Annotated in this window: 50 protein-coding genes (1 of these 50 running past the window's edge); 26 read left to right on the forward strand and 24 right to left on the reverse strand. The window is 68.6% G+C overall.

Annotated elements, in window-relative coordinates:
• The coding region (locus tag VIF40_RS08685; RefSeq protein ID WP_331937125.1) for a peptidoglycan-binding protein at nucleotides 1–1,221 on the reverse strand (1,221 nt) is incomplete at its 3' end.
• A gap of 231 nt (nucleotides 1,222–1,452) precedes the next feature.
• Here VIF40_RS08685 and VIF40_RS08690 point away from each other — a divergent pair.
• From VIF40_RS08690 to VIF40_RS08700, 3 genes are read left to right on the forward strand one after another with little or no spacing between them, the layout of a single operon-like run.
• Nucleotides 1,453–2,172 (forward strand): VOC family protein, encoded by a 720-nt coding sequence (locus VIF40_RS08690; RefSeq protein WP_331937126.1) that lies wholly within the window; start codon nucleotides 1,453–1,455, stop codon nucleotides 2,170–2,172.
• Nucleotides 2,165–3,739: a lipopolysaccharide biosynthesis protein gene (locus VIF40_RS08695; RefSeq protein WP_331937127.1), complete on the forward strand. Its 1,575-nt coding sequence runs from the start codon at nucleotides 2,165–2,167 to the stop codon at nucleotides 3,737–3,739. The genes VIF40_RS08690 and VIF40_RS08695 overlap by 8 nt, the downstream gene beginning before the upstream one ends.
• Entirely contained in the window at nucleotides 3,736–4,653 is a 918-nt protein-coding gene (locus tag VIF40_RS08700) for a glycosyltransferase family 2 protein (RefSeq protein ID WP_331937128.1), read from the forward strand. The genes VIF40_RS08695 and VIF40_RS08700 overlap by 4 nt, the downstream gene beginning before the upstream one ends.
• Here the strand turns inward: VIF40_RS08700 and VIF40_RS08705 are convergent.
• Genes VIF40_RS08705 through VIF40_RS08720 form a run of 4 tightly spaced genes read right to left on the reverse strand, consistent with a single transcriptional unit; the run spans nucleotide 4,604 to nucleotide 11,621 of the window.
• Nucleotides 4,604–6,016 carry an APC family permease gene (locus VIF40_RS08705; RefSeq protein WP_331937129.1) on the reverse strand — a complete coding sequence of 471 codons (1,413 nt, stop codon included), beginning with the start codon at nucleotides 6,014–6,016 and terminating at the stop codon, nucleotides 4,604–4,606. The genes VIF40_RS08700 and VIF40_RS08705 overlap by 50 nt on opposite strands.
• On the reverse strand, nucleotides 6,013–7,110 hold the full coding sequence (locus VIF40_RS08710) for a beta-N-acetylglucosaminidase domain-containing protein (RefSeq protein WP_331937130.1): 1,098 nt from the start codon (nucleotides 7,108–7,110) through the stop codon (nucleotides 6,013–6,015). The genes VIF40_RS08705 and VIF40_RS08710 overlap by 4 nt, the downstream gene beginning before the upstream one ends.
• Nucleotides 7,110–9,110, reverse strand: a complete 2,001-nt coding sequence (locus VIF40_RS08715) for a sulfotransferase (RefSeq protein WP_331937131.1) — start codon at nucleotides 9,108–9,110, stop codon at nucleotides 7,110–7,112. The genes VIF40_RS08710 and VIF40_RS08715 overlap by 1 nt, the downstream gene beginning before the upstream one ends.
• Before the next feature lie 39 nt (nucleotides 9,111–9,149).
• Entirely contained in the window at nucleotides 9,150–11,621 is a 2,472-nt protein-coding gene (locus tag VIF40_RS08720) for a TonB-dependent receptor (RefSeq protein ID WP_331937132.1), read from the reverse strand.
• A gap of 154 nt (nucleotides 11,622–11,775) precedes the next feature.
• Here VIF40_RS08720 and VIF40_RS08725 point away from each other — a divergent pair, with 154 nt between their 5' ends.
• The 6 genes from VIF40_RS08725 to VIF40_RS08750 all read left to right on the forward strand — a co-directional run bounded on the left by VIF40_RS08725 (nucleotide 11,776) and on the right by VIF40_RS08750 (nucleotide 20,756).
• Entirely contained in the window at nucleotides 11,776–12,747 is a 972-nt protein-coding gene (locus VIF40_RS08725; protein ID WP_331937133.1) for an SDR family NAD(P)-dependent oxidoreductase, read from the forward strand.
• A complete protein-coding gene (locus VIF40_RS08730; protein ID WP_331937134.1) occupies nucleotides 12,744–14,384 on the forward strand; it encodes a glycerol-3-phosphate dehydrogenase/oxidase in 1,641 nt (546 codons plus the stop codon). Before VIF40_RS08725 ends, VIF40_RS08730 begins: the two co-directional genes overlap by 4 nt.
• 84 nt (nucleotides 14,385–14,468) lie before the next feature.
• On the forward strand, nucleotides 14,469–16,949 hold the full coding sequence (locus VIF40_RS08735) for a TonB-dependent receptor (RefSeq protein ID WP_331937135.1): 2,481 nt from the start codon (nucleotides 14,469–14,471) through the stop codon (nucleotides 16,947–16,949).
• A gap of 42 nt (nucleotides 16,950–16,991) precedes the next feature.
• Nucleotides 16,992–18,389 carry an FAD-binding oxidoreductase gene (locus tag VIF40_RS08740; protein WP_331937136.1) on the forward strand — a complete coding sequence of 466 codons (1,398 nt, stop codon included), beginning with the start codon at nucleotides 16,992–16,994 and terminating at the stop codon, nucleotides 18,387–18,389.
• On the forward strand, nucleotides 18,382–19,782 hold the full coding sequence (locus VIF40_RS08745; RefSeq protein ID WP_331937137.1) for an FGGY family carbohydrate kinase: 1,401 nt from the start codon (nucleotides 18,382–18,384) through the stop codon (nucleotides 19,780–19,782). Before VIF40_RS08740 ends, VIF40_RS08745 begins: the two co-directional genes overlap by 8 nt.
• The gene (locus VIF40_RS08750) at nucleotides 19,782–20,756 is read left to right on the forward strand and encodes an aldo/keto reductase (RefSeq protein WP_331937138.1); all 975 of its coding nucleotides are present in this window, start codon (nucleotides 19,782–19,784) and stop codon (nucleotides 20,754–20,756) included. Before VIF40_RS08745 ends, VIF40_RS08750 begins: the two co-directional genes overlap by 1 nt.
• Here the strand turns inward: VIF40_RS08750 and VIF40_RS08755 are convergent.
• Genes VIF40_RS08755 through kynB form a run of 3 tightly spaced genes read right to left on the reverse strand, consistent with a single transcriptional unit; the run spans nucleotide 20,753 to nucleotide 23,516 of the window.
• Complete coding sequence (locus VIF40_RS08755) at nucleotides 20,753–21,637, reverse strand: SMP-30/gluconolactonase/LRE family protein (RefSeq protein ID WP_331937139.1); 885 nt, start codon at nucleotides 21,635–21,637, stop codon at nucleotides 20,753–20,755. The two genes, VIF40_RS08750 and VIF40_RS08755, sit on opposite strands and share 4 nt — an antisense overlap.
• Complete coding sequence (gene kynU, locus VIF40_RS08760) at nucleotides 21,634–22,860, reverse strand: kynureninase (protein WP_331937140.1); 1,227 nt, start codon at nucleotides 22,858–22,860, stop codon at nucleotides 21,634–21,636. The genes VIF40_RS08755 and kynU overlap by 4 nt, the downstream gene beginning before the upstream one ends.
• Nucleotides 22,857–23,516, reverse strand: a complete 660-nt coding sequence (kynB, locus tag VIF40_RS08765) for an arylformamidase (RefSeq protein WP_331937141.1) — start codon at nucleotides 23,514–23,516, stop codon at nucleotides 22,857–22,859. Before kynB ends, kynU begins: the two co-directional genes overlap by 4 nt.
• Nucleotides 23,517–23,550: 34 nt before the next feature.
• On the opposite strand from kynB, the gene VIF40_RS08770 reads away from it, so the two are divergent.
• Genes VIF40_RS08770 through VIF40_RS08780 form a run of 3 tightly spaced genes read left to right on the forward strand, consistent with a single transcriptional unit; the run spans nucleotide 23,551 to nucleotide 26,067 of the window.
• On the forward strand, nucleotides 23,551–24,549 hold the full coding sequence (locus VIF40_RS08770; protein ID WP_331937288.1) for an LLM class flavin-dependent oxidoreductase: 999 nt from the start codon (nucleotides 23,551–23,553) through the stop codon (nucleotides 24,547–24,549).
• A gap of 60 nt (nucleotides 24,550–24,609) precedes the next feature.
• On the forward strand, nucleotides 24,610–25,080 hold the full coding sequence (locus VIF40_RS08775; protein WP_331937142.1) for a DUF2141 domain-containing protein: 471 nt from the start codon (nucleotides 24,610–24,612) through the stop codon (nucleotides 25,078–25,080).
• A gap of 33 nt (nucleotides 25,081–25,113) precedes the next feature.
• Nucleotides 25,114–26,067, forward strand: coding sequence for a radical SAM protein (locus tag VIF40_RS08780; protein WP_331937143.1), 954 nt, complete (start codon nucleotides 25,114–25,116; stop codon nucleotides 26,065–26,067).
• Here VIF40_RS08780 and VIF40_RS08785 read toward each other — a convergent pair.
• Nucleotides 26,064–27,155, reverse strand: coding sequence for a phosphatidylserine/phosphatidylglycerophosphate/cardiolipin synthase family protein (locus tag VIF40_RS08785; RefSeq protein ID WP_331937144.1), 1,092 nt, complete (start codon nucleotides 27,153–27,155; stop codon nucleotides 26,064–26,066). The genes VIF40_RS08780 and VIF40_RS08785 overlap by 4 nt on opposite strands.
• A 97-nt stretch (nucleotides 27,156–27,252) precedes the next feature.
• On the opposite strand from VIF40_RS08785, the gene VIF40_RS08790 reads away from it, so the two are divergent.
• The gene (locus tag VIF40_RS08790; protein WP_331937145.1) at nucleotides 27,253–28,494 is read left to right on the forward strand and encodes a glycosyltransferase; all 1,242 of its coding nucleotides are present in this window, start codon (nucleotides 27,253–27,255) and stop codon (nucleotides 28,492–28,494) included.
• A 25-nt stretch (nucleotides 28,495–28,519) separates the two neighbouring features.
• On the opposite strand, the gene VIF40_RS08795 is transcribed toward VIF40_RS08790, so the two are convergent.
• Complete coding sequence (locus tag VIF40_RS08795; protein WP_331937146.1) at nucleotides 28,520–30,391, reverse strand: NTP transferase domain-containing protein; 1,872 nt, start codon at nucleotides 30,389–30,391, stop codon at nucleotides 28,520–28,522.
• A gap of 109 nt (nucleotides 30,392–30,500) precedes the next feature.
• On the opposite strand from VIF40_RS08795, the gene VIF40_RS08800 reads away from it, so the two are divergent.
• The gene (locus VIF40_RS08800) at nucleotides 30,501–31,355 is read left to right on the forward strand and encodes a CDP-alcohol phosphatidyltransferase family protein (protein WP_331937147.1); all 855 of its coding nucleotides are present in this window, start codon (nucleotides 30,501–30,503) and stop codon (nucleotides 31,353–31,355) included.
• Here the strand turns inward: VIF40_RS08800 and VIF40_RS08805 are convergent.
• Nucleotides 31,352–33,196 carry an ABC transporter transmembrane domain-containing protein gene (locus tag VIF40_RS08805; protein ID WP_331937148.1) on the reverse strand — a complete coding sequence of 615 codons (1,845 nt, stop codon included), beginning with the start codon at nucleotides 33,194–33,196 and terminating at the stop codon, nucleotides 31,352–31,354. The two genes, VIF40_RS08800 and VIF40_RS08805, sit on opposite strands and share 4 nt — an antisense overlap.
• Nucleotides 33,197–33,338: 142 nt before the next feature.
• Here VIF40_RS08805 and VIF40_RS08810 point away from each other — a divergent pair, with 142 nt between their 5' ends.
• The 6 genes from VIF40_RS08810 (at nucleotide 33,339) to VIF40_RS08835 (ending at nucleotide 41,092) form a co-directional block, all read left to right on the forward strand.
• Entirely contained in the window at nucleotides 33,339–35,063 is a 1,725-nt protein-coding gene (locus VIF40_RS08810; RefSeq protein ID WP_331937149.1) for a fatty acyl-AMP ligase, read from the forward strand.
• Nucleotides 35,060–35,986 carry an NAD-dependent epimerase/dehydratase family protein gene (locus tag VIF40_RS08815; protein WP_331937150.1) on the forward strand — a complete coding sequence of 309 codons (927 nt, stop codon included), beginning with the start codon at nucleotides 35,060–35,062 and terminating at the stop codon, nucleotides 35,984–35,986. The genes VIF40_RS08810 and VIF40_RS08815 overlap by 4 nt, the downstream gene beginning before the upstream one ends.
• Nucleotides 35,987–36,131: 145 nt before the next feature.
• Entirely contained in the window at nucleotides 36,132–36,401 is a 270-nt protein-coding gene (locus VIF40_RS08820) for an acyl carrier protein (RefSeq protein ID WP_331937289.1), read from the forward strand.
• Nucleotides 36,398–37,612 carry a serine palmitoyltransferase gene (gene spt / locus VIF40_RS08825; RefSeq protein ID WP_331937151.1) on the forward strand — a complete coding sequence of 405 codons (1,215 nt, stop codon included), beginning with the start codon at nucleotides 36,398–36,400 and terminating at the stop codon, nucleotides 37,610–37,612. Before VIF40_RS08820 ends, spt begins: the two co-directional genes overlap by 4 nt.
• A gap of 4 nt (nucleotides 37,613–37,616) precedes the next feature.
• Nucleotides 37,617–39,908: an LptF/LptG family permease gene (locus VIF40_RS08830; protein WP_331937152.1), complete on the forward strand. Its 2,292-nt coding sequence runs from the start codon at nucleotides 37,617–37,619 to the stop codon at nucleotides 39,906–39,908.
• A 5-nt stretch (nucleotides 39,909–39,913) separates the two neighbouring features.
• A complete protein-coding gene (locus tag VIF40_RS08835) occupies nucleotides 39,914–41,092 on the forward strand; it encodes a dATP pyrophosphohydrolase (protein WP_331937153.1) in 1,179 nt (392 codons plus the stop codon).
• 42 nt (nucleotides 41,093–41,134) lie between these two features.
• On the opposite strand, the gene VIF40_RS08840 is transcribed toward VIF40_RS08835, so the two are convergent.
• The 4 genes from VIF40_RS08840 to VIF40_RS08855 form a co-directional block, all read right to left on the reverse strand.
• Nucleotides 41,135–42,301, reverse strand: a complete 1,167-nt coding sequence (locus VIF40_RS08840) for an outer membrane beta-barrel protein (protein WP_331937154.1) — start codon at nucleotides 42,299–42,301, stop codon at nucleotides 41,135–41,137.
• Nucleotides 42,302–42,381: 80 nt separating this feature from the next.
• A complete protein-coding gene (glnA, locus tag VIF40_RS08845) occupies nucleotides 42,382–43,791 on the reverse strand; it encodes a type I glutamate--ammonia ligase (protein WP_331937155.1) in 1,410 nt (469 codons plus the stop codon).
• An 80-nt stretch (nucleotides 43,792–43,871) separates the two neighbouring features.
• A complete protein-coding gene (locus tag VIF40_RS08850; protein ID WP_331937156.1) occupies nucleotides 43,872–45,329 on the reverse strand; it encodes an ammonium transporter in 1,458 nt (485 codons plus the stop codon).
• A 31-nt stretch (nucleotides 45,330–45,360) separates the two neighbouring features.
• A complete protein-coding gene (locus tag VIF40_RS08855) occupies nucleotides 45,361–45,699 on the reverse strand; it encodes a P-II family nitrogen regulator (protein WP_003610684.1) in 339 nt (112 codons plus the stop codon).
• A gap of 77 nt (nucleotides 45,700–45,776) precedes the next feature.
• On the opposite strand from VIF40_RS08855, the gene VIF40_RS08860 reads away from it, so the two are divergent.
• On the forward strand, nucleotides 45,777–45,995 hold the full coding sequence (locus tag VIF40_RS08860) for a hypothetical protein (RefSeq protein WP_331937157.1): 219 nt from the start codon (nucleotides 45,777–45,779) through the stop codon (nucleotides 45,993–45,995).
• Between the two features lie 44 nt (nucleotides 45,996–46,039).
• On the opposite strand, the gene VIF40_RS08865 is transcribed toward VIF40_RS08860, so the two are convergent.
• The 8 genes from VIF40_RS08865 to lnt form a co-directional block, all read right to left on the reverse strand.
• The gene (locus VIF40_RS08865) at nucleotides 46,040–46,927 is read right to left on the reverse strand and encodes an acyl-CoA thioesterase II (protein ID WP_331937158.1); all 888 of its coding nucleotides are present in this window, start codon (nucleotides 46,925–46,927) and stop codon (nucleotides 46,040–46,042) included.
• Nucleotides 46,928–46,932: 5 nt separating this feature from the next.
• A complete protein-coding gene (locus VIF40_RS08870; protein WP_331937159.1) occupies nucleotides 46,933–47,163 on the reverse strand; it encodes a Trm112 family protein in 231 nt (76 codons plus the stop codon).
• Between the two features lie 56 nt (nucleotides 47,164–47,219).
• A complete protein-coding gene (locus VIF40_RS08875; protein WP_331937160.1) occupies nucleotides 47,220–47,888 on the reverse strand; it encodes an LON peptidase substrate-binding domain-containing protein in 669 nt (222 codons plus the stop codon).
• A 46-nt stretch (nucleotides 47,889–47,934) separates the two neighbouring features.
• The gene (locus VIF40_RS08880) at nucleotides 47,935–48,828 is read right to left on the reverse strand and encodes a co-chaperone YbbN (RefSeq protein ID WP_331937161.1); all 894 of its coding nucleotides are present in this window, start codon (nucleotides 48,826–48,828) and stop codon (nucleotides 47,935–47,937) included.
• A gap of 89 nt (nucleotides 48,829–48,917) precedes the next feature.
• Nucleotides 48,918–49,652 (reverse strand): tRNA (guanosine(46)-N7)-methyltransferase TrmB, encoded by a 735-nt coding sequence (trmB, locus tag VIF40_RS08885; RefSeq protein WP_331937162.1) that lies wholly within the window; start codon nucleotides 49,650–49,652, stop codon nucleotides 48,918–48,920.
• Nucleotides 49,653–49,678: 26 nt separating this feature from the next.
• The gene (gene metK / locus VIF40_RS08890) at nucleotides 49,679–50,869 is read right to left on the reverse strand and encodes a methionine adenosyltransferase (protein WP_331937163.1); all 1,191 of its coding nucleotides are present in this window, start codon (nucleotides 50,867–50,869) and stop codon (nucleotides 49,679–49,681) included.
• A gap of 138 nt (nucleotides 50,870–51,007) precedes the next feature.
• Nucleotides 51,008–51,448, reverse strand: coding sequence for a helix-turn-helix transcriptional regulator (locus tag VIF40_RS08895; RefSeq protein ID WP_331937164.1), 441 nt, complete (start codon nucleotides 51,446–51,448; stop codon nucleotides 51,008–51,010).
• 132 nt (nucleotides 51,449–51,580) lie between these two features.
• Nucleotides 51,581–53,266 carry an apolipoprotein N-acyltransferase gene (gene lnt, locus VIF40_RS08900; RefSeq protein WP_331937165.1) on the reverse strand — a complete coding sequence of 562 codons (1,686 nt, stop codon included), beginning with the start codon at nucleotides 53,264–53,266 and terminating at the stop codon, nucleotides 51,581–51,583.
• A gap of 160 nt (nucleotides 53,267–53,426) precedes the next feature.
• Between lnt and VIF40_RS08905 the strand changes: the two genes are divergently transcribed.
• From VIF40_RS08905 to VIF40_RS08925, 5 genes are all read left to right on the forward strand, one after another.
• Nucleotides 53,427–53,888 carry a flavodoxin family protein gene (locus VIF40_RS08905; RefSeq protein WP_331937166.1) on the forward strand — a complete coding sequence of 154 codons (462 nt, stop codon included), beginning with the start codon at nucleotides 53,427–53,429 and terminating at the stop codon, nucleotides 53,886–53,888.
• A gap of 71 nt (nucleotides 53,889–53,959) precedes the next feature.
• Complete coding sequence (locus VIF40_RS08910) at nucleotides 53,960–54,367, forward strand: DUF350 domain-containing protein (protein WP_331937167.1); 408 nt, start codon at nucleotides 53,960–53,962, stop codon at nucleotides 54,365–54,367.
• A gap of 4 nt (nucleotides 54,368–54,371) precedes the next feature.
• Nucleotides 54,372–54,794, forward strand: a complete 423-nt coding sequence (locus VIF40_RS08915; protein WP_331937168.1) for a hypothetical protein — start codon at nucleotides 54,372–54,374, stop codon at nucleotides 54,792–54,794.
• On the forward strand, nucleotides 54,791–55,945 hold the full coding sequence (locus VIF40_RS08920) for a glutathionylspermidine synthase family protein (RefSeq protein ID WP_331937169.1): 1,155 nt from the start codon (nucleotides 54,791–54,793) through the stop codon (nucleotides 55,943–55,945). The genes VIF40_RS08915 and VIF40_RS08920 overlap by 4 nt, the downstream gene beginning before the upstream one ends.
• Nucleotides 55,946–56,005: 60 nt before the next feature.
• Nucleotides 56,006–56,371: a 2Fe-2S iron-sulfur cluster-binding protein gene (locus tag VIF40_RS08925; protein ID WP_331937170.1), complete on the forward strand. Its 366-nt coding sequence runs from the start codon at nucleotides 56,006–56,008 to the stop codon at nucleotides 56,369–56,371.
• 77 nt (nucleotides 56,372–56,448) lie between these two features.
• Here VIF40_RS08925 and VIF40_RS08930 read toward each other — a convergent pair whose 3' ends face one another.
• Nucleotides 56,449–56,693: the end of a HupE/UreJ family protein gene (locus VIF40_RS08930; RefSeq protein WP_331937171.1), read on the reverse strand. The gene runs 901 nt beyond the window's last position; only the last 245 of its 1,146 coding nucleotides appear in the window; the start codon falls outside the window, past its right edge; it ends in the stop codon at nucleotides 56,449–56,451.

The raw sequence follows: 56,693 nt of genomic DNA on the forward strand, positions 1-56,693 counted from the left end.
CCGCGTCGCGGCGCTGAGCCTGGCCAGCATCTGCGGCGAGAGATAGCCGTCGGCCGGCAGGCCCTGCTGCTTCTGCCAGGCGCGCAGCGCCTGGCGGGTGCCGGCGCCGATCATGCCATCGGGCGGACCGGGATCGTATCCCAGGCGGATGAGCGCGCTCTGCGCGGCCATGCGCTGGTCGAGCGAGAGCGGCGTCTCCACCGGCCAGGCGGCGCGCAGGCCGGCGCCGCCGGCGAAGCGGTCGGCCAGCAGCCCGACCGCCAGGGCGTAGGCGATGGAGTTGTTGTAGCCGCGGATGGCGAAGTGGTTGGGCAGCGCCAGGATGGCCGGTCCGGCGGCCCCTGCCGGCAGCAGCATGACCGCCGGCGCGTCGGCATCGGCGCTCGTCCAGGCGGAACCCGGGGCCAGTCGAACCCCCTTGGCCGACCACCAGGAGAAGGGCTCGCGCGGCCCTTCGCTGAGACCATAATCGAACCTTGGCGGCAGGATCGCCTCCACCGCCCAGCCCTCGCCGCGCCGCCAGCCGATCTTGGCCAGCAGATGGGCGGCGGTGGCCAGGGCGTCGGGGGCCGATCCCCAGATATCCGGCTGTGAGCCGCCGCCGGCGGTAACCCCGTCGGTCAGATAGACGCTGGGCAGGATCTGAGTCTGGCCCATGGCGCCGGCCCACGAGCCGGTAAGGCGCGGTCGGCTCACCGCCCCCCCGGCGATCATGCGCAGGGCGGCGATCAGCTGGTCTTCGGCCCAGGCGCGGCGGCGCCCTTGCGCCAGGGTGGCCAGGGAGCGGACGACGTCCATGTCCCCCTGATGGGTCCCGAAGTTCGACTCCATCGCCCACAGGGCGATCAGCACATCGCGCGGCGTGCCCCAGGCGCGCTCGATCTCCGGGAAGGCGGCGATCTCGGTCCGCTTGGCGCGCCCGGTGGCCACCCGCTGGGGACTGATGCAGCCGCTGACATAGGCGCTGACCGGGCGGGCGAACTCCGGCTGACGGGCGTCGAGCACGCTGACCCGCGGATCGGGCGACAGCCCGGAGAGCTCCCTGGCCAGCAAGGGGTGCGGCAGGCCCGCCGCCAGGGCCTTGGCGAAGAAGCCGTTCAGCCAGTCGACGAAATAGCCTTCGCTGGCCGACAACGGGTTCGGCGCCAGATACGTCTGGCCCTTGGCGGCGCCGGCCAGCGCACTGCCGGCGAGGGCGACGAACACGCGGCGATTCACCATCACCCGCCGAGCCTAGCCCTCGGCCATGGCCACGCTCAATCACAACCGCGCGAGAACCACCGCTTTGTCCGCCGCCCGGCGCGGCCTAAGCTCGCTTAGAGCCCGATGCGATCAGCGAACCGCCCGATCGTTGAATCGTGCTCGTGACTCGAGAGTTGAGCGCGTTCTTATCGAAACACCAGCGCCCACTTTTCGGACCGCGCTCTGGGCCCCATCAGCGGAAGGACCGGCATGCGCCTGAGGCAGATCGCGCTCGCGGTGAGCGACTTGGAATCGACCGCGAAGGCGTTGAACACCGCCTTCGGCCTTGGCATCGCCTATCGCGATCCGGCGATTATCCATTATGGCCTCGCCAATGCGCTGCTGCCGGTAGGCGGGGAATTCATCGAGGTCCTGACCCCGGTGCGCGACGATGTCACCGCCGCCCGCTTCCTGGCTCGCCATGGCGATGCCGGCTACATGCTGATCTTCCAGGTGGGCGACGCCGAGCGGGAGCGCGCGCGGATCGCGGCCATGGGCGTGCGGGTGGTCGACGACCTAGACCGGCCAAGCTATCGGGCCGCTCACTTCCACCCCAAGGACTTCGGCGGCATCCTGTGCTCGGTCGACCAGCAGCGCACGGTGCGCGACCACCTCGACCCCTATGGCGATTGGCAGCCGGCCGGGCGGAGCTGGCGCGACACCGGCTCCGGAGAGGTCACCGGCCTGAAGGCGGCGGTTCTCGCTTCGCCCGATCCGGCCGCCCTCGCCAGCCGCTTCTCGGCGTTGCTGGATCGGCCGCTCGACGCGAGCGATGCCTTGCGCCTGCCGCTGGACCGCGGCGAGCTGCGCTTCGTTGCTGGGGATGAGCCGCGCACCTCGCTCAGCGCCATCGAGCTGACGCTCGCCGACGCCAGCCTCGGCGGTCGCGAGGCGCGCATAGGCGGCGTGCGTTTCAAAGCCGTTGGCTGAACTGCTGGAGTTCGACTTGGCCCTGGACGGGGGGCGGGCGCCAAATGACCACCGGCGGGGCATCGGCGGCACCCTCGGCGTCGGCTTCAGCGTCCACTTCCTGATTGCCCTGATCAACCTCCTCGCCGTCCCGCTGTTCCTCAAGCTGCTGGGCGCGCAGGGCTATGGGCTGGTGACCTTCTCCCTCGTGTTGCAGGCGTGGATGGCGCTGATGGATCTGGGCGTCTCGCCGACCCTGGCCCGCCAGCTCTCCCGCTACCGGGCCGGAGCGGTGGCCGCCGAGGAAGCCGCCAGCCTGATGCGCGCCGCCGAGAGCCTGTTCGTCACCGCCGGGCTGATCGCCGGCCTGGTGTTCGTCTTCGGCGCGCCGTGGATCGGCTCGCGCTGGCTGGGCGGATCGAGCCTGGCCCCCGAGGTTCTCGATCGCTCCCTGCGCCTGATGGGCGCGCTTTTGGTGCTGCGCTGGCTGACGACGCTCTATCAATCGGCTCTGGTGGGCCTGGAACGGCAGAACCGGACCAATATCGTCGCCCTGATCGGGGCCATCGGCCGCTATGGCGGGGGACTGGTCGTCCTGGTCACGGTATCGGCCTCGCCGGTGGCGTTCTTCGTTGTCCAGGTGGTGTTCACCCTGGCCGAGGCGCTCGCCTGCCGGGTGATGCTGAGCGCGGTGCTGCCCAGGCACGCCGGGGCCAGGGCGTGGCCGAACGGCTGGCGCCTGCTGCGCCGCGAGTTCCGTTTCGCCCTTGGCCTCACCGTGGCCGCGGCGGCGGGCGTGCTCATCAATCAGGCCGACAAGCTGACCCTTTCGCACACCCTGGCCCTCGAACAGTTCGGCGTCTTCGGGCTGATCGTCTCCATCGTCGGCGGCATCGCCATGATCGTGCCGCCGTTCGTCCAGGTCTTCCAGCCCCGGCTCACCACCCTGCTCGCCCAGGGCCACGGCGAGGCGTTCGTCCACGTCTACCGCCTGGCGGCGGCGATCATCGTGGCGCTGGCGGCGGGTCTGGCCGGGGTCATCGCCGCCCGGCCGGAGTGGGTGATCTGGGCCTGGACCGGGCGCGCCGATCTGGCCGCTGAGCTCGCCCCGGCGCTGTGCCTCTACGCCGCCGGCTCGGCCATCGCCTCCTACCTGTTCGTGCCCTACCTGTTGCAGTACGCCCAAGGGCGCGTGCGCCTGCACGTGATCGGGACCAGCGTCTGGGCGGCGATCGGCATTCCCTTGGCGGTGTGGGCGGCGTTCGCCTGGGGCGCGGTCGGGACCGGGGCGGTCTGGCTGGCCGGCAACCTCGCCTATCTGATCCTCTGGGTGCCGGTGATCCATGATCGGCGGCTGAGCCGCCCCGAGCGCGCCGGCCTCGACGCCGCGCTGTGGATCCGCGGCGGCTTCGTCGCCGCCCTGCTGGCCGCCAGCCGGCTCATTCCCCTACCGCCCCTGGCCAGGCCGGCGGCGTTCGTGGCCCTGGCGCTGACCAGCCTGGCGACCATGGTCCTCACCGCCGCCCTCTCGCCCGAGCTGAGGGCGTGGGCCGCCCACGGCCTGGCCAACCTTCGGGCGCGCCGTTGAGCCCCAGGATCGCGGTTCTGATCTCGACCTTCAACGGCGAGGCGTGGCTGGCGGCCCAACTCGACAGTCTTCTCGCCCAGCGTGGGGTGAGCCTGGAGGTGTTCGCCAGAGACGATGGCTCCAGTGACGGCACCCTCGCCATCCTGGCCGGCTACGCCCGCCACTGGCCGGCCCTGGCCGCGCCGCTCACCGGCGACAATCTCGGCCCGGCCGCCAGCTTTCTGACCCTCCTGGCCGCCGTTCCGGGTGATTTCGACGCCTACGCCTTTTGCGACCAGGACGATGTCTGGCTGCCGGACAAGCTGGCCAGGGCCGCCCAGCATTTGGCCGAAATCCCGGGTGCGGCCCTCTATTGCTCGCGGGTGATGTGCGTCGACACCGCCCTGCGAGCGATTGGCCCGGCGCCGATAAAGAACGACACCCGCTTCGAGGCCTTGCTGTTCGAGAACATCGCCTTCGGCGTCACCGTGGTGATGAACCCGGCCGCGGCCGGCCTGGTCCGCGAGCGGCTTCCCGCCCGCGGCGCGATCATCATGCACGACTGGTGGTGCGCCCTGGTCATTTCCGCTCTCGGTCGGGTGACCTACGACCCCGAGCCCGGCGTCCTCTACCGCCAGCACGGCGGCAACCAGATCGGCCAGACGATTGGCAAGGCGGGAGAGATCGTCCGCCTCACCCGCATGTTCCTGCGCGCCCCCAAACGCTTCTGGCCGGTGCGCGCCCAGGCGGCCGAGCTGCTGCGACTGCGGGGCGAGGCGCTGAAGCCCGCCGACCGGGCCCTGGCCGAAACCTTCGTCGCCTCGCGGCGCTCGCTGCGCAGCCGGCTCGCCTACGCCCTGACCGGCAAGGTTACGCGCACCGATCTCATGTGGGTCCTGGCGGCGCGTACGCTGATCGCCCTTGGGCTTTATTGACCGCGCGCGCGTAGATCAGGGCCCCGATCGCGATCAGAACCACCGAGGCGATCACCAGCTTGGCCACCGCCCAGGCCTTGTCGGTGGCGTCCGGACTGGGGACCAGGGTGCAGGCGATGGCGCTCGCGGTTACCGCTAGGCCGACGAGGGCCAGTATCCTGCGTCCGCGATCCCCGCCCGGCGCGGTCCACACCCCGGCTTCGGCCGCGCCGCGCACTCTGAAATAGCTCAGGAACAGGAACACGAACGGCAGGGTGTAGGAGATCACGCTCATCGACACCAGGAAGTCGTAGGCGGCCTTGACGCTGGTCCCCGCCTGGCCAAGCACCACCAGGGCCACCACCGCCGCCGCCTGGACCACGATGGCGATGGTCGGCGCTCCGGTGCGGGGATTGCGGCGGGCGAACCCGGGCGGAAAGTAGCGATCGACGCCGATGGCGAACGGCAGGCGGGCGGCGACCCCGAACCAGGCGCTGTAGCTGCCCAGCATCGCGACGCCGAGCAGCAGCGAGGGCAGGAACGCCAGACCCGGTTGGCCGAGGCGCGCGAAGCCGGCCGCGAACGCCTCGGGCAGGCCGGCCAGGCGCGAGGCCTCCACTGGCCGAACGATGGCCATCATCGCCAGCGAGGCGGCGGTGTAGGCGATGAACACCGCCGCCCCGACCACGGCCAGCACACGCAGGATCTGGCGCACGCCGCCGTCGACGTCGCCGCGCAGGAACGCCAGGGCTTCGGGGCCGCCATAGGCGAACACCATGATCGCCCACAGCGCCGCGCCGTTGGCGTCCAACGGGGGCGCGTAGCTGACGTGGGTGAAATCGCTCGCCGGTCCGGATCGCAGCGCCAAGATCAGGCCGAGGGCGAGGAGGGTCACGGTCAGCAGGCCGACAGCGATCGAACCGAAGCTGGTCAACCACTTGCCGGTCCCCAGACCGGCGAGGTGCAACAGGCCCACCAGCACCGCCATGCCGCTGGCCAGCGCCGCCAGCACCCACGGATCGGCGATAGCGCGCGTCGCCGCCGGCCCGAAAGCCGCCGCCAGCGAGGTCAGAATGAAATACAGCAGGCCGGAAAAGAACGGCAGATTGCACGTCCAGTAGAGCCAGCCGGCGATGAAACCGGCGAACGGTCCCAGCATTTCGCGCGCCCAGCCGTAGAGGCCGCCCTCGCCCGGAAACCGGCCGACCAACTCGGCGGTGGCCGCCGCCAAGGGAACCAGAAAGCCGATCAGGGCCAGCAGCCACAGCGGGAGCGAGGCCGGACCCGCCGCGGCGGCATAGGGTATCCAGCGGATGCTGAAACCGAGCGCCACCGCATAAAGGCTCAGATGCCAGAAGCCCAGCGGACGGCGCCGCTGGCTCACGACGCCTCGATCTCGGCCCGGCTGATCTGCCAGGCGCCGTCCAGCCAGGCGACCACTTCCCTGGCCCCCGGGTGATCGAACGCCGCATAGCGCTCGCGCAGCTTGGCTTTGGTTTCCGCCCCGAGGCGGTCGAGGCCGGTGTCCTGGAACTGGGAAAGGTTGGCGCGCAACTGCGCGGCCAGGTCCGCGCCCAACACCTCGAGCGCGGCGGAATCGAAGGCGGCGCCGTAGTCGTAGGCCTCGCCGAGGCGATAGCTCCTCGCCAGGCTGAGCGCGGGAATGCGCGACAGCACCGTCTGCGAGGCCGGGTTGACCGCGTGCGCCCGGGTGACGCTGGCCATCGCCGCTGGCCGGCCGGTGACCGCGCGCAGGTGCAGCGACTGGCCCATCACCGGCCCGTCGTTGACCGGATAGTTGTCCCAGATCACCGGCGGGCGACGCAGGGCCTCGGCCACCCGCGCCAGGGAGGCGCGGCCGTAGGCCCGCGAGCACACCTCCTCGCCGGTCCAGAACACCTCGATCGCCGGATCCAGACCCACCCCCAGCGCCTCCAGGTATCCTTCTGGCCGATTGCCGAACGCCCGGTCGAGCACCGGATCGTCGCTGTAGTAGGTCGGGCAGAAGAGGATCCGCCGCGCATGCGAATGTTCGGCCGCCCAGTGCACGATCTCGATCTGCGAGGCGGCGAGGTCCGGAAGGTCCCCGCGCATGTCGTCGAACAGGATGGCGAGGTCCCAGACGCCGACCGCGTCCAATTCGGCCAGCTTGCTGGCGAGGTCGGCCTTGGCGGCATCGTCGAAGGCGCGGTAGATTTCGAACGGGCTCAGGCCAACGCCGAAACGCACGCCGTTGGCGGCGCAACGAGCGGCCAGACCCTTGACGGCGGCGGCGGTCTCGGCCGGCCACGGCTCGCGCCATCGGCGGCGAAGGAAGGCGTCGGCCTTGGGCGCATACCAGTAGAAGCCGTAGCCGTGGCGGGCCAGGAAACCGATGGTCTCGGCCCGCTCTTCCCACGTCCATGGCCGGCCATAGAACCCTTCGATCAGGCCGAGATCGACCGGCGCGCCTTCGGGCGTTTTCAGGGGCGAGACCATCAGTCGCGCCAGGTCTGAAGCGCCGGGCCGAGCGCCTCGGCCAGCGGAAACAGCCATGGCTCGAAGTTGCGCCAGTGCTCCAGGCCTTCGCGGAAGATCGGCCGGCGCACCTGCTCGGAGCTGGCGGTGCGCACCGCCCGCTCGGTGCGGTGAAATTCGAGGCAGCCCGGCTCGAACGGCAGGCGGAGATAGGCCAGGAGCCGGCGCGCCTCGCCTTCGAGATCGTCGACAAGCGCCTCGTGAATCACCCGGTGGACGCGTCCGGGCAGCACAGCGTCGAAATGGGCCATCAGCTCGACATAGCCCCGGTAATATCGTCCGATATCGGACAAATCGTACGAGAAGTTATGCCCCTGGGCGAAGTGCTGCTTGAAGGCCGAGAATCCGGCGGCCATCGGGTGACGCCGCGCGTCGATCACCCTGGCCTTCGGCAGGATCAGCGCGATAAGGCCCAGGTGGTGGAAATTATTCGGCATCTTGTCGATGAAGAACGCCGCGCCCAGCTTCCGCTGGACCTTCGTCCGTTCCAGGAATTCATCGCCGAGTGCTGAGACCGATCCTGGGTCCAGGCTGGAGATCACCTCCGGATAGGGATCGCCGCGTCCGCGCATGGCGTCGCGGACGAAGCGCCGTGCGATGGCGCCGATCTCCGGCAGCTCCATGGTTCCCTCGATTTGAGAATGGCTGGCGAGGATCTGTTCGATCAACGTAGAGCCGGACCTTGGCAGGCCGACGATGAAGATCGGCGCGTCGGAGGCCGAGCCCCAGTCTCGGCGCGCCATAAAGAATTGGTCGGTGAACATCGCCTTCGAGCGGGCCACGAGCGCTTCGAATTCGTCCCCGTCATAAGGTGTCAAATCGCGCCGCAACCGCGCGCCTTGCTCATAGTTCTCGAACGATCGGGCGAAGTCCCGCCGGTCCTCCAGCGCCTTGCCCAGCGCGAAATTGAGGTGGAGTCGATCTTCGCCGACCACCCTGTCGAGGGCCAGCTGGGTTTCGATCGCAGTCACCTCTTCATCAGTGAACGGCTCGGTCTTCAGGTTGGCCAGGCTCCAGTAGGCATCGCCGAGACTGGGTTCGTAGGCGAGGGCTTGCTTGTAGGCCGCGACGGCCTGCGCCCGGCGGCCCTCAGTGCGCAGAGCATGGCCGAGGCTGAGCCAGACGCGCGGCTGGCGCGGCGCCTTGGCCAGCGCCTCCTCGAAGATGGCCACGGCCCCAGCGTAGTCGCCCACCAGACTGAGACAGCTGGCATGCAGCAGGCGCCAATTGGGTTCGGCCGGGTCCAGCGCGCGCAGCGCCTCGACGTGCGGCAGGGCGTCCATCGCCTTCTGCTGGCGGAACAGGACGAGGGCCAGGTTGTGCCGCGCCGGCTGGAAGCTGGGGGCCAGCTCCAGGCACATCTCCAGCAGGCCCTGGGCGTCGGCGTAGCGTCCGAGCCGGGTGCCGATCTCGGCCAGCATCCGCATCGCGGCGACGTCCGAGGGGTGGGTCCTGAGCCGCTCGCGCAGCAGGCGTTCGGCCGTCGGAAGCGCATCATCCACCATCGCCTCGGCGGCGGCGCGCAGGGCCGGATCCTCGATCCCGGCCTGGATGTACCGGGCATAGGCGGCGTCGGCGCCGGCCGCGTCGCCGCGCAGATGCAGATGCTCGGCGATCAGCCGCCAGGCCTCCGGCATGGCGGGCTTCAGCCGCACCGCTTCACGCAGGCTCGCAAACGACGCTTCGTCCTCGCCGAGGGCGGCCAGGGCCATGGCCAGCTCCAGCCGCGTCTCAGCCGATCGAGGCTGCTCGCGGGCGAGACTTGAGAGCGTGTCGCGCGCTGCGTCGGGTCGGCCCTGCCGGCGAAGGGCGGCCCCCAGGATCAGGCGTGTGCGCGGCTCGGCTGGAGCCTGGCCCAGGATGGCGCGCGCCTGTTGTTCGGCCAGGTCCGGCCGCCGGTCCAGCATCTTGCGGGCGTGCGCCACCGCCTCGTCGAAGGACGCCGTCCTGGCTTCGCTCATGCCGCGGCTATAGCACGCCGGGCGGTGGCGCGGTCGGGATCAGAACTTCTGGCCGAGCCGGATGCCGATGGTCAGCGGTTGAATGGGCACCACATAGACCGCCGGCGGGGTCGCCGGGTAAGGCGTTCCGTCGGAGCCCACGCCGGCCGGATAGCCGGGCGCGCAGATCGAGGTCGTGCACGGCGTATAGCGGTTGATCTGGCCGCGCTCGTCGAAGGCGTTCTTCACGAACAGCTCGACCGAGCTCTTGTCGTGTTCGGCGCCGATCGAGAAGTCGACGGTCGCATAGCCGGGCATCTTGCCGAGGTTGGCGACATCGCTGGCGAAGGCGTCCGACGCCACCGAAAACACCGCCGGAAGCCGTGACGACTGATAGGCCACCGCCACCTGGGCGTGGGCGTTCCAACCCATGAACGGGAAAGTGTAGCGGGCGGTGAAATTGCCGTTGAATTTCGGCGTGTAGGGCAGTTGCTGACCCTTCGGCGCCCTAAGGAAATTGCCCTCGCAGGCCGCCACCGTGCCGTGGGCGTCGGTGCAGAAGTCCTGGGCCAGCACGGCGTCGTTGTAGGCCATGGCGGCCGCCAGGGTCAGGTGCTCGGTCGCGCGCCATTCGACGTTGGACTCGACGCCGAGAATCCGGGCCGACGGCGCATTGACCACGACGGTAAGGCTGTTGGTGCCTAGATAGGCGAACTGGAAGTTGCTCCAGTCCTCGTAATAGGCGGCGCCGTTCCAGACCAGGGAGCGGTCGAACCAGCTCGTTTTCCAGCCGATCTCGTAGTTGGACAGGTTGTCGGTATTGTAGGCGCCGAACTGGGAGTTGCGGTTGAATCCGCCCGGCCGGTAGCCGGTCGAATAGGTGAAATAGACCAGCTTGGTGTCGTCGAGGTGGTAGGTGGCGTTGACCTTGTGCGTCTCGCCGGTCCCTTTCAGGACGCCGTTCAAGTCGACGCACGGCGCATCGCGAAACTGCAGGCCGGCGATGCAGTGGGAGGTGCCGGTCGAGCTGAAGGCCGGATCGTTGAATCCGAAGAAGCCATAGAGCGAATTGGTAAAGCCATAATAGCGGGCGCCGGCGGTGATGGTCAGCCTGGGCGTGACGTCAAACGACACTTCGCCGAACACCGCCCTGTCGCTGTCGACCCGGTCCTGGTCGGTCAGCCACCAGGTGTGGGGCCAGCCCGGGACGGAGATTTGCGGGCCGAGGCCCTGGATCAGATAGTCCTGGATGATCCAGTGGGTCTGGCGTTCCTGGAACAGGCCGACAAGAAAGCGGAACCGGTCAGTAGCAGGCGAAGCAAGCCGCAGTTCGTTACTGCCCTTTTCGAACCGGTCCCGGCCGACGATGAACTGCGCCGGGTTCGACAGCGGAACGCCGTTGGCGTCCGTCCAGTAGGATCCGTAGCCGGAGGCCTGATCATAGGCGACCGAGTAGTCGGTGTAGTCCGAATTGGAATTGATCCAGCGCTTGAAGTAGCCGCCGGCGTAGGTCAGGTCGTACTTGCCGATCTTGCCGTTTATGGTCAGGCCCGCCTGCACCCAGCGGTCGTGGTCGCTGTCGGGCTGGAAGCGATTGACCTTCAGATCGCCGATCGCCGGGTTGAAGCCGAAAATGCCGTCGGCCCGCATATCCTGGGCGATGACCTGTGGGGTGATCGTCCAGTTGTCGCCGAGGTCGAATTTGACCGCGAGCCGACCGCCGTAGGTCTCGACCGGATTGAAGTTGCTCTTCACCCGACCGGCGTTGTTGATGATGCCGTCCACCGGTCCGGGCACTCCGTGCGATACTTCGACGAACGCCCGCTCGCCCAGCACGTTATCGATGAAGCCGGCATCGCGCTCGTCGAACGCCACCAGGCGCACGGCGATGTGGTCGGTCACCGGTACGTTGACGAAGCCCTCGACGACATAACCCTCCGAGCCGTGATCGACCCAGTTCCCCTCAGCGTTGAGGGCGCCATAGAGGTGCGAGGTGTCGGGCGTGTTGGTGATCAGGCGGAGGGTGCCGGATTCGGAGCTGGCGCCATAGAGCGTGCCTTGCGGTCCCGGCAACACTTCCACACGAGCCAGGTCATAAACGTGGACGTCGATGGTGCCGCCGATGGTGGTGATCGGCAGCTCGTCGAGATAGGCGCCGACGCTGGGCAGCGGGCCCGAGTGGTTGCCGTTGCCGCCGTCGGCCACGCCGCGCATGTAGATGGTGGTGACGCTGGGGGCGAAGGTCTCGTACTGGATCGTCGGCACGAACTTCACATAGTCCTGGAAGTTGGTCACGTTGAGTTCGCTCAGCCGCCTGGCGTCGATGGCGGTGATGCTCATCGGCACCTTCTGGATATTCTCGGCGCGCTTGGTGGCGGTGACGATGACCTCGCCCACCGCGGTGGGGCCGACAGTGTCGGTGCTCGCCTCGGCGGCGCGGGCAGCGCCGGCGGTCAGGCAGGTGGAGGCAAGCAGCATCGCGACGCCCGCGGGCGCGACACCCACGAAACGCGACATGAGCGCGGTCTTCATGATGGTATTCCCCCGGGCATTTAGCCTTGATGTGCTGATCTCGCGCCTGCGCCGGCGATCGTCAAGGCGCCGCTTGGCGCAAAGCCCCAATCGGGCCTCGCTCTGTGGCCAATTTGTCCTAAACGGTGGTCGGCATCGGAAAGCGGAGAACGCGATGAAGGATTTCAACGGCAAGATCGCGGTGATCACCGGCGGCGGGACCGGCATGGGGCGCGAGTTGGCCCGGCAGCTGACCGCCGAGGGGTGCAACGTCGCCATGTGCGATGTCTCGGCTGACACCATGGCCGCCACCAAGGCTCTGTGCGCGGCCGACGCGCCCCAGGGAACCAAGGTGGCGGGCTTCGTCGCCGACGTCGGCGACGAAGCCCAGGTCGGCCGCTTCCGCGACGAGATCGCCCGCGCGTTTGACACCGACAGGATCCACCTGCTGTTCAACAACGCCGGCATCGGCGGCGGCGGCAGCTTCGTCGCCGGCGAGCGCGCCGAATGGGAGCGGACGTTCAACGTCTGCTGGGGCGGGGTTTACGCCTGCACCCGGGTGTTCCTGCCCATGCTCGTGGCGGCGAGCGAGGCGCACATCGTCAACACCAGCAGCGTCAATGGCTTCTGGGGCTCCCTCGGCCCCGGCATTCCCCACACCGCCTATGTGGCCGCCAAGTTCGCCGTGAAGGGCTTCAGCGAAGCCTTGATGACCGATCTGGCGGTCAACGCCCCGCACGTGAAGTGCTCGGTGGTCATGCCCGGCCACATCGGCACCGAGATCGTCAGCAACTCCCGCAAGGTGCTGACCGGCGATGCGTCCGACAGCCTTTCGCCACGCCAGATCGCGCTCACCCGCGCGCGCCTGAGAGCGATGGGCATGGAGATCGACACCGTCTCCGACGCCGAGATCAACGCCATGGCCGCCGAGCAGGCCAGGCGTTTTCGCGACGAGGCCCCGACCACCGCGGCGCGGGCCGCCACCGTCATTCTCGACGGGGTGAGGACCGATCGCTGGCGGATTCTGGTCGGCCACGACGCCGAGGTCATCGACACCCTGGTGCGGGCCGATCCCGAGCATGCCTACGAACCCGACTTCTTCGCCCATATGGCCACGGAAGCCGGCTGGCGGCTGGGGCAGTCATGAGCGCCGATCACATCCGCTATCGGGTCGACGCCGGCCGGCCAATTTCACCGGCCGCTAGGGGAATGGCCAGCCTCGACATGCGCGACCGCGCCGCCCTGTTCGACGCCCTGGGGGCGAAGACCTTCGATGTCGCGATCATCGGCGGCGGCATCACTGGGGGGGGAATCGCCCGCGACGCGGCCCTGCGCGGCCTTTCCGTCGCCCTTGTCGAAGCCGGCGATTTCGCCAGCGGCACCTCCAGCCGATCCTCGAAGATGATTCACGGCGGCCTGCGCTATCTGGCCCAGGGCGACCTGGCGCTGGTGCGCGAGGCGGCCAGCGAGCGCAAGATCGTCCAGGCCATCGCCCCGCACTTGGCGGTGGAGACACCGTTCGTCATTCCCGCCCGCTCGGCCGCGGCGATCGCCAAGCTACGCGCGGGGTTATGGACCTTCGAGAAACTGGGTGGGGTCGCCAAGGACCACGCGCACCAGGTGTGGTCGACGGCCGAACTGGCCGAGCGCGAGCCGGCGCTTGCCGCCGCGGGTCAGGCCGGCGCGGTGGTCTATCCCGAATTTCTGACCAACGACGCGCGCCTCACCCTGGCCAATCTGCAGAGCGCCGCCGAACACGGCGCCGTCATCGTCAACTACGCCAGCGCCGAGCGGCTGACCGGAGAACCGCTGGCCAGCGCCGACATCGCCGACGCCGACGAGCCGGGACGGCGGACGCGGATCGCCGCCAAGGTGTTCGTCAACGCCGCCGGGCCGTGGGTGGACGCCATCCGCGCGCTCGAGTCCGCGGCGGCGGCTCCGAAACTGGCCCTCTCCCGCGGCATCCACATCGTCTTTCCGCGCGCCCTGGCCCCGGTGACCAGGACCTTGATCGTGCCGGCGGGTAACCGGCGCAGCATCTTCATCGTCCCCAAGGGGGCGGTGACCTACATCGGCACCACCGACGCCTTCCACGACGGGGCCGAGACCTGGCCGGCGATCGGACGGGAGGACATCGACTACCTGCTGAGCGCGACCAACGCCGCCCTTGCGGGGCGCCCGCTCCACGCCCGCCAGATCACCGCCGCCTGGGCGGGGGCGAGGCCGCTGGTGGCCGAGCCCGGCAAGGGCGCCTCGGAAACCTCACGCCGGGACGAGATCTGGCAGGGCCCTGGCGGCATGCTGTCGATCGCCGGCGGCAAGCTCACCGCCTACCGGCGCATGGCCCAACGGGTGGTCGATCGGGTCGAAACTGAACTCGGCCGCAAGCCCAGCCGCTGCCGCACCGCCAGTGAGCCGCTGCCGGGCGGCGAGACGCCGACGCGAACGGTGGGCGCGCAGCTCGCCGGGCTTGGCCTCGAGGCTCTGGCGGCCGAGCGTCTGGTCGGTCTCTACGGGGCGGCGGCGCCATTGGTCGCCGGCGGTCCGGCGATGGAAGCGGAGCGGGCGGTGCTGAGCGAGGGGGCGCTCACCCTCGAGGACTATTGGGTCAGGCGCGGCGCGCGGGCCTGGTTCGATGCCGACGGCGGGATCGCCTCGCTGCAGCCGGCGGCGCTGGCCATGGCCCCGTTGCTCGGCTGGACGGACGCGCAGACCGCCGCGCAGATTGTGGCTTGCCAGCATCGCCAGGCCATCGATTTGGAGGCGGCGCACTCTCAGCCTTGACCATGGGGAAGTTCGGCCCCAGCATTGGTCGCGAACCTTAGGCCGCCGTTGAAGAGCGCGTCTAGGTCAACGGGGAGTCGAACTATGAACGCCAAGCTGCTGTGCGGCGCCTCGGCCGCGGCTGTTTCACTGTGCATGAGCGCGCCTGCGGCGCTGGCGGCCAACGCCGCCGCGGCGGGCCCGGTCGCCGTCTCGGAGGTGATCGTCACCGCCCAGAAGCGAGAGCAGCGCCTGCAGGACGTGCCGGTGGCGGTCTCGGTGATCAACGCCCAGCAGCTCGAAAATCTCGGCGCCCGCAGCATCAAGGACATCACCCTGCTGACGCCGGGCTTCAACGCCACCACCAACGCCGGCGAGTCCACCACCACGGTGCGCATCCGCGGCATCGGCAGCGTGGCCGACAACGCCGGTCTGGAAGACGCGGTTGGGGTCTACATCGACGGCGTCTATCGGCCGCGCAACGGGGTCAGCTACAACGACCTTGGCGAGCTCTCCGACGTCGAGATCCTGAAAGGGCCACAGGGCACGCTGTTCGGCAAGAACACTGTCGCCGGCGTGGTCCAGATCAACACCCAGCGGCCGTCGTTCACCTTCGGCGCCTTCGCCGACGGGGAAGTCCAGAACTACAATGGCTGGGGGTTCGATACCGGCGTCACCGGGCCGATCATCGGCGATGTCGTCGCCGGACGGCTCTACTTCGCCACCCACCAGCGCGACGGCTACCTGCCCGTCGCCCAGCCGCCGGGAAGCACCATTCCGGCGCAGGACGACGAGCACATGTACACGCTGCGCGGGCAGCTGCTGATCGCGCCCACCGACGATTTCAAGCTCAACATCATCGGCGACTACACCCGGCGCGACGACCACTGCTGCGTCGCGGTCGACTTCCAGAACGGCTTTCCGGCCACCCTGCAGAACACCTTCTTCCCGGGATCGATCCTCAATCCGATCACCCGCAGCAATGTCACCGCCTCGATCAATGTCGGACCCCAGGAGCACATCCGCGACGAAGGCATCTCGGCGCAAATGGACTGGAAAACGCCCTGGCTCGGCGGCGCTCACCTGACCTCGATCACCGCCCTGCGCGACTGGCGCGACAAGGGCATCACCGACAGCGACTACACCCAGGCCGATCTGATCAATACGGTTCCCGACAACGTCCAGGAATTCAAGCAGTTCTCCGAGGAGATCAGGCTCAATGGCGACACCGGGCGCATCGCCTGGCAAGTCGGCGCCTTCTACAGCCACGAGGATCTCGACGTCTTCGCCCCGTTGAGCTTCGGGACCGACATCAACGAATATCTCGCCGTCCTGACCTCAGGCGCAGGACCGCTGGCGACCGGGACCTACAACCCGCCCGGCGGCGCCTTCCCGGCCGGCGTGGGCGCCCGCGACGCCTATCACCAGGCCGAGCACAGCCTGTCGGTCTACACCCAGGACGACTTCAAGATCACCGACAAGCTGATCTTCACCGGCGGCATCCGCTTCACCAGCGAGCACAAGTCACTGCTCAGCAACTACAACAACACCGACACCGCCGGCACCTGCGCCCATTTCACCGCCATCGCCGCCGGCCTCGGCCTGCCGCTGACCAAGGCCGTCCTCGGCATCCCCTGCCTGGATAATCCGGCCTTCTTTGGTCTCAACACCCACCAGTCGTTCACCGAAAACGACGTCACCGGCACCGCCAAGCTGACCTATCATTTCACCAATGAGACGATGGCTTACGCTTCCTACTCCAGAGGCAGTCTCGTGGCCGGCTACAATCTGGCCGAAGTGACCACGGCGGTGGGCAACAATCCCAACGCCTCGCTGGCCCCCGATCCCGACACCTTCTTCCCGGCCGAATACGTCAACGCCTTCGAGGTCGGGGCGAAATCGGAACTCCTCGGCCGCCGGCTGTTGCTGACCGCCGCGGCCTTCTACCAGAAGTACCAGAACTTCCAGCTGAACGCCTTCACCGGCACCCAGTTCGTCGAGAGCACCATTCCTGACGCGCTGTCCGAAGGCATCGAGACCGAGGACTACTGGCGGGCCACCGACGATCTGACCCTCAATTTCGGGGCCACCTACGCCAACACCGTCTACAGCAAGAGCGCCGCCAACCAGGCCGCGCTCGGCAACAACATCCCCGGCTCGCCCTTCTTCCAGACGACGCCCCTGTTCCGCCTGCCAGGCTCGCACCCCAGCTTCGCGCCGGTGTGGTCGGTGGTCGGCGGCGTCACCTACAGCCACCCGGTGATGAACGGCCTGAAGGCGACGATCAACTTCAATGGCAAGTTCCAGTCGGCGTACAACACCGGCTCCGACCACGATCCGGTCAAGACCCAGCCAGCCTACGCGCTGTTCAACGGCCGCCTGGCCATCGGCTCGGAAAATGGCCACTGGTCGCTGGAGGCCTGGGCGACCAACATCTTCAACACCCACTACAGCCAGGCGATCTTCGATGGCGTGGTCCAGACCTTCAGCGCTCCGCAGCCTGGTTCCGACGCGGCGCTGAACAATTACTACTACTTCCCCGGCCAGCCGCGCTTCTACGGTCTGACCCTACGGGTGAAATACTGACGCAGGCTTGCCCGGCCTCGTCCACAGCTTAAGGACGGGGCCATGAGCCGATCGATTGCCGAGCGCCTGACCGCCGTTCTCGGGCCGGAGAAGGTCGAGACCGCCGAGACGGCGCTCCACGCCTACCGCCATGACTACTGGGTGCTGAGCCACCTGAAGGACCATCTCGGCCAGGGTGCGCCAAACGCGGCCTGCGTCGTACGGCCAACCTCAGTCGCCGATGTGCAGGCGAGCCTGAAGGCAGCCAGCGAGGCCGGCGCGCCGGTGATCCCCTTCGGCCTCGGCAGCGGCGTGGTCGGCGGTGTGATGGCTTCGCCCGAGGCGGTCATCCTCGATCTGGGGGCGATGAACGCCACCCGGTTCATCGACGAGACCAATCTCCTGGCCGGGTTCGATGCCGGCAAGCGCGGCAGCGAGGCGGAGGCGGAGGTGGCCGCCGCGGGACTGACCATCGGTCATTGGCCGCAGTCGGTGGCCATCAGCAGCGTCGGCGGCTGGATCGCCACCCGCGCCTCCGGCCAGTTCTCGACCCTGCACGGCAATATCGAGGATATCGTCTGGTCGATCGAGGCGGTGCTGCCGGATGGCCAGCTGGTCACCCTCGGCAAGGCTCCCAGGGCCTCGGCCGGACCGGACCTGCGCCATCTGCTGCTGGGCTCCGAGGGATGCCTGGGCGTCATCACCGGCGTCACCTTTTCCTTGCGCCGGGCCCCCGAGGCGCAGGCGTTTTCGGTGTTCGGCGCCGAGACCATGGATGCCGGCTTCGGCTTCCAGCGCGAGCTGATCCAGGCCGGCTGGCGACCACCGGTCATGCGCCAGTACGACGCCCGCGAGGCGGCCAGGCTCGACGTCCGCCTCGCCGCGCCGGCGGTGCTGATTATCCACGAGGGACCGGCCGGCCTGGTGGCGGCGGAGACGGCGGCGATATCCGAACTCGCCGCCAGGCGCGGTCTCGCGCCCGCGCCCGAGGATATCGCCCGCCACTGGCTGGAACACCGCAACATCGTCCCCAACTGGAGTTCGTTCCTCGAGCGCAACCTGATCGTCGATACGGTGGAGATCTCGGCCCCGTGGACCGCCATCGGCCGGATCTACGCCGATGCGACGGCGGCGCTGCAGGCCCTGCCCGGGTGCCTGAACGGCTCGGCCCACAGCTCCCACGCCTACCGCAGCGGCCTCAATCTCTATTTCAGCTTCGCTATCCGCACCGAAGCGCCGGAAGCCATGGAGGGCGCCTATTTCGCCGCCTGGCGGGCGATCATGGAAGCGACCGACGCGCATGGCGGCGGCCTTTCGCACCACCACGGCATCGGTCGGGTGCGCGCGCCGTGGCTGGAGCGCGAGTTGGGCCCGGCCGGCGTGCGCCTGCTGCGCCAGGTCAAGCAATCGCTCGATCCAGCCGGGATGATGAACCCGGGCGTGCTCATCGCCGATGCCTGAACTGGTCCTGGCCCTTGATGTCGGCACCACCTCGGCGCGCGCCGCGGTGGTCGGCCCGGACGGCGGTTTCCTCGGCTTGGCCGCGAGCCCCATCGCCTCGGCGACGCCGGCGCCCGGCCTGGTCGAGCAGGACGCCGAGGCGGTGTTCCAGGTCACCGTGGCGGCGGCGAAGCGGGCTCTGGCCGAGGCTGGCCGGTCCGCCGGCGACATCGCCGCCATCGGCCTCACCACCCAGCGGGCCAGCGCCGTCCTCTGGGACAAGACCGACGGCGCGCCCCTCTCGCCCCTGGTGGTGTGGAACGACCTGCGCGGCGCCGCGCGGGCCGTGGAACTGCAAGCCGCCGGCTTTCCCCTCGCCCCGCAGCAGGCGGCGACCAAGCTCGAGGCGATGCTGGCCGGGCTCGACGCCGCCCCGGCGCGGATCGCCTGGGGAGCGATCGATTCCTATCTCATCTTCCGCCTGACCGGCCGCGCCCGCCACGTCACCGATCGCAGCCAGGCCTGGCCCACCGGCTATCTGGCTCCGCCAGGCTTTGGCTGGAGCGAGACTCTCATCGCGCACCAGAAACTCGATCCGGCCATGTTCCCGAACCTCATCGACACCTGGGGCGAGATCGGCGCAACAGATGGGGCGCTCTTCGGCGCCGAAATCCCAATCCGCGCCGACATCGCCGATCAGCAGAGCGCCCTGCTGGCCCACGGCGAGGCGCCGGGAACCGCCAAGATCACCTTCGGCACCGCCGGGGCCTTTGATCTGGCCACCGGCGATCAGTTCCTGTTTCCCGGCCCCGGGACGCCGCCGCTGATCGTCTCGTCGGTCAGCGGCGAGACCCGCTTCTGCGTCGAAGGCATGGTGCTTTCCGCCGGCGCGGCGCTCGACTGGGCCCGCTCGGCCTTTGAACTCGGCGATCACGCCGCCTTCGACGCCCTGGCGGGCGGCGTCGCCGACACCGCTGGCGCCGCCTTTCTGCCGGCCCTGCACGGCCTTGGCGGCCCGTATCCCGATCCCGCCCGGCGCGGCGGGGTGTTCGGGCTAACCTCGGCGGTCGGCCGGGAGCATCTGGCGCGGGCGACCTACGAGGGCCTCGCCTTCCGCGCCCGCGAGATCGTCGATCACCTCTATGCCGCCACCCCGTTCGAACGACCGCCGGCGATTGGCGTCGATGGCGGCCTGAGCCGCAGCCCGGTATTCCTGCAAACCTTGGCCGACCTCCTCGCCTGGCCGGTGCGCCGCCACGCCACGCCCGAGGCGACCGCGCTCGGGGCCGCCATGGCCGCCGGTTTGGCCGCCCCCGCCATCCGCTTCGAGGCGGTCGTCGAGCCGCGCATTGGCGCCGATGAAGCCGAAGCGCGCTTCGTCGCCTGGCGCTCGCTGGTCTATGGTGGGCGCTGATGCAGCTGACCCGTCTTGGACCGCTGGAGGGTGTCAGCCGCCTGACCCTGGGCGGTGGTGGCCTGGGCCGCGTCTGGGGCGAGACCTCCATCGACGAGGCGATCGCCACCGTGCACGCGGCGATCGAGGGCGGCATCACCCTCATCGACACCGCGCCGATGTATCGCGACTGCGAGCAGGTGATCGGCCGGGCGTTCAACGGCCGCCTGCCCGGCGGCGTCAGGATCACCACCAAGCATCAGCTGGGCGCGCCGCCTCCGGGTGAAACGGCCGCGCGGCTGGAGGCGTCGCTGGCCGCCAGCCTGGCCGCCATGGGCATCGAGCGGGCGGACGTGTTCTTCCTCCATTCCAACATCCGCCCGGACGCTTACGTCTATCCGCGGGATGCCGAGCGCCAGGATCGCTTCGCCACCCCGTGGAGCCTCTATGCCGCCGAGGTCGCGCCGGCGATGGAGAGCCTCGCGCGGCAGGGCCGCATCGGCGCCTGGGGGATCACCGGCGTCGGCGTTCCCGAGACCATCATCCAGGCCCTGGCCCACGATCCGGCGCCGGGCGTCGTGCAGGCGGTGACCAATCTGCTCGACAGTCCCGGCGGCATGCGGCGCTATGACGAGGCCCCGCGGCCGCGCGAAATCATCGCCGCCGCCAACGCGCGCAGGATTGGGGTCATGGGCATCCGCGCCGTCCAGGCCGGCGCCCTGACGGCGGCGTTCGACCGCGACCTGCGAGCCGAACACCCGGAGGCGGCCGACTTCCGCCGCGCCGCGCCGTTTCGCGCCCTGTGCCGGGCGATCGGCGCCGACCCGGCGGTGATCGCCCACCGCTATGCCCTTTCCATGGCTGGCGTCGACACCGTCATCCTCGGGGTGAAAAACCGGGCCGAGCTCGACGATTGCCTGGCCGCCGAAGCCGCCGGGCCGCTGGATCCGGCGATCATCGCCCAGATCGACCAGCTCGGTTTGCGCGCCGATTAACCCGCGAACGGTGGCAACGGCAGGCCGGTGACGCCGGGCTCGAAGGCCAGCAGGCTCCCCGCCCAGTGCTGACGCGCCAAAGCCTCCTCGCTCAGTAGCCAGCGGGCGGTGGTGATGTAGAGGGTGGCCAGATCCTCGCCCCCGAAGGCGCAGCTGGACGGATGATCCACCGGCAGATCGACGATCCGATCAATGGCCCCGTCCGGGGCGTAGCGCACCAGCCGGCCCGCCCCCCACTGGGCGTTCCAGACGTAGCCATCGCAATCGACCGCCGAGCCATCCGGCCCGAAGACTTCGCCGCGGGTATGGGCGAACGGCCGCCGCTCGCCGGGCGCGCCGGTCAGGGGGTCGAATTCCAGGATGTCGATGATCCGCGCCAGGGAGTCGGCGACGTAAAGCCTGTCGCCCCCCGGGCCACAGACCAGAGTGTTGGCGATGCCAAGGCCATCCAGCACCCGCTCGCAGGTCCAATCCGGATCGAGGCGATAGACCCCGCCGCTCGCCTCGGCTTCGCCATCGTCCATGGTGCCGAACCAGAACCGCCCGCCAAGATCGACATTGCCGTCGTTGGCCCGGTTCTGAGGCCGTTCGGGCTCGGGATCGAAGCGCAGGGTGAAGCTGCCGGTCTTGGGATCGAGAATGCCAAGACCGTCCTTGCGCGCCGCCAGCAGGCCCTCGCCGCAGGCTCTGGGGGCCACCGCGCTGACCTGGTTTTCCACCCCGACCCACCCGGTCTCCCCGCTCCCTGGATGCAGCCAGCGCAGGCGCCCGCCCTTGATGTCGACCCAATAGAGCCGGGCGGCGGCGGCGTCCCACACCGGTCCCTCGCCGAGAATATCCTCGGCCGCCACCGCCACGCGGACCTTGCTCGTGAGGGTCACGTCACTTGGCCCGGACGGCGCGGGGGCGCCTCTCGCCAGGCCCCGCTGGCCATGATCTGGCTGAGGATATCCACCGCGCGCCAGACGTCCTCGAAGCCGAGATAGAGCGGGGTGAGGCCAAAGCGCATCACGTCGGGATCGCGGAAATCGCCGATCACGCCGCGGTCGATCAGGGCCTGCATGATCGCAAAGCCGTCGGCGTGGGCGTAGGCGATGTGGCTGCCGCGGCGGGCCGGGTCGGCGGACGTGATCAGGCGGAAATCCTCGCCGCCCAGTCGCTCGGCCATGGTGTCGGCGAACAGCGACCACAGCGCCCGGGCCTTGGCCTCCAGCGCCGCCGGCGGGACCTCAAGGGCCAGGTCCACCGCCGCCTCCAGCGCCGCCAGGCCGAGCACCGGCGGCGTCCCGGTCAGGAACCGCCTGATGCCGGCGGCGGGCGACCAGGCGTCATCGAAGGCGAACGGCGCGGCGTGACCCATCCAGCCGGTCAGCGGCGAGGCCAGTTCATCCTGCACACCCTTGGCCACGAACAGGAAGGCCGGCGCGCCGGGCCCGCCGTTCAGGTACTTGTAGCCGCAGCCGACCGCCAGATCCGCGCCGCAGGCGTCCAGATCGACCTCGACCGCGCCGACGCTGTGGCTGAGATCCCAGAGCATCAGCGCCCCGGCGGCGTGCGCGGCGGCGGTGATCCGCGCCATGTCGCGCCGCGCGGCGGTCTTGTAGTGGACGTGGGTCAGAAGGACGATGGCGATCTCCTCGTCGATCGCCGCCTCCACCGCTTCGGGCGCGACCGCCTTGACCTTGGCTCCGACTGCGCCCGCCGCGCCGCCGGCGATGTAGAGATCGGTGGGGAAGTTGCCGGTCTCGGTGAGGATCACCCGGCGTCCGGGCCGGGCGGCGAGGCCCGCGGCCAGCAGCTTGTAAAGGTTGACCGAGGTCGAGTCGGCCACCGCCACCTCGCCGGGCGAAGCGCCGATCAGCCGGGCGATCTTGTCGCCGACGCGCAGCGGCGCACCGATCCAGTCAGCGTCGTTCCAGCTGCGGATCAGCCCCTCGCCCCACTCGGTCGCCGCCGTCTTCAGCAGAGCGTCCCTGGCCGCGAGCGGCAGGGCGCCCAGCGAATTGCCATCGAGATAGATGACCCCCGCCGGCAGGGCGAAGCGGCCTCGGAAGGGGCGCAACGGATCGGCGGCGTCGAGCGCCTTTATCCTCTCCGGGATCATCGGGACCGCAACACCGCGCGCACCGGCGAGGCGTCGAGGCCGGCGAGCTTCAGCGGCAGGGCGATGAGCTCGTAATCGCCCTCCGGGACCTCATCCAGCACCACACCCTCGAGCACCCGCATGTCGGCCGCCAGGACCGCCCGGTGGGCGTCCATGGTCTTGGAACGCTCAGGATCCAGCGATGGCGAATCGATGCCCACCAGAATGACGCCGCGCGCGGCCAAGACGGCGATAGCCTCGGCGGCGATAGCGGTGAAAGCCCTTGGCCACGCATCGGCCGGAAAGCGCTCGAACGTGCGGAACAGCACTCTGGGTGGCGGCTCGGTGAGGCGCGCGGCGAGGAAATCGGCCCCGATCACCCGCCCGGCGGACCTGGCGTCGACCACCCGGCAGTGGCCGATGTAGGCCGCCAGCGGCACGCCGGCGGCGTCGCTCCCGGCCGGATCGTAGTGCAGCGGCGCGTCGGCGTGGGTCCCGGCGTGCACCGTGGTGGCGAAGTGCGAGACGGTCACCGGCGAGCCATCGCCCTGGACCCAGCGCCGGCCGCCGGAAAAGGCGGTGTCTCCCGGCCACACCGGCAGGCCCGGGCGCAAGGTCTGGCTGATGTCCCATACAGTCACGCCACCGTCATAGCCGGGCCGGCCGCGGCTATCCATGCGCGCCGACACCGAGCCCCCTATATCTGGCGCCATGACCAGGCTTTCGCTCCTCGATCTGGCCCCGATCGTCGAGGGCGGTGACGCCGGCGAGGCGCTGCGCCGCAGTCTCGATCTCGCCCGCCACGCCGAGGCGCTCGGCTACCATCGCTTCTGGATGGCCGAGCACCACAATATGCCGGGGATCGCCAGCGCCGCCACCGCCGTGGCCCTGGCTTTCGTCGGCGCCGGCACCAGCAGCATTCGCATCGGCGCCGGCGGGGTGATGCTGCCCAACCACGCGCCGCTGATCATCGCCGAGCAGTTCGGCACCCTGGCGGCGCTCTATCCCGGCCGGGTCGATCTGGGTCTTGGCCGGGCGCCGGGGACCGACGCCATGACCGCCCGCGCGCTCCGCCGCCATCTGGCCGGCGGCGCGGAGAGCTTCCCCAGCGACGTGGTCGAGCTGCTGCGCTTCCTGGCCCCGGTCCGGGAGGGCCAGATGGTGCGCGCAGTGCCGGGGTCCGGGGCCGAGATGGAGGTGTGGATCCTGGGCTCGAGCACCTTCGGCGCCCAGCTGGCGGCGGTGCTTGGCCTGCCCTACGCCTTCGCCTCGCACTTCGCCCCGGCGCAGCTGGACGAAGCGGTCGCCATCTACCGGGCCCAGTTCCAGCCTTCCGAGCGGCTGGCCAAGCCCTGCCTCCTGCTTGGCCTCACCATCGTCGCCGCCGACACCGACGCCGAGGCCCGGCGCCTGTTCACGTCCCTCATTCAGTCCTTCATCGCCCTGCGCGCCGGCCATCCCGGTCCGTTGCGAGCGCCGGTGGACGACATCGAGGCGCGCCTGGAGGGCCCGCTCGCCGAAGCCATCGTCGGTGGGCCGGATACGGTGCGCGCAAAACTGGCCAGTTTCATCGCCCGCACCGGGGCCGATGAGATCATGGTCACCTCCAGCATCTTCGACCACGCCGCGCGGCGACACTCCGTCGACATCATCGCGCGGACCCACGCCGACATCGTCCAGCATGGCCAGGCGGCTCCAGCCGTGGCATAAGCCGGCCGAACAGCGCCGGGCGCTCGTCATCGCCGGCGCGCACAAGAATCAGCAAGGACCATGCAGCTTCGTTCCTCCGTCACCGCTCTGGCGGCGCCGTTGGCGCTCCTTTGCCCCTCGGCCGGCCACGCCCAGAGCACCTGCCAAGGCCAGCCGGGGCCGACCCGTCTCGACATCGATATCGAGGGGGTGCGCGCCTCGCGCGGCCTGATCACCGGCTCGCTCTATCCGGGCGACCGCAGCCAGTTCCTGGTCAAGGACGGCGCGGTCAAGGTGTGGAGCGTGCCCGCGGTCAGTCCTACCACCCACATGTGCATCTGGCTGAAGTGGGGACCGGGGACCTACGCCTTCGCCGTCTATCACGACCCGGATTCGAGCGGCGTGTTCCACCACAACCTGTTCGGTCGTTTCGATGGCTTCGGCTTTTCCGACAATCCGCACCTGATGTTCGCCGCGCCCAAGTACGATCAGGTCAAGTTCGAGGCCCGTGGACCGGAGACCACCTTGCACGTTCGCCTGCGCTACCCCTAATTGTGCGGCTGAAGGGGAGGCAGAGGAAGCCATATGCCGGGCGTCACTCTTGGGGACAGTGTGAAGCTGGCGGCGCGGGTGCTGGCCGACAAGGGCCGGCCGCTGCTCGCCCACCTGGTCATCACCCGCTACTGCAATCTCGAGTGCGCCTATTGCAGCGAGTACGACAAGGTCTCCAAGCCGGTCCCGGTCGCTGAGCTTACCGCCCGCGTCGACGCGCTGGCGGCGCTGGGCGCCCAGATCGTCACCCTGACCGGCGGCGAGCCGCTATCGCATCCCGGCCATGACGAGGTCGTGCGCCGCATCCGCGCCCACGGCATGGTGGCGACGACGATCACCAACGGCTTCCTGCTCACCGCCGCCAAGATCGCCGGCATGAACGCCGCCGGCCTGCAGGGCCTGCAGATCTCCATCGACGGGGTGAAGCCGGATGCGATTTCGAAGAAGACCCTGAAATCCCTGGCCGGCAAGCTGCGCCTGCTGGAAAAGCACGCCCAGTTTCCGGTCAACATCAACTCGGTGCTCGGCATCTCCGAGGAGCGCACCCGGGACGCCCTGGAAGTGGCCAGGAGCGCCAAGGCGATGGGCTTTTCGCACACCGTAGGGGTGTTGCACGACGGCGAGGGAACGCTGGCCCCACTGTCGGCCTCGCAACGCGCCGTCTATGCCTCGCTGATGGCCGCCGGGTCGGTCACCCATCTAATCAACTATTTGATGTTCCAAAAGAATCTCATGGCCGGCAAGCCCAACGGCTGGCATTGCCGGGCCGGGGCCCGCTATCTCTACATCTGCGAGGACGGTCTGGTGCACTATTGCTCGCAGCAGCGCGGCCATCCTGGCGTGCCGCTGGCCGATTACGGCCGCGCCGACATCCTGCGCGAGTTCGACACCGCCAAGGCCTGCGCGCCCTTCTGCACCGTCAGCTGCGTCCATCAAGCGAGCATCCTCGACGCCTGGCGCGGCCGCCAGAGGCTGGCCGCGGCCTAGCGCCAGTCCACCGCCGTCCGCCGGGAGGTCCCCGCCAACCTCGCCACGGCATCGCCGATGCGCAAGCCGGCGTGAGCCAGGGCGCCGGCCAGAGGCGAGACCTGCCTGGCGTCCGTCAGGGCAGCGGCCAGCGCCGGGGCGATGATGCGGGCGCGAAAATCGGCGATCAGCGCCGGCTCGTCGATCACCGCCACCAGTTCCTCCTCGCCGGCAAGGCCGGCGAAATCGAAGTTGCACGAGCCAACGATGAGCTCGGTCCCGTCGATCAGCATGCCCTTGAGATGGCTCATCTTGGGCAGCAGGTGCACGCGAAGGCCCGCGCGGCGGGCGAAATCCAGCAGATAGTCGCGCACCAGCCGTTTGTTGCTCGCCCACGGGGTGATCAGGCTCACCTCGACCCCGCGGCGCACCGCCTCGGCCAGCGGCGCGGTGAAGGGAAAGGTCAGATAGGCGGAGAGCACCACGACTTCGCGCCTCGCCCGCCCGATGCGCTCGGCCATGGTCTCGTAGAAGCGTTGATTGGTGCGCCCGTCGAGACTGATCAGAGCGAGAGTGTCGAGCGCGGTGTCGGCGGCCATGGGGCGGCCGGCCCAGGTAGCGGCGAAATCGGCGGCCAGAAAGTCCGCCGTCGCCCGGCCCTCCAGGCGCAGCATGAAATCCCGCCAGGCGAAATTGTGGTCGCTGAAATTGATCCCGCCGATGTAGGCGACATCGTCGGCGACGATCAGCTTCTTGTGGTTGCGGGCCGGATAGTTGGTCAGCAGCGGACTGACCGGATTGGTCACCCGCACGCCGACGCCCTGCGCCGCCAGGTGGTCGAACATCGCCCGCGTCGCCGCCACCTCGCCGCGCAGGGCCGGGTTGAACCACGACGCCGCGACCCAGCGATCGGAGACCACCATCCGCGTGTATCCGTCCACCAGCACCCGGCGATCGGCGGCCGGACTTCCCCTGATCGCCCGAGCCACGGCCTGGCCGACCCCGTCGCCCTCGAAGGTCATCGCCTGCACCAGCAGCCGGCGCCGGGCGGCGGCGCTATCGGCGCTGGCGCGGGCCCAGAAGGCGTCGGCGCCGACCAGCAACTCCATCGCCGTCAAAACTCACCCCGCCAGATAGGTCGTTGCCTCGCCGCGCCCGGGGCGGCTAGAAGCCGCTTGCGGGTCGGTGGAGAGGACGGGGCATAGCATGACCGGAAAGCTGCGCGTCATGCTGCTGCTCTCCTCGCTGCATGGCGGCGGGGCCGAGCGGGTGGCCGTGCACCTGCTGAACCGCAGCGATCCCGACCAGTTCGACATCCGCATCGGCCTGCTGCGTCGCGCCGGACCATTCCTCGCCGACGCCGATCCCGAGCGGGTGATGGCCTCGCCGATCGGCCAGGACTGGCTGGCTTACGAAGGGGCCAACGCCAGCTTCTATCGGCCGCACAAGCTGATCCTCGGGGCCACCCTGGCGCCGCTCAACATCTCGCGCATGATCGCCGCCCACCGCCCGCACGTGGTGATGAGCTTCCTCAAGGGCATCAGCCTGATGACCTGGCCGGCGGTCAGGGCCATGGGCGCGCGCGCGCCCAGATGGATCGCCCGCGAGGGCAACAACACCGACGCGGTGATCGAGGACGAGCTCGCCAGCCCCGCCGCCCGCACCTTGATCGCCTGGCTGACCCGGCGCTGCTACCGCAACGCCGACTGTTTTCTGGCCAACTCGCACGAGATGGCCGCCGGCCTCGGCCAGCGCCTGGGCCTGGATCACGCCCGCATGCGGGTGGTGCAGAATCCCATCGACATCGCCAGGATCCAGAGCCTCGCCGGCGCGCCCGTCGACCAGCCGTCCGAGCGGCCGTTCGTGCTCGCCGTCGGCCGGCTCGAGCACCAGAAGGCCCACGATCTGCTGCTGGCGGCGTTCGCGGCCAGCTCAGCGGCGCGGGGCCTCGATCTGGTCATCATCGGACGAGGCTCGCGCGAGGCGCAGCTGAAAGCGCAGGCCGGCGCGCTCGGGCTCGGCGAGCGGGTGAGGTTCGTCGACTTCACCACCAACCCCTGGGCGTGGATGGCCAAGGCGGCCCTGTTCGTCCTGCCCTCGCGCTGGGAAGGTTTCCCGAGCGTACTGGTCGAGGCGCTGGCCTGCGGGGCCCCGGCGCTCGCCACCGCCTGCGACTTCGGCCCCGCCGAGGTGGTCGATCATGGCCAGAGCGGCTGGATCGTGCCGCCGAACGACACCGAAGCCTTCGCCGCGGCCATGGACCATCTCCTCCGCCAACCCGCGCTGACCGCGCGCCTAGCCGCCGCCGGGCCGGCGCGGGCGGCGATGTTCGACATCGAACGCATGGTCGAGGCCTACGGCCATCTGTTCATCGAGCAGGCCGCCCTGGCCCGCGCCGGACGCCGCGCCCCGCAGGTGGTGCTGGAGCCGCAGACCGCGGCGGCTTGATCAGGCGGCGGTCAGGGGTGGCCTCTTAGGCGCAGAGCTGCTCGGCGTGGCCGTGGGCGACGCCGTCGTCGACATCGAGCCAGAAGCGGTCGCCGATGTCGAACGTGCGCGCCAGGCCCTTGGCCGCCAGGGAGCGCACGCCATCGCTGAGGCCGCCTTGGCCGCCGGCCTCGACATCCTCGCGGATCGCCGCGATCAGCGCCTTTGAGGCCAGAAAGACCCCGGTGTCGTAGGCGTCATGGCCGCTCATCAGCTTGCCGATGCGGGCGATACGGCCGTGCTCGTCGATGGCCACCCGGGTGACATCCTCGAGGTCGACCAGCGGATTGCCCAGCCGGCGGTCGACCGCCAGCACCAGCTCCTCGGTCCCGGCCTCGGAGGCGATCAGATCGGCAAGGATGGTCGGATCCAGGAGATGGTCGGCCATCATCAGCACGAAGCGGTCGTCGAGGTGGGCCTCGGCGGCGGCCACCGAAAGGCCGTTGGCCCCCTTCCAGGCGAAATTGCGCACCGTCTGGATCGGAATCGAAAGCCGCGCGGAAAGGCCGACGAGGAAGGTCTCCAGGCGCTTGCCCTCATAGCCGGTGACGACCACGAAGCGGGACACGCCGGCCTTGTGGGCGGTAACGATCACCCGCTCGATCAGCGGCACGCCATTGATCAGCGCCAGCGGCTTGGAACGGGCCACATCGCGCATGCGGATGCCCTGGCCGGCGGCGATGATCAGACCTTGCATGCCGGTCCCGGAAGCGGCCGCGTCCGGATTGGCGTCCGCCGCCCTGACCAGCGATTGATTGGCCCCCGGCCGCGAGGCGCGATCGATGAAGGCGTTGGTCATCCGCTCGGCTTCATCGTCGGTGAACTGGATCGGCGGATGCTTGCAGAAGAAGGCCGAGGGGCCGATCAGCGGCCCGGCGTAGCCGCGGTCTAGCGCCAGCTTGCAGCAGCGGATGGCGTCGATCACCACCCCCGCTGAATTGGGCGAATCCTCCACCGACAGGCGGACCTCTATGTTCATCGGCACATTGCCGAACAGCGCCCCCTCGAGGCGCAGGAAGCAGAGCTTGTTGTCGTTCAGCCACGGCACATAGTCGCTCGGGCCGACATGGATGTTCTCGTCCTCCAGGCGCTTGGCCATGACCGACTGCACCGCCTCGGTCTTGGAGATCTTCTTCGACAGCAGGCGGCCGCGATCCATCATGTTGAGGAAGTCGGTGTTGCCGCCGGTGTTGAGCTGATAGGTGCGATCCATGCGCACGCCGCGCTGGCGCATCAGGTTGGTCAGCGCCCTGTGGACGATGGTGGCCCCGAACTGGGCCTTGATGTCGTCGCCGACGATCGGCAGGCCGGCGTCCTTGAACTTCGCCTCCCATTCCGGATCGGAGGCGATGAACACCGGCATGCAATTGACCACCCCAACGCCGGCCTTAAGAGCGCAGTCCATGTAGAATTTGACCGCGTCCTCCGAGCCGACGGGGAGGAAGTTGATCAGAACTTCGGTCCCCGATGCGCGCAGGGCCTCGATGACCGCGGCCTTGTCCGGCTCGGCCGCCTTGGCCTTCACGAAGCTGCGCTCGGCGGGCATGGTCTCCATGTGGTCGGCCATGCCGTCCAGAACCTTGCCCATGCGCACGTTGAGCCCCGAATCGGGCACCTCGGCGAACACCGCCGTGCAGTTGGGCTTGGCGAAGATGGCCCGGGATAGGTCTTGCCCGACCTTGCGCTCGTCGATGTCGTAGGCGAGGACGAACTCGACGTCGCTGGGCTCGAAGCCGCCCAGGCTCCAGTGCATCAGCCCGGCGCTGTTGTCGTTGGCGGCGCGATAATAGGCGACGCCCTGGACCAGTGAACTGGCGCAGTTGCCGACACCGACGATCGCCACGCGAATCTTAGCCATACTCGAAGCCCCTCGAGGGAGTGATTGATTGGGAGCAGGCGGTCCCCCGCGCGATTCACGCTATCGCAGTCTCGCCTACCGTCACAAGACTGCCATATACGACCCTCCCGTGGACACCAAGGCGCCAGCCGCAGCAATCGCCATCGAGACGCCGCCCCCGGCGCCGGCGCCTGGCCGCCCGCGCGAGATCGAAGCGGCCAGCAACCTCTATCTGGTGCACCCGGCCTCCCGCGCCCTGGCCGGGCTGCTGGCCAGGACGCCGGTGAGCCCCAATCAGGTCTCGGTGGCAGGCGTGGTCGCCGCCGGCGGCGCGGCGCTGGCCTATGTCGGCCTGGCCTGGCCGGCGAACGCTCTCATTGGCCTGGCGCTGCAATACCTCTGGCATGTGCTCGACGGCGCCGATGGCGATCTCGCCCGCCGCACCGGACGCGCCTCGCCGCTGGGCGAGCTCATCGACGGGGTGTGCGACCATGCCGCGCAGGTGCTGATCTACGTCGCCTTCGCCATTGCCGCCCAGGCGCGTTTCGGGCCCTGGGTGTGGGTCTTGGCCAGCGCCGCCGGAGCCTCGCACTTCGTCCAGGCCAACGCCTACGAGACCGGGCGCAAGGCCTATCGCCATTTCGTCTATGGCGCGCCGTGGATGCGCCAGACCGGGGCCGGCGAGGGCCTGGGCGCGGTGCTGTCCCGATTCTACATCGGCGTCTCCAGCGCCCTCAGCCCTGGCGAGCCGGCCGCCGAAACCGTCATGTCGGCGGAAACCCGCGATCTCTACCGCCGTCGCTTCGCGCCCCTGGTCAAGGCCAGCGGAGTGCTGGACTCCAACACCCGCACCCTGGTCGCCTTTCTGGCCGTCCTCGCCGGCAATCCGCTGTGGTTCTTCGTGTTCGAGCTCACCGTGCTCAATCTCGCCCTGGCGCTGTCGATCGTCTTCCGCACCCGCGCGAATGCGGCCTTGGCGGCCTAGGCCGCCGCCGCGCCGAACTGCAGGCGCGCCAGGCGCGCGTAGAGGCCGCCCCTGGCCATCAGCTCGCCGTGGCGGCCGATCTCGACCACCTTGCCGGCGTCCATGACCACGATGCGATCGGCCTCCAGCACCGTCGCCAGGCGGTGGGCGATGACCAGGGTGGTGCGCCCCTGCATGGCCACGTGCAGCGCGCTCTGGACCAATTGCTCGCTCTCGGCGTCGAGGGCGCTGGTGGCCTCGTCGAGGAGCAGGATCGGGGCCTTGCGCACCAGGGCCCTGGCGATGGCGATCCGCTGCCGCTGGCCGCCGGAAAGCAGCTTGGCGCGCTCGCCGATCAGGGTGTCGATGCCGTGCGGCAGACGGGTGAGGAAACCCTCCACCTGGGCGGCGATGGCGGCGGCCATGATCTCCGCCGGCTGGGCGTCGCGGGCGCCGAAGGCGATGTTTTCGGCCACCGTGGAGGAGAACAGCGGCGCGTCCTGGGCGACGAACGCCACCCTGGCGCGCACCGCCCTGGGATCGGCGTTGCGCAGATCGACGCCGTCAATGGCCACCTGGCCGGCGTGCGGATCGTAGAAGCGCAGCAGCAGACGGAAGACGGTGCTCTTGCCGGCTCCGGACGGGCCGACCAGCGCCACCCGCTCGCCGGGCGAGATCGCCAGCGAAAACCCGTCCAGGGCCAGGCCGTCGCGCTGGGGATAGGCGAAGCTGACGTTGTCCATGGTGATTTCGCCGCGCGGCGGGCTGGGCATCGGCGTCGGCCTGGCGGGAGCGGCGATCGCCGGCCGGGTCTCCATCATGCCGACGATGCGTTCGGCCGCGCCGGTGGCGCGCTGGATCTGGCTCCAGACCTCGGAAAGATCGCGCACCCCGGTGGCGGCGACGAAGGCCAGCACCAGCAGCTGGAACAACGCCCCCGGCTGCATCGAATGACGGACGATCACCGCAAGGGCGCATTCGTAGAGCAGGATCAGCATGCCGGCGAAGATCAGGCTGATCATCAGACCCGACATCAGCCCGCTGACCCTGAGGCGGGCGCGCGAGGCAAGGAAGGCGCGCTCGATGGCCAGGTTGAAGCGGGCGGCGATGGAGTCCTCCTGGCCAAAGGCCTGGACGGTGTCGATCGCTTCGAGGCCCTCGCCGGCATGGCCGACAGCCTCGGCGAACCGGTCCTGGGCCCGGGTCGACAGCCGCTGGATGCGCCGCCCGACCAGGAACAGCGGGGTCAGCAGCAGGGGGATCAGCACCAGGATCAGGCCGGTGAAATTGGGACTGACCAGCACCATCCAGATCAGCGCCCCGGCCACGGTGAGCAGGTTGCGCAGAGCCCCTGGCAGGATGATCCCCACCGTGCCTTCGACGATGGTCATGTCGGTGGTCAGGCGCGAGAGCAACTCGCCGGTGCGCAGCTCGGTGAAATGGCCCATGTCGAGGCCGAGGATGTGACGAAACACCTGCTGGCGCAGGTCGGCGATGATCCGCTCGCCAAGCTTGTAGGTGAAGTAGAGCCGCAGGCCCGTGGTCACCGCCAGGAAGCCGGCCGTCGCCCCCAGGATCAGGAACACCTGTTCCAGCGCGGCGCGGGTGTGCAGCCGAAAGCCCTGATCGATGACCATCCGCGGGCCGCCGGTCAGCGCCAGCAGGGCGCCGGTCGAGAGAAGCAGGAACAGCATGCCCAACAGGGCGTCCAGCCAATGCGCGGTGACCAGGGGCCAGAGCCTGGCCAGCGGCTTGAGGTCGCGGCCCAGCGGGCGGCGCCAGGCGTCGGTCGCCAGCGCCTCGGTGACCACGGCGCGCAGCCCCTCGGGCGCGACGTTCGAGGTCGAGCGTGCCTGACTCATTCCCGCTTCATCATCCAGCCCGCTCGACGCGCGGCGCCGTTATCGACTATCAGACCTTGGGGCCTTGTCATAATGGTGCGACATCGCCTCGCGCGCCAATTCGCGGCGTGATCGCAGACGATTATCGAGTGGACGGCCCTATTTGACCCCGACGCCTACCGCGCCCGACCGCACCGTGACCGGCGGCGAAACCTCCACCCTGAGCGAGGCGCTCGACGCCGCCGCCCGCGGCCCGACCGGAATCAACCTGCATTCCCCGCGCGGCCAGCTCATCGAGGTGCTGCCCTACGCGGCGCTGCGCGAGCAGGCGCTGGCCGTGGCCGGGCGGCTGCGGGCCGCTGGCCTCGGCAAGGGCGACCGCGTCGGCCTGGCCGCCGAGAGCAGCGGCGATTTCCTGCGCGCCTTTTTCGCCTGCCAGTATGCCGGCCTGGTGCCGGTCCCGACGCCGTTGCCGGCGCCGTTCGGCGGCAAGGAGGTCTATGTCGAGCACATCCGCCGGATGCTGATTTCGGCCGACGTGCGCGCCGCCTTCGCCCCGCCCGAGCTGGCCGCCTGGTTCGCCGAGGCCGGCGAGGGGCTGGCGCTGGTGGCGGCCGGGAGCCTCGATTCGCTGCCCGACGCCGGCGCGCTCGAACCGGTTCCGGCGGCGGCCGATGACCTCTGCTACCTGCAGTACTCCTCCGGCAGCACCCGGTTTCCGGTCGGGGTCGCGGTCACCCAGCGGGCGCTGATGGCCAACATCGCCGCCATCGGCGGACCGGAGGGCCTGGCGGTGGGGCCGGCCGACCGGGCGGTGAGCTGGCTGCCGCTCTACCACGACATGGGCCTGGTCGGCATGCTGCTGACGGGCCTCACCTTCCAGGTGTCCATCGACCTGCTGCCGACCACCGCCTTCGTGCGCCGGCCGGGTCTGTGGCTCGATCTGCTCGGCCGCGGCGGCACGATCTCCTACGCCCCGACCTTCGGCTACGATCTGGCGGCCAGGCGAGCGGGGGCGGCCGGCGGCCAAACCCTCGATCTGTCCTCATGGCGGATCGCCGGGGTCGGCGGCGACATGATCCGGCCAGGGCCCCTGCGCGCCTTCGCCGAGGCCTATGGCGAGGCCGGCTTCGATCAGCGCGCCTTCGTCGCCAGCTACGGCATGGCCGAGGCCACCCTGGCCCTCAGCCTCAGCCCGATCGGCCAGGGCCTCAAGACCGACGGCGCCGATGTCGCCGAGCTCGAGCGCCAGGGCCTGGCCGCGCCGGCCAAGGGCGAGAGCCGCGCGCGCGAGTTCGCCCTCTGTGGCAAGGTGCTGCCCGGCCATCGCCTGGAGGTGCGGGGCGAAACCGGGGAGGTCCTGCCGGCGCGCCGCGTCGGCCGCATCTTCGCCGCCGGACCCAGTTTGATGCGAGCCTATTTCAACGCCCCCGAGGAGACCAGCCAGGTGCTGGGCGCCGACGGCTGGCTGGACACCGGCGATCTTGGCTACTTCCTCGGCGAGGAGATCGTCATCACTGGCCGGGCCAAGGACCTGATCATCGTCAACGGCCGCAACGTTTGGCCGCAGGATCTGGAATGGACCGCCGAGCGGCAAATCGAGGGCCTGCGCAGCGGCGATGTGGCTGCCTTCCAGGTCACCGAGGCGGCCGGCGAGCGGGTGATCGCCCTCGTCCAGTGCCGCACCCGTGAGCCGGAGCGCCGCCAGGCGCTCAAGGACGCCGCCGCCGGGGTGCTGCGGGTCACCCATGGCCTCGACGTCGAGGTGGTCCTGGCGCCGCCGCACAGCCTCCCGCAAACCTCGTCCGGCAAGCTCAGCCGCTCGCGCGCCCGATCACTTTACCTTTCCGGAGCTTTCGAGGAGGCCGCCCAGCCGGTCGGCGCGTGAGCCGGACCGCGGCCCTGAGCGGGGCCAGCGGGTTTCTGGGCGCCCGGCTGGCGGCGCGCCTGATCGAGCACGGCTGGACGGTGCGGGCCCTGGTCCGCCGGCGCGCCGACGCCGAGCGACTGGCCGCGCTCGGGGCCGAAACGGTGTGCGGCGATCTCGCCGACCGGGCGGCGCTGGAGATGCTCACCGCCGGCGCGCTGGCGGCGGTCAACTGCGCCGGTCTCACCAAGGCCAGGACGGCGGCCGAATTTCTGACCGTCAACGCCGAGGGCGCCGGCGGTTTCGCCGCCGCCGCGCCCGGCCAAGTCATCCACGTCTCCAGCCTCGCCGCCAGGGCCCCCGAGCTTTCGCCCTACGCGGCCAGCAAGCGCGCCGGCGAGGCGGCGGCGCGCGCCGCGGCGGGCGAGCGGCTGGCGATTATCCGCCCGCCGGTGATCTATGGACCGGGCGATGCAGCCACCCTTGGCCTCTTCCGGATGGCCGCCCGCGCCCCCCTCGCCCCGACGCCGGCGAGGCCCGCGGCGCGTCTGGCTCTGGCCCACGTCGACGATGTCGCCACCGCCATCATCGATCTGATGGAAAGAGGCGAATTGACCGGCGTCTACGCCGTCGGCGGCGCGCGCCCGGCCGGCTACGCCTGGCGCGAGATCATCTCCGCCGCCTTCGGGGCCGCCGGCCGACGGGTTCCCTTCGCACCGCTGCCGGCGAGCGCCATCCGCATCGCTGGCCTGGCCTCCGAGCTCGCCGGGTCTCTCTGCGGCCAGGCGAGGATCTTCACCCGCGGCAAGGCGCGCGAGATGCTTCACGACGACTGGTCGGTTGGGGAGAGCGAACTGGCGCCGAACGCCCCCGCGGCCAAATTTTCCCTCGAAACCGGATTCGCCGACGCGCTCGCCTGGTACCGGCGCGCCGGCTGGATCTAGGCCGCCAGACGACAACCCTTGGACGCCTTTGATCTTTTCGCCCGGAGTTGAAGCCCCGGTCGCAAAGCTGTTACGGTGCGTCGATCTCTGGTCCGGCGTGAGGGGGCTAAGCGGCGGCATGCGGCCAATCCGACAGTTAGCGTTGGTGGAAGACAAGCCAGATGCGCCCGAGACAGTCGTTCTTGGAGACATTTCCAGCATCTTCGAACAGGTGCTAGGTCATCCAGTTCGTATTAACGACCACACCGATATAGTCGAAGACCTGGGGATGGATTCTTTGGGGGTGATGAATTTCGTCATGGCGATCGAGGACTTCTATGATATCTCGATCCCGCTCGATCGGATCGCTCAGATACAGACGGTCAGTGATCTCATTCACGCGGTCGAAGACCTGCGCAGCGGGACCCCAGAATGACGATACTCGCCAAACACGCCGCCCAGCGGCTCGTCTATGACGCCCTGCATTCCCACGGCGTCGATGTGCGGTTCGATTCGGTGCTCTCGCCCACCGAGGGGATGCTGAACGGCCGGCGCACCATTCTTCTTGGCACCAACAACTACCTGGGGCTGACTTTCGACGCCGCATGCATCGACAAGGCGGTCGAGGCCACCCGCAGCCAGGGCACCGGCACCACCGGCTCGCGGGTCGCCAACGGCACCTACGACGGCCATGTCAAGCTCGAGGACGCCCTGGCCGACTTCTACGGCCGCGAGCACGCCATGGTGTTCAGCACCGGCTACCAGGCCAACCTCGGCATCCTTTCGGCCCTGGTCGGGCGCGGGGATCACCTGCTTCTGGACGCCGACAGCCACGCCAGCATCTATGACGGCTCACGCCTCGGCCACGGCGAGGTGATCCGCTTCCGCCACAACAGCCCCGACGATCTCTACAAGCGCCTGCGGCGCCTTTCCGGCGCGCCCGGCGATCGGCTGATCGTCGTCGAGGGCATCTACTCCATGCTCGGCGATACCGCGCCCCTGAAGGAGATCGCCGCGGTCAAGCGCGAAACCGGCGCCTATCTGCTGGTCGACGAGGCCCATTCGATGGGCGTGCTCGGCGAGAAGGGTCGGGGCCTGGCCGAGGCCGCCGGGGTCGAGGACGACGTCGATTTCATCGTCGGCACCTTTTCCAAGAGTCTCGGCAGCGTCGGCGGATTCTGCGTCTCCAACGATCCCGACTTCGATGTCATGCGCATCGTCTGCCGGCCGTACATGTTCACCGCCTCGCTGCCGCCCGGCGTGGTCGCTTCCACCCTGGAGGCCCTCCGGCGCCTGCGCCGCGAGCCGGCGCTGCGCGCAAGCCTGATCCGCAACGCCCATCGGCTCTACCATGGCCTGGAGGCCATGGGCTTCCAGACCGGACCCGAGCCCAATCCCATCGTCGCCGTGGCCATGCCCAACCAGGAGATGGCGGTGGCCTTCTGGAAGCTGCTGCTCGAATCCGGCCTGTATCTCAACCTCGCCATTCCGCCGGCGACGCCGTCCGATGTCTGCCTGCTGCGCACCTCGGTCAGCGCCGCCCACACCACGGCGCAGATCGACACCGCGCTGGCGATCTTCGCCGATGTCGGCGAGCGGCTGGGTTTCTTGAGTGCCGACAAGCGTCGCGCCGGCGGGGTCGCCTAGAGACGTGACATCCCTGGCGCTGGACGCCCCGGTTCCCCGCAAGACCACCTGGCGACCATCGATCCTCGACGGCTATCTGCTGCGCCTGCTGGCCATGCCGGCGCTGGGCGTGCTCGGCGTCACCCTGGTCGCCTTCCTGCTCGATCAGACCCTGCGCCTGATCAACCAGCTCGAATCCAACGGGGCGCGGATGGGCTATCTGTTCGGCCTCGTCTCCAGCCTCATTCCCTACCAGCTCGGCCTGGCGTTGCCGGCCTCGTTCTGCGTCGCCATGTTCATCGTCATCGCCCGCCTGGGCGATGATTCGGAGCTCGACGCCATCCTCGCCGGCGGCGTGTCGTTCGAGCGCATCGCCGCCCCGCTGGTGTTCGTGGGGGTGATCCTGGGTGTGGGCAGCCTGCTCCTGGCCGGCTTTCTGCAGCCCTACAGCCGCTTCGGCTACCGGGTGGTGATGAACGCGGCGACCAAGGCCGGCTGGACCGCCCAGCTCGATCCGCAGGAGTTCATCAACGCCGGTCCCAACTTCACCATCACCGCCGACGAGGTGGACGCCACCGGCCGGCGCCTCAAGGGCGTGTTCATCCGCCGCGCCGCTCCCGGCGGCGAAACCATCGTCACCGCCGGCGAGGGGGCCCTGGCGCTCTCTCCCGACCGCAAGACCACCGATCTGCATCTGACCGGCGGGCTCATCCTCACCGACAACGCCAAGGGCGAGCGGCTGCTGCGCTTCGGCGAATTCGACGACAAGCAGATCCTCAGCAACGACACCACCCTGGCGCCGCGCGGCGGCGATGAGCAGGAGCTGACTCTCACCGAGTTGGTGCGCGAGATCGGCCGGCCGGACGCGGTGATCCCCAAGCGGGTGCTGGAAGGCGAGCTTTACTCGCGCCTGGCGCGCTCGTTCGGGGTGCCGTTCCTGCCGCTGCTGGCCCTGCCCCTGGCCATGGCGGTCAAGCGCGGTCGGCGCACGCCCGGCATCATACTGGGGGCCGTGGTCCTGGTCGCCTTCCACCACGGCATCACCCTGTGCAAAGGCTTCGCCGATTCGGGGACCGTCGATCCGCTGCTCGCCATCGGCGGCCTGTTCCTGGCCCAGGCGGTGTTCGCCGTGTGGCTGTTTTTCTCCTCTCGCCGGCGTCCCGGCGAGACCCCGCTGTCGGGCCTGTTCACGCGCATCGAGCAGCTGTTCGAGCGCCGGCCCAAGGCCAGGGTGGGGGCCATGCGCGCCAAAGGCGCGCTCAGCCTTTCGGCCTATCTGACCCGGATCATGGCCGTGCGCACCATCGCCGCCGGCGCCGCCCTGATGGGCATGCTGCAGCTCATCGACCTCCTGGAGCGCACCAACGACCTGCTGGTCAGGGGCGGCGCGGTCGCCATCGCCCACTACATGGCCCTGCGCCTGCCCTACCTGTTCGAGCAGGTGGCCCCGTTCGCGGTGCTCGCCGGGGCGCTGTTCACCTTCAGCCAGCTGGCCCGTAACAGCGAGCTGGTGGTGATGCGCATCAGCGGCCTCTCGCTGCTGCAAATCTTCCGCCGCACCCTGCCGGTGGCCCTGGCGGTGGCGGCCCTGGACCTGGTCATCGCCGATCAGGTGACGCCCAGGGCGCAGCAGGCTCTGGCCACCTGGTGGGCGTCCAGCGCCCCAGGACCGACCGCCCAGGCCCAGACGCCGCGCTGGTTCCGCATCGATGGCGACGTGGTCATGGTGCGCGCCGCCACGCCGGACGGCCGGGTCTTGCGCGGCGTCTCCGTCTACGAGCGCGGACCGCAGAAGGACCTGGTGCGCCGCGTCACCGCCGGTCAGGCGGCCTGGACCGGCCACGACTGGCGGCTCACCAACGCCACCATCACCGACCTGCACCAGGACCACGCCGACAAGATGACCGTCAGCGCCGCCGACTGGCCGACCACCCTGCGGCCGGCGGACACCGCGCGGCTGTTCGCCGGCTCGTGGGAGATGACCTCCGGAGCGGCCTATCGCTCGCTGTTCGGCAAGGGACCGGTCGACAAGAGCCCGAGCGAGTTCCAGACCCGCCTCTATCGCACCCTGGCCGAGGCGCTCGCGCCGATCATCATGCTGCTTCTGGCCCTGCCCACGGCCCTCGGCCACGCCCGCTCGAACCGCTCGATCCCGGTGATCCTCGGCCTCTGCTTTGGCCTGTTCTACCTGGTCGCCGACGGGGTGCTGACCGCGATGGGCCAGACCGGCGTCCTGCCGCCGTGGGCCGCCGCCTGGGGCGCGCCGGTAGCCTTCGCCGCCGGCGCCGCCACCTTGCTCCTCTACGCCGAGGGCTGAGGTCCATGGGCCTGTCCGTCATCCCGGTCACCGACAAGGCCGAGCTCGAGCGTTTCATCCGCGTGCCGATGCGCCTGAACGCGAGCGATCCGAAATGGATCGCACCGTTGATGTTCGAGCGCCGCGAGGCCCTCTCGCCCAAGCACAATCCGTTCTTCGCTCACGCCGAGCATCAGTTCTGGCTGGCGGTCAGGGATGGCCGCGATGTCGGCCGCATCAGCGCCCAGATCGACCATCTGGCGCGGACCGAGGCCGAAGCGCCGGCCGGCTACTTCGGCATGATCGCCGGCGAGGACGATCCGGCGGTGTTCCAGGCCCTTCTCGCCACCGCCGAGGACTGGCTGCGCCAGCGCGGCCGCGCGCGCGCCATCGGCCCCTTCAATCTCTCCATCAACGAGGAGGTCGGTCTGCTCATCGATGGCTTCGAGACCCCGCCGATGTTGATGATGGGTCACGACCGGCCCTACGCCGCCCGGCGCATCGAAGAGCAGGGCTACGCCAAGCTGAAGGACCTCTACGCCTACTATTCCGGCATCCCGACCTTCACCGCCGGGGTCGAGGCGCGGCTCAAGCGCCCGCCGGCGCCCGGCCTGGTCCTCCGTCCGATCAACATGAAGGATTTCGACGGCGAGGTTCGCACCCTGGTGGAGATCTGGAACGACGCCTGGGAGCAGAACTGGGGTTTCGCCCCGATCACCGAGGCCGAGACGCGGCACCTGGGCGAATCGCTGAAGCTGCTTCTGCATCCACGGCTGATCTGGTTCATCGAGATCGACGGCGAGGCGGCCGGCTTCGGGGCTCTGCTGCCCAATCTCAACGACGCCATCTTCGATCTGGGCGGCAAGCTGGCGCCGTTCGGCTGGGCCAAGCTCCTCTGGCGGCTCAAGGTCCGGGGCGTGAAGCGCGGCCGGGTGCCGCTGATGGGGGTCAAGCGCAAGTTCGCCCGCGAAGCCCGCGGCGCCTTCGCCCCCTTCCTGATCCTCGAGGCCTTCCGTCGCGAGGCCCCCCGGATCGGCATCACGCAGGCCGAATATTCGTGGATCCTGGAGGACAACCTGCCCATGCGCCACATCCTCGAGAGCTTCGGGGCGAAGATCTACAAGACCTACCGCATCTACGGGAAAGCGCTGAGCGGCGCGGCGGCCCCGGCCGCGAGCGAAACCGACCCCGGCCTGACGCTGTAGGCTTTCTCCCCCACCTTCCCCTCGATGGGGAGGGTGGGCGGCTCAAAAAACGAATCCGGTCTCGATCAGGCCGCGGACCTGGGAGCGGGCATCGCCCAGCTGGCCGAACATCGCCCCGCTCGCGCCGCTGAACACGTCCACCCACGACGCCTCGGCCCTGGCGAAGAAAGCGCCTTGCTGGAAGGTCGGGGTGAGGGTGAGCGAGAGGGCTTTGCTGCCCGGCCCATAGAGCAGGCTGGTCCGCGCGCACAGCGGATCGCCGGGCGGGCAGGCGGCGCTGGAACTGGCGATGTATTCCGCCCGTCCGGCCAGGCTCCAGTGCGCATTGAAGCTCACCTTGCCCAGCACCGCCGCGCCCCAGGTGTCGGCGCCGGCGAAATCCTGCCCCAGCGCGTGTATCGGCTCGGAGTGGGTATACTGAAGATAGGGGGAAATCATCCACGGCCCCTCGGTGTGGGTGTAGATGAGATCGACGAGGCCGCCGTTGTTGAGCAGCACCGGCGTGGCGGTGGTCTGGCGGTCGTACCTGGAAAGGCTGGCGCCGCCCGAAACCGTGAGCGAATCCTTGGCGCTGAGGGTGTAGGCGGCCGAGCCGCTCAGCCAATTGTAGCGGTTGGAATAGAAGCCGTCGTTGAGCGACACCGAAAGGGCGATCTTGCCCTTGGCGTAGTTGACCTGGACGCCGTCGCTGAACACCGGCTCCTGGTTCCACAGGAGGCCGCGCTCGATGTTGATGTTCTGGAAGGTGTACGCCGCCTCGGCGCCGATCAGGGTCGGCAGCTTGCCGATCTGGATCGACAACTCCGGCGTCGGCTGCAGCTTCAGATAGGCCATCGGCAGGCCGCTGTAGGTGGCGCTGGTGTTGGTGGTGGCGTGAACGTACGCCGTTCCAAGCGCCGGCAAGGCGTAGACGCCGGCGTCGATGAAGAACTGCACCGGCCCCGAGGTGGTCTGGATGAACACCTGCCCGTTGGCGAGATCGGCCAGGTTCGAGCGGTCGAACGGCGAGTGATTGTCCTGCACCAGGCCAAGGCCGCTCACCACCCCGGAGACATAGACCTTGCCCAGCGGCCCGGCGGCGAGGCTGAACGGATTGGCGGCGCCCGCCAGGGTGGCGCCCATGCTCGGCTGGGCCAGCGGGTCGGCCAGCGCCGGCGCGGCCAGCAGCGCCAAGGTCGCGGCGACTGACAGTTTTGAACGGATGGCCATGTGTTGTCCCCTCTTACTTTGAATGCAGATGGCCGTTCGTCAGGTATTCCCGCCCGATTTTTATCTGCTGTCTTTAGTGCTCAGCATTTGAAGTACATATCGAACTCGACCGGGTGTGGGTGGAGCTGGAGGCGGAAGACCTCCTCCATCTTGAGCTCGATGTAGGCGTCGATGAAGTCGTCGTCGAAGACGCCGCCCTTCTTGAGGAAGGCTCTGTCCTTGTCGAGGTGGTCGAGCGCCTCCTTGAGCGAGCCGCAGACCTCGGGGACGCGCTTCTGCTCGCGGGGCGGGAGGTCGTAGAGGTTCTTGTCCATCGGCGCGCCGGGATCGATCCGGTTCTCGATGCCGTCGAGGCCGGCCATCAGGAGGGCGGCGAAGGTCAGGTAGGGGTTGCCCATGGGGTCGGGGAAGCGGACCTCGATGCGCTTGGCCTTGGGGCTCTCCACGTGCGGGATGCGGATCGAGGCCGAGCGGTTGCGGGCTGAATAGGCCAGCTTCACCGGGGCTTCGTAGCCGGGCACCAGGCGCTTGTAGGAGTTGGTGGTGGAGTTGGCGAAGGCGTTGATCGCCCGCGCGTGCTTCATGATGCCGCCGATGTAATGGAGGCAAGTGTCGGAAAGACCAGCGTATTTGTCCCCCGCGAACAGCGGCTTGCCCTTGGCCCAGATCGATTGGTGGACGTGCATCCCCGAGCCGTTGTCGCCGAAGTACGGCTTGGCCATGAAGGTGGCGGTCTTGCCGTAGGCGGCGGCGACGTTGTGGATGACGTATTTGTAAAGCTGCAGGCGGTCGGCCATGGTCAGCAGGTCGGCGAACCTGAGGCCGAGCTCATGCTGGGCCGGCGCCACCTCGTGGTGGTGCTTCTCCGGCTCCAGGCCCAGCTCGCCCATCACCTGCAGCATCTCGCCGCGCAGGTCCTGGGCCGAATCGATCGGGTTGACCGGGAAGTAGCCGCCCTTGGCCCCTGGCCGGTGGCCCATGTTGCCTTCCTCGTAGGCCCGGCCGGTGTTGGCCGGCAGCTCCACCGAATCGAACGAATAGCGGGTGTCATGGGCGGCGGTGTTCCAGCGCACGTCATCGAAGATGAAGAACTCCGCCTCCGGCCCGAAATAGACCGTGTCCCCCACCCCCGACGCCTTCACATAGGTCAGGGCCTTGCGGGCCACCGAGCGCGGATCGCGGTTGTACGGCTCGTTGGTGTCCGGGTTGAGCACATCGCAGAACAGGGTCAGCGTGGTCTGCTGGTAGAACGGATCGATCGCCGCCGTCGCCAGGTCCGGCCGCAGCTTCATGTCCGACTCGTTGATCGCCTTCCACCCCGCGATCGACGAGCCGTCAAACATCGTCCCGTCGCTCAGAAAATCCTCGTCGACCAGATCAATGTCGAACGTCACATGCTGCAGCTTCCCACGAACGTCGGTGAAGCGGACGTCCACGTACTTCACCTCCTTCTCCTTGATCAGGGCGTGAATGTCGGCCGGTGTGGTCATGCTGGCGGGGTCCTGGGGATGAGGCGTTAGGTCGGGAAGAAGTTCGGGGCGGGCCGGCGCCCGCCCCTCGGGGGGAGGTCTCAAGTTTCGTGCAGAGCCTCGCCGTGGACGGCCATGTCCAAGCCCTCTTGCTCCTGCTCCTCGGTGACCCGCAGGCCGACCGTGTATTTGCAGACCATCAGGATCAGGAAGGTGACCACGCCCGACCAGACGATGGTGCCGAGGCAGCCGTAGAACTGAGTCAGCGCGCTGTGCACCTTGCCGGCCGAGTTGATCGACGCGTCGGCGAAGACGCCGGTCAGGATAGCCCCGATGAAGCCGCCCACGCCGTGGACCCCGAAGGCGTCGAGGCTGTCATCGTAGCCCATAGCCCGCTTCAGGAAGACCGCGCCCAGGTAGCAGCCGACGCCGGCGGCGACGCCGATGATGAAGGCCCCGTTGGGATCGACGAAGCCCGACGCCGGGGTGACCGCCACCAGGCCGGCCACGGCCCCAGAGGCCATGCCGAGCATGGTCGGCTTCTTCGACACCAGCCATTCGGCGGCCATCCACGACAGCGCCGCAACGGCGGTCGCCACCTGGGTGTTGGCCATGGCCGCGCCGGCGAGCGCATTGGCCGCGGTCGCCGAGCCGGCGTTGAAGCCGAACCAGCCGACCCACAGCAGAGAGGCGCCGACCATGGACAGCGTCAGCGAGTGAGGCGGCAACGCCTCCTTGCCGTAGCCGATGCGCTTGCCGAGCATCAGCGCGCCGACGAAGCCCGCGATGCCTGCGTTGATGTGGACGACGGTGCCGCCCGCGAAGTCCAGCGCGCCCACGCCCTTCATCCAGGGCGCGAGGCCGCCGGCGATCCAGCCGACCGAGGCCGTGAGGCTGTCGATCTCGCCTTGAGCCGCGGTCTTGGCCTCATCCGTGGTCGCAGCGGCGAGCTTGGTCGCCGCGTCCACGATCGCGTTGGGATCGGCGACGCCCCACACCCAATGGGCGATCGGGAAGTAGATGATCGTCACCCACAGCAGCACGAAGACGAAGGCCGCGCCGAATTTGATGCGCTCGGCGAAGGCGCCGATGATCAGGGCGGGGGTGATCATGGCGAAGGTCATCTGGAAGACGAAATAGGCGTATTCCGGAATGACATGGCCGGGCGTGAAGGTCGGCGCGTTGGAGGAGGCGTCCACGCCCTTCAGGAACAGCTTGTTCAAGCCGCCGACATAGGCGTTGAGCGAGCCGCCGTCGCCGAAGGCGAGCGAATAGCCGTAGAGCGTCCAGACGACGCCGACCAGCGCGACGATCGCGAAGGTCTGCGTGAGCACGGAAAGCATGTTCTTCGAGCGCACCAGGCCGCCGTAGAAGAGCGCGAGGCCGGGGACGGACATCATCAGCACCAGCGCCGAGGAAATGAGCACCCAGGCCGTGTCGCCAGGATTGGGCGTCGGCGCATTGCCGGCTGCGAGGGCGGGATCGGCGAGGCCCACGGCGATCGCCGCGCCGACGAGGACCGAAGCCGCAGACAGGCTCCGAGGCAGACGAAGTCTCATTGGGAACTCCTGGTGATTTTTCTGGAGAGGGTCAGAGCGCGTCGGCGTCGCGCTCGCCGGTGCGGATGCGGATCGTCTGCTCGAGGGGAAGAACGAAAATCTTGCCGTCGCCGATCTGCCCGGTATGGGCGGCGGTCGTGATCGCTTCTATGGCCTTGGCGACGAGCTCCGACGTCACCGCAACCTCGATTTTGAGCTTCGGCAGGAAGCTCACCGCATATTCCGCGCCGCGGTAGATCTCGGTGTGGCCCTTCTGACGCCCGTATCCCTTGACTTCCGTCACGGTGAGACCGTGGACGCCGATGTTCGTCAGCGCGTCACGGACCTCATCGAGCTTGAAGGGCTTGATGATCGCTGTCACGATTTTCATCTGCCTATCCTGTTGTTCTGGACCTACATGGCTGTGACGTCTCGTCCTGTGAGACGGCGCCCAATATGGCGAGGGCCATGACGAGCACCGTTGTGCTCATGCCGCGAACCTTCAAATGCCGTGCCAGCTCGCGCACGGTCTCGCGGACAGACGCGAAGCAGAAAAGAACGGCAAATAAAATCAAATCCGTGGCGAAGCGCCGCAGCAAGCCGGCGGCGGGCGGTGGAGCGCAGGACAAGGGCGCAGGACAAGGGATTGCGGCCCTGCGCCGTCGCCGTGGCGCAGCAAGCAGGTGAAAGAAAAGGCGCCTGCAAAAAGGCAGATGGCGCCTATGAAATAATCAATTATCTGCTCGAGATTCGAGTGAGTGATTACGGATCAAGCCCTCCTGCGCCACCGAGGCGATCAAGCGTCCATCCATGGAGAAGATCATGCCCCGCGCGAGCGTGCGGGCGCCGGCGGCGGTCGGGCTGTCCTGCGTGTAGAGCAGCCATTCGTCGACGCGGAACGGCCGATGGAACCACAAGGCGTGATCCAGGCTCGCGACCTGCAGCCTCTCGTCGAAAATCGAGAGGCCATGCGCGACGAGCGCGGTGTTCAGCAGCGTCATGTCCGAAAGATAGGCGAGCAGGGCCTGATGCGTCGCCAAATCGTCGCGGATGCGGTCGACGAGCCGGAACCAGATATATTGCCGCGTGTCCGCCGTCCCCGTGTTCAGAAAAAAAGCGTGTGGATCGACGACGCGTATATCCACGGCCGGCGAACCGGCGATGCATTTCGCGGCGTCGAGCGGTAGGAACTCGGCGAAACGCTGGGCCAGCGCATTTTTCGTCGGCAGGCTCTCGGGGTCGGGAGCAGGCGGCGCGGCGAAGGCGTGCTCCAGGCCGGGCTCGTCGATCTGAAACGACGCCTCCATGGAGAAAATCTCGCGGCCGCGCTGCCGCGCCACGCAGCGCCGCGTCGTGAAGCTCTTGCCGTCGCGCAGGCGCTCGACGGAAAAGTCGATCGGCGTCCCCGGATCGCCGGGCAGGATGAAATAAGCGTGCAGCGAATGGGCGGGGCGGTCGGACGGAACGGTCCGCTGCGCGGCGACGAGCGCCTGTCCAACGACCTGCCCGCCATAGACGCGGGGGCTGCGGGATCGGCTATAGCCGCGGTAGGCGTCCTCGCCTATCGGCTCGAGATCGAGCAGCGCGACCAGTTCCTGCGTGGGGAGGGGGGCGTCCATGCGGGTCAGTCGACTGGCCGCGCCTCCTCCGGCAGCATGATGGGGATGCCGTCGCGGATCGGATAGGCGAGCCGCGCGGAGCGGGAGATCAGCTCCTGGCGCTCGGCGTCATATTCGAGCGTCGATTTGGTGAGCGGGCAGACCAGAATTTCCAACAGGCGAGGGTCGACCTTCGTCGCTGCGGAGGCGGGGGCGTCCTCGCCCTCATGCGTGGGCTTCTCGGATTTGTCGCTCATCGTGGCGCCTTTCTGCAAGTCAGAAACCGTATATGCCGCAGCGGCGGAAAAAATCTCTAATGAAATTGCGGCGGATCGTCGCTGTTCTGCGCCAGATCGAGCTCGGCCAGCGCGACGAGAATTTCGGCGCGCGAGCGCAGGTCGACCGCCTCGAGCAGCGCTTGCTTCTCATTCGAGCCGAAGGGGCTCATCATCGCGAGCGCATTGACCAGCGCCTCGTTGGGGGCGGCGTCTATGCTGGTCCAATCCACGTCGAGCTGCGAGCCGTCGGCGAATTCGCGCAGCATGCGGATCATCCCCGTGCGGTCGACATTATCCTCGCCGGCTCCGGGCTCGAGGTCGATGAGGAAATCATCATAGCTGACCCGGCAGGTCCGATAGGCCAGCGTCGTCGGCAGCTCCTCCTCGATGCGAAAGCGCGCTATGCCGGTGAGGGAGATGAGATAGCGGCCGTCGCCGGTCTCGGAGAAGCGCGTGATGCGTCCGGCGCAGCCGATCTGGCGTAGCGCGGGCGTCGGATCATTCTCGTCCTGGCCGGGCAGGGGCTGGATCATGCCGATGACGCGCTGCGAGGCGATGGCGTCGTCGACCATCGCCAGATAGCGCGGCTCGAATATGTTGAGCGGCAGCTCGCCGCGCGGCAGCAGCAGCGCGCGCGTCAGTGGAAACACCGGAACGACGCCCGGCAAAGTGTTCGCATCTTTATAGGGTTGATTGACGCTCATGTCGGTCGGCGGCGATCGCCGCCACTCCTCGAGAAACTCGCTCGCATCAGGAGAACAGCAGCGACGACAGGCGCCGCCTCGCGCCTATGGTCGCTTTGTCGAGCGGCCCCCACGCATCGAAGAATTGGATGAGTTGCTTCCTCGCCCCGTCGTCGTTCCAACTACGGTCCTTTCGGATGATGTCAAGGAGCACGGTGGCGGCCTCCTCGCGCTTGCCTTTCGCGTTGAGCGCGAGGGCGAGATCGAAGCGCGCCTGCAGATCGTCCGGGTCGAAGGCGACGCGCTTCTGGAGCTCGTCGATCTCGCCGAGATCGGAGGCGGCGAGCGCATTCTCCAGCGACGCCGCCGCCGCCGCGACCAGCGGGTCCGCGCCGACCGCGGCAGGCAGGCCTTCGAGCAGCGCCTGCGCGTCGGCGAGACGGTCCTGCTCCACATAGAGGCGGATGAGTTCCGCCGCCGCTTTGGCGAAGGGCGGGGTCTCTCCGACGAGCTCGAGCAGGATCGCCTCGGCGGCCTCGAGCTGGCCTTCGCCGATCAACGCCTCGGCGGTGAGAAAGGCGTCGGTTCCCTCGTCCTCGAGCGGTCCGGCGAGTCGTTCGATGAAGCCGCGAATCTGCTTTTCCGGCAGCGCGCCGACAAACCCGTCCGCCGGCCGGCCGCGCTGGAAGGCGACCACGGCGGGAATGGATTTCACGCCGAGCTGGCCGGCGATGTCCGGATGCTGGTCGATATTCATCTTGACGAGCTTCACCCGTCCGCCGGCGGCCTTGACGGCGCGTTCCAACGCGGGCGCGAGCTGCTTGCAGGGCTCGCACCAGGGCGCCCAGAAATCGACGAGCACGGGCTGGCGCAGCGACGCCTCCAGAACATCGGCGCGAAATGTCGCCGTCGTCGTCTCGGTCGTCCGGGCGTCGTCTTGCGCCGTCAGTTCCGCCGCCATCGCACCGTCTCCAGCACTGTTCCGCTAGAGCGTTTCCAGTCGAAGTGGACGCCGGTTCGGCGTTTGGAAACGCGTCAAATCAAAAGACTCTAGGCGTCGCTCGCAGGGTCGTGCTCGCGTTCTCGACGCCTCACGAAAGTCAGATAGACCGGTTTGCGTCCGGCCGCCATCGCTTTCGCCTCGTATTTCGTCTGCGTCCAGCCGTCCCAGGGCGTGAGCCAGTCCGTCGACGTCGCGGCGCTCCATGCAAAATCCGTGGCTTCTCGGACGCGCGCCAGCGTCCAGCCGGCATAATCGTCGATATCCGTCGCAAAACGCAATTGCGCGCCCGGCCGCATGACCCGCGCGAGCGCCTCCAATGTCTCTTTCGCGACGAAGCGCCGCTTGCGGTGGCGGCGCTTGGGCCAGGGGTCTGGATAGAAGAGAAAGGTCCGGCCCAGGCTCGCCGGCGGCAGCCGGGCGATGACCTCGGCGGCGTCGCCCTGATGCAGGCGGATATTGGCGAGGCCGAGCGCGTCTATGCGGGCGAGGAGCTTGGCGATGCCGTTCACGAAGGGCTCGCAGCCGATGAAGCCGACATCGGGCGACGCGGCCGCAGCCGCGATGAGATGCTCGCCGCCGCCGAAGCCGATCTCGAGAAACACATCCTCGACGGGGGTCGAAAACAGGCTCGGCGCATGAAGGCAGGGCTGCGACAAATCGAGAGTCAGTCTGGGCAGCAGCTCCCGCATGAGGCGAGCCTGGCCGGCGCGGAGCGCCTTGCCTTTGCTGCGGCCATAGAGACGGCGCGACACCAGGGTCGCGCCGTCGTCGGTCTCATTCATGGCGTCGTCGCCGGCGATGGCGTCGGTCAGGAGAAATGCGCCTTCAGCGCGTCGGCGAGATCGGCGCGTTCCCAGGAGAAGCCGCCTTCCTCGTCCGGCGTGCGGCCGAAATGGCCATAGGCCGAGGTGCGGGCGTAGATCGGCTTGTTGAGCTGCAGATGCTCGCGAATGCCGCGCGGCGACAGGCGCATGATCTGCGGCAGCAGCGCCTCGAGCTTGTCCTCGGGAACCTGGCCGGTGCCGTGCAGATCGACATAGATCGACAGCGGCTCGGCCACGCCGATGGCGTAGGAGAGCTGCAGCGTGGCGCGATCCGCGAGGCCCGCCGCCACGATGTTCTTGGCCAGATAGCGGGCGGCGTAGGCGGCCGAGCGGTCGACCTTGGTCGGGTCCTTGCCGGAGAAGGCGCCGCCGCCGTGCGGCGCGGCTCCGCCATAGGTGTCGACGATGATCTTCCGGCCGGTGAGGCCGGCGTCGCCATCCGGGCCGCCGATATGGAACTTGCCGGTGGGATTGACGTGCCACACCGTCTCCTTGGTCACGAAGCCCGCGGGCAGCGCGTCCAGAATATAGGGCTCGACGATGGCGCGTATGTCCTGCGGCGTCAGATTCTCGTCGGTGTGCTGATGCGAGAGCACGATCTGCGTGGCCTCGACCGGCTTGCCGTTCTCGTAGCGCAGCGTGACCTGGCTCTTGGCGTCGGGGCCGAGGCCCTTCTCCTTGCCCGTATGGCGGGCATGGGCGAGATCCTCGAGAATCTTGTGCGCGTAATAGATCGGGGCCGGCAGCAGATCGGGCGTCTCGCGCACCGCATAGCCGAACATGATGCCCTGATCGCCCGCGCCCTCGTCCTTATTGCCGGCGGCGTCGACGCCCTGGGCGATATCGGCCGATTGCGCATGCAGCAGCACTTCCACGTCGGCGTTCTGCCAGTGGAAGCCGGCCTGCTCATAGCCGATGGATTTGATCGCCTTGCGGGCGACGTCGACGATCTGCTCCTTGGGGATGGCCGGGCCGCGCACCTCGCCGGCGATCACCACGCGATTGGTGGTGGCGAGAGTCTCGGCGGCCACACGGATCTGATAGGGGTCGACGCCGAACTTGGCTCCCTCGCGAAAGAACAAATCGACGATTTCGTCCGAAATGCGGTCACACACCTTGTCGGGATGGCCTTCCGAAACCGACTCGCTGGTGAAAAGATAGTTCTGTCTCGTCACATCCGATCTCCGTCCAAGCGTCGACCCGCCGCCCGTGGGCGGACGGACCCTTCCATGTGCCCAAATCAGTACAGGCGTCGTTCGTTTCGTCAAGCCATATATGGCGAAATGTTCTTTATAGAGAACTCGGGCGTCGGCCTATTTGGCGGCGGGATCGCCGGCGTCCGGCGCCTTGGCGGCCTCGTCCTGATCGGCGAGCGTCGAGATCAGGTCGATGACGCGCTTGCGCACCTTGGGATCCTTGATGCGGGCGAACGCGCGATTGAGATGGAGGCCCTCTGCGGTCGACAGAAAATCGACGACATATTGCGAGGAGGATTCCTCGGCGAAGCCGTCTCCGGCGGGCTGCGTCGACGGCGCGCCATCGAAGAAGAAGGAGGGCGGCACATTCAGCGTCTTCGAAATCTGCTGCAGACGGCTCGCGCCGATGCGGTTCGTGCCTTTTTCGTATTTCTGCACTTGTTGGAATGTCAGGCCCAAAGCCTCTCCGAGCTTCTCCTGGCTCATTTTCATCAGAATGCGCTGCATGCGCACGCGGCTCCCGACGTGCCGGTCGATCGGATCGGGCGCCTTTTTCACTGCGACTGGTTCCTTTTGCTCATCGTCGTCCGGCCTTTCGTCGAAGGGGCTGATCTAAGGGGCTGATCTAAAGAGGATTTCGCCGAGCCTAGGGTTGGCGCGGACGCATCCGCCGCGATTTCGAGGAGTGGCTCACGAAGCACCCGTCCGAAACGCAGTCAAACCCGCAAGGCCGCGAAAGCGTCCGAACAGGGCGAAAATTATTGTGAAGAACCAAAGCGTTGAAGTCCAGCGAAAAGGATGGGCGGCAAACGGCGGCGCATCCGCGGGCCGCGGCAGGCGCGCGTCGATGACGCCATCGACGCCGAGCGGCAGGCGGTGGAGAACGCGCCCATAGGGGTCGACGACCGCGGAAATCCCGGTGTTGGCGACGCGCGCCAGCGGCAGGCCCTCCTCGATGCTGCGCAGCCGCGCCTGGGCGAAATGCTGATAGGGGCCGCTGGTCGTGCCGAACCAGCCGTCATTGGTCACATTGAGCAGCCATTGCGGTCGCTCGCCGGCGGCCTCGACCGCCTCGCCCGGAAAGATCGCCTCGTAGCAGACGAGCGGCGCGGCGAGCGGCAGGCCCGGCGCGACGAATCGCCGTGGGCCGGTCCCCTCGTCCCAGGTTCCGGGGACGAGCTGCGTGACGCCGAGCGGCGCCAGCAGCTTCGAAAGCGGCAGATATTCGCCGAAAGGCACGAGATGGATCTTGTCGTAGGCGGCGACGATGCGGCCGTTCTGCACCGCCAAAATCGAATTGAAGATTTTCGTGCGGCGCCGGCCGTCCTCGCGGCGCGAGTCGTCCTCGACGCGCGCGGCGCCGGTGACGAGAACGGCGTCGCGCATCGTCGCGGCGATGCGCGCCAGCGCGTCCGGATCGCGCGAGAGGATGAAGGGAAAAGCCGACTCCGGCCAGATGATATGAGTCGCGTCGGCGACGCCGGAGCGGCCGGGCGCGACGGCGCGGTCGGAGAGCTCGAGATAGCGGCTCAGGATCGCCGGGCCGTTCTCCGGCTTGAATTTCGCGTCCTGCGGGAGGTTCGGCTGCATCAGCCGCAATTTCACGCCGTCGACATAGTCCGTCTTGCCCGACGCCAGCCGCAGCGCGCCATAGCCGGCCATCGCGACGGCGAGGACCAGCGCGACGACGATCGCCGGCGTGAGGCGGCGACGGCCGTCGATGAGCGTCGCCGGCGCGGCGAACAGAATGACGGCCAGAATATCGAGCCCGTGCATGCCGACGAGCGCCGCCGTCTGATCGAGATAGGGGACGGCGGCGAGCGCCATGCCGAAATCATTCCACGGAAAGCCGGTGAAGAGTCGCCCGCGCAAAAGCTCCGAAGCGCCGAGGCCGGCCGCCAGCGCGAAGATTCGCGCCGAGCCGCCCGACCACAGCGCCCGCGCCAGAGCGAAGCCCAGCGCCGGGAAAAGGGCGAGAACCGCCGGCGCGCCGATGACGGCGAGCGGCAGCGCCCAGGCGAATTGGTCGGGCTCGACCAGCATGGCCGCGCCGAGCCACCAGAGCCCGGCGAGAAAATAGCCGAAGCCGAGCCACCAGCCGGCCCCCGCCGCGCGGCGGACCGAGGCGGCGAGATAGGAGAAGCCGCTTTCGCCGCTGGCTGCCGCCGAGCCGTCGAGGAGCCAGACCGCGACGCACATGGGGACGAGCATGGCCGGCGCGAGATCGACCGGAGCCAGCGCCAGCGCGCCCACGGCTCCGGCGGCGAAGGCGATGGCGCGGCGCGTCCAGCCTTCGGCGAGGATGATGCGTTGGGGGAGGGTCGGTCCTGTCCTCGAGCCGTCGGAGGGAGTCTGGGTGAGGAATTGCTGCGCCATGGGCATCCGTTCGATTCGAAGTGGCGCGCGGACTCTAGCCCGTCCGACGGCCGCGCCCTAGGGGCTCGCGCGGTCGCCGAGAAGCGCTATCATCGAGGCGGACGACCGCGCTGTGCGGCAGCGCACGCGCCGGAGCGCCCGCAGGAGAATCGATCGCCCGATGGCCGCCAAGCGCCTGCTCCTTCTCGCCCATGCGCCCTCGCCCAACACGCGGCGATTGCGCGACGCCGTGCTCGACGGCGCGCGCGCGATCGCCGGCGTCGAGGTGATCGCCCGCGCGCCGCTGCAAGCGACGCCGGAGGATGCGCTGGCGGCGGACGCGCTCATTCTGGGGACGCCGGAAAATCTCGGCTATATGAGCGGCGCGCTGAAGGATTTCTTCGACCGCAGCTATTATCCCTGCCTCGAGCGCATGCAGGGGCGGCCCTATGCGCTCTATATTCGCGCCGGCAACGACGGCGCCGGCGCCAGGCGCAGCGTCGAGAGCGTCGCGACGGGATTGCGTTGGCGCGCGGTGCAGGAGCCGCTGATCTTTCGCGGGGATTGGCGCGAGGATTTCGTCGAGGCGTGCCGCGAGCTGGGAATGGCGATGGCCGCGGGGCTGGAGGCGGGGGTGTTTTGAATCATCGTCCCGTTCCTTTCGCGCGGCGACCCTGCTAACCTCTGCGCACGACATTTCCGAGAGGACCGACATTGCCCGCAGACCTCGCCTCCGGCCTCCTGTCCTTCGCCGCTTATTTTCTCGGGACCATCGCTTATTGCGCCGCATTCTGCGTCGTCTACACGCGGCTCACGCCGCATTGCGAATTCGATCTCATCGTCAATGAGCACAACGCCTCCGCGGCCATCGCCTTCGGCGGCAGCCTCATCGGCTTCGCCATCGCGCTCGCGGGCGCGGTGCACAATACGCAATCGGGGCTCGAATTCATCATCTGGGGCTTCGTCGCCTTCGCCACGCAGATCATCGCCTATCTTCTCGCGCGCCTCGCGCATCCGGGGCTCTCGCAGGCGATCGAGCAGAACGCCATCGCCGCGGCGGTGTGGCTCGCCGCCGTCTCCATCTCCGCCGGCGTGCTCAGCGCCGCCTGCATGAGTCCTTGAGGCCATGGCCGAGCCGCCCCGCAAGGAATTCGGACGCCGCGGCCAGGCGCCGCCCGTCGTCACTCATGCGCCGAAGGGGCTTCCCGGCGGCGCCCCCGCTCCATCGCCGTTTCGCAAGCGTTCGCTGGCCATAGCGGCGATCGCCGTCGGCTCGCTGTCGATCGGCGCGTTGACGCTCTTTGAAACGTCGCGGCGCGACTGTCCCGAGGGCGCCGATCCGGAGCGGCGGGACTGCAATCATTCGAGCAGCCATGGCGGCTCGGGCGGCCATTCATGGTCGAGCGGATCGTCGTCGAGCGGATCGTCGTCCTCCTCTCACTCTTCCGGGGGCGAGAGCGCCTCTGGCCATGCGGGCGCGGCCTCCGGCCATGCGGTCTCCTTCGGCGGCTTCGGCGGCATGGGCGCGGGCCATGGCGGCGGCTCGTGAGGCGCGAGCCCTCGCCGCCGCGTCCCGATTTCGCCGAGGAGGCGAAACGAATCGGCTTTCACTATGCTCACGCCGACGGCGAGCCCTATTGGGACGAGACGGCGCGTTACGTTTTTTCCATGCGCGAGATCGAGGATCGTCTCGAGACCGCGACGGCCGATCTCGCCGCGCTCTGCGAAGACGTCGTCGCGCGCATCGTGACCGATGAGCAGGCGCTCGAGCGTCTGCGCATTCCGCGTCACGCATGGGCGCCGATCGCCGAGAGTCATGCGCGCCGCGATCCCTCGCTCTACGGACGCTTCGATTTCGCCTATGACGGAAGCGGGCCGCCGAGACTCCTCGAATATAACGCCGACACGCCGACGAGCCTGTTCGAATCCTCTGTCGTGCAATGGTTCTGGCTCGAGCGGATGATCGAGCGCGGCCATTTGCCCGCGGGCGCGGATCAGTTCAATTCGCTGCATGATCGGCTGATCGCGCGATGGCGCGAGATCGCCGAGGGCGGGCCTGTGCATTTCGCCTGCATGACGGCGAGCGTCGAGGATCGCGGCAATGTCGCCTATCTCGCCGATTGCGCGGCGCAGGCGGGCTCGTGGACGGCGCGCGTCGACATGCGCGACATCGGACTTTGCGGCGAGATGTTCGTCGATCGGCTGGGGCGGCGCGTCGAGCGAATGTTCAAGCTCTATCCGTGGGAGTGGATGTTCGCCGACGCCTTCGGCAAATCCGCGGCGATGGGCGCGACGCGTTTCGTCGAGCCGCCGTGGAAGGCGGTCGCTTCGAGCAAGGGCTTTCTCGCTCTGCTGTGGGAGGCCGCGCCGGGCCATCCCAATCTGCTGCCCTGCTTCTTCGAGGATGACGCGCGCGCGTCCTCGCTGTCGCGCTTCGCGCGCAAGCCGCTCTATTCGCGCGAGGGCGCCAATGTCACGCTCGTCGACGGCGATGCGCGTCTCGCGGAGACGAAGGGAGCCTATGGCGGCGAAGGCTATGTGCGGCAGGAATTATGTCTGTTGCCGAATGTCGGCGGACGTTATCCCGTGCTCGGTTGCTGGCTCGTCGGCGGCGCGCCGGCGGGCATGGGCCTGCGTGAGGATTCGTCGCTGGTGACGACGGATCGTTCGCGCTTTTTGCCGCATGCGATCATCGATTGACGCTCGCCGGATCGAGGCGTACGCTTCTCCTCGTAAATAAGAAAATAAGGGAGAACGGCCATGCCCGACGTCACTTTCTCCACCCCTCTTCTCCACAAAAATGTGACGGTCTATGCGGTCGCCGGCGACACGCACACGATACTCGCCGTCGCCGAGGCGAATAAGATTCCGATACCGCATGATTGCAAGGACGGCGAATGCGGCTCCTGCCTCATCGAGGTGACGCCGCTCGACGACAAGACGATGGGCGCGACGCTCACCGAGAAAGAGAAAGCGCAGCTGAAGTCCGTGGGCAAGATCACGGCGGAGGACATCGTCCGCGCCGAGGTCGACGACATTCCGCCGAAGTTTCGGCTCGCCTGCCAATATGTCGTGCGCAACCAGGATATTCTGGTGAATTTCACCGGAGAGCCCGGCGGCGCCTGACGCGCGCGAGCTTCGTATTCGAGCTTCGTTTTCGCGTCTCGGCGGCGAAGTCGACCACCGAGACGCGAAGGCGTTCGTCAGCCGATGAGGCCGACGCGCTCGGCGGCCCAATAGAGGCCGAACAGAGCGATGAGCGCGGAGCAGGGATAGACGATCTTCGGGCTGCGCTTGCCCTTGTCGGAGAAGCGATCGAGCGCCAGCAGCAGCGGCACGACGACGAGGACGACGCCGATCTGGCCGACCTCGACGCCGATGTTGAAGCTCGCCAGCGCCGGCACGACGGCGCGCTGCGGAACGCCGATCTCGATGAGCCCGCTCGCGA

Origin of the sequence: Methylosinus sp. (assembly GCF_036560965.1) — a bacterium.
In the GTDB taxonomy this organism is placed as follows: domain Bacteria; phylum Pseudomonadota; class Alphaproteobacteria; order Rhizobiales; family Beijerinckiaceae; genus Methylosinus.

Bases quoted from the DNA above. Each gene is read 5' to 3' on its own strand.
- glnA (WP_331937155.1), bottom strand. From the start codon at position 43,791: ATGACCACACCGGCCGACATTCACGCCCTGATCAAGGAGAAGGAGGTG.
- VIF40_RS08880 (WP_331937161.1), bottom strand. From the start codon at position 48,828: ATGGCGGCGGAACTGACGGCGCAAGACGACGCCCGGACGACCGAGACG.
- VIF40_RS08850 (WP_331937156.1), bottom strand. From the start codon at position 45,329: ATGAGACTTCGTCTGCCTCGGAGCCTGTCTGCGGCTTCGGTCCTCGTC.
- VIF40_RS08745 (WP_331937137.1), top strand. From the start codon at position 18,382: ATGCCTGAACTGGTCCTGGCCCTTGATGTCGGCACCACCTCGGCGCGC.
- VIF40_RS08770 (WP_331937288.1), top strand. From the start codon at position 23,551: ATGACCAGGCTTTCGCTCCTCGATCTGGCCCCGATCGTCGAGGGCGGT.
- trmB (WP_331937162.1), bottom strand. From the start codon at position 49,652: ATGAATGAGACCGACGACGGCGCGACCCTGGTGTCGCGCCGTCTCTAT.
- VIF40_RS08720 (WP_331937132.1), bottom strand. From the start codon at position 11,621: ATGAAGACCGCGCTCATGTCGCGTTTCGTGGGTGTCGCGCCCGCGGGC.
- VIF40_RS08775 (WP_331937142.1), top strand. From the start codon at position 24,610: ATGCAGCTTCGTTCCTCCGTCACCGCTCTGGCGGCGCCGTTGGCGCTC.
- VIF40_RS08855 (WP_003610684.1), bottom strand. From the start codon at position 45,699: ATGAAAATCGTGACAGCGATCATCAAGCCCTTCAAGCTCGATGAGGTC.
- VIF40_RS08835 (WP_331937153.1), top strand. From the start codon at position 39,914: ATGGGCCTGTCCGTCATCCCGGTCACCGACAAGGCCGAGCTCGAGCGT.
- VIF40_RS08780 (WP_331937143.1), top strand. From the start codon at position 25,114: ATGCCGGGCGTCACTCTTGGGGACAGTGTGAAGCTGGCGGCGCGGGTG.
- VIF40_RS08840 (WP_331937154.1), bottom strand. From the start codon at position 42,301: ATGGCCATCCGTTCAAAACTGTCAGTCGCCGCGACCTTGGCGCTGCTG.
- lnt (WP_331937165.1), bottom strand. From the start codon at position 53,266: ATGGCGCAGCAATTCCTCACCCAGACTCCCTCCGACGGCTCGAGGACA.
- VIF40_RS08915 (WP_331937168.1), top strand. From the start codon at position 54,372: ATGGCCGAGCCGCCCCGCAAGGAATTCGGACGCCGCGGCCAGGCGCCG.
- VIF40_RS08905 (WP_331937166.1), top strand. From the start codon at position 53,427: ATGGCCGCCAAGCGCCTGCTCCTTCTCGCCCATGCGCCCTCGCCCAAC.
- VIF40_RS08805 (WP_331937148.1), bottom strand. From the start codon at position 33,196: ATGAGTCAGGCACGCTCGACCTCGAACGTCGCGCCCGAGGGGCTGCGC.
- VIF40_RS08875 (WP_331937160.1), bottom strand. From the start codon at position 47,888: ATGAGCGTCAATCAACCCTATAAAGATGCGAACACTTTGCCGGGCGTC.
- VIF40_RS08860 (WP_331937157.1), top strand. From the start codon at position 45,777: ATGACGAGCACCGTTGTGCTCATGCCGCGAACCTTCAAATGCCGTGCC.
- VIF40_RS08750 (WP_331937138.1), top strand. From the start codon at position 19,782: ATGCAGCTGACCCGTCTTGGACCGCTGGAGGGTGTCAGCCGCCTGACC.
- VIF40_RS08735 (WP_331937135.1), top strand. From the start codon at position 14,469: ATGAACGCCAAGCTGCTGTGCGGCGCCTCGGCCGCGGCTGTTTCACTG.
- VIF40_RS08925 (WP_331937170.1), top strand. From the start codon at position 56,006: ATGCCCGACGTCACTTTCTCCACCCCTCTTCTCCACAAAAATGTGACG.
- VIF40_RS08785 (WP_331937144.1), bottom strand. From the start codon at position 27,155: ATGGAGTTGCTGGTCGGCGCCGACGCCTTCTGGGCCCGCGCCAGCGCC.
- spt (WP_331937151.1), top strand. From the start codon at position 36,398: ATGACGATACTCGCCAAACACGCCGCCCAGCGGCTCGTCTATGACGCC.
- VIF40_RS08865 (WP_331937158.1), bottom strand. From the start codon at position 46,927: ATGGACGCCCCCCTCCCCACGCAGGAACTGGTCGCGCTGCTCGATCTC.
- kynB (WP_331937141.1), bottom strand. From the start codon at position 23,516: ATGGATAGCCGCGGCCGGCCCGGCTATGACGGTGGCGTGACTGTATGG.
- VIF40_RS08870 (WP_331937159.1), bottom strand. From the start codon at position 47,163: ATGAGCGACAAATCCGAGAAGCCCACGCATGAGGGCGAGGACGCCCCC.
- VIF40_RS08715 (WP_331937131.1), bottom strand. From the start codon at position 9,110: ATGAGCGAAGCCAGGACGGCGTCCTTCGACGAGGCGGTGGCGCACGCC.
- VIF40_RS08725 (WP_331937133.1), top strand. From the start codon at position 11,776: ATGAAGGATTTCAACGGCAAGATCGCGGTGATCACCGGCGGCGGGACC.
- kynU (WP_331937140.1), bottom strand. From the start codon at position 22,860: ATGATCCCGGAGAGGATAAAGGCGCTCGACGCCGCCGATCCGTTGCGC.
- VIF40_RS08740 (WP_331937136.1), top strand. From the start codon at position 16,992: ATGAGCCGATCGATTGCCGAGCGCCTGACCGCCGTTCTCGGGCCGGAG.
- VIF40_RS08795 (WP_331937146.1), bottom strand. From the start codon at position 30,391: ATGGCTAAGATTCGCGTGGCGATCGTCGGTGTCGGCAACTGCGCCAGT.
- VIF40_RS08790 (WP_331937145.1), top strand. From the start codon at position 27,253: ATGACCGGAAAGCTGCGCGTCATGCTGCTGCTCTCCTCGCTGCATGGC.
- VIF40_RS08730 (WP_331937134.1), top strand. From the start codon at position 12,744: ATGAGCGCCGATCACATCCGCTATCGGGTCGACGCCGGCCGGCCAATT.
- VIF40_RS08710 (WP_331937130.1), bottom strand. From the start codon at position 7,110: ATGGTCTCGCCCCTGAAAACGCCCGAAGGCGCGCCGGTCGATCTCGGC.
- VIF40_RS08690 (WP_331937126.1), top strand. From the start codon at position 1,453: ATGCGCCTGAGGCAGATCGCGCTCGCGGTGAGCGACTTGGAATCGACC.